The sequence below is a fragment of the Brockia lithotrophica genome (genome assembly GCF_003633725.1).
GTDB classification, from domain to species: domain Bacteria; phylum Bacillota; class Bacilli; order Thermicanales; family DSM-22653; genus Brockia; species Brockia lithotrophica.
Genome location: NZ_RBIJ01000002.1, coordinates 6598 through 63424, shown reverse-complemented (window position 1 = coordinate 63424; position 56827 = coordinate 6598). Strand labels below are relative to the sequence as shown.

The following is a 56827-nucleotide window of genomic DNA, read 5'->3' as shown; positions in this document are numbered from 1 at the left end:
GCCCCGGTGCGGGGGAACACGGCGGCCGCGTCGTCGCCGCGGGAACGCCCGACGAAATCGCCCGCCATCCGGAATCGCTCACGGGACAGTACCTCTCCGGACGGCGATCGATTCCCGTACCCGCCGCGCGGAGGAAACCGGACGGCCGCTGGCTCGTCGTCCACGGGGCGCGGGAGCACAACCTCAAGAACATCGACGTCGCCTTCCCCCTGGGGGTGTTCACGGTCGTCACGGGGGTTTCCGGCTCGGGAAAGAGCACGCTCGTCAACGAGATCCTCTACCGCGCCCTCGCCCAAAAGCTCCACGGCGCCCGCGTGCGTCCCGGCGCCCACGCGGGGATTTCCGGCCTTGAGTACGTGGACAAGGTCGTGCAGATCGACCAGTCGCCCATCGGAAGGACTCCGCGTTCCAACCCGGCGACGTATACGGGCGTCTTCGACCACATTCGCGAACTCTTCGCCCAGACGCCCGAGGCGCGGATGCGCGGGTACACAAAGGCGCGCTTCAGCTTCAACCTCCGAGGCGGGCGGTGCGAGGCGTGCAAGGGCGACGGCGTCGTCCGCATCGAAATGCACTTCCTCCCCGACGTCTACGTGACGTGCGACGTGTGCAAGGGGAAGCGTTACAACAAGGAGACCCTCGAAGTACGCTACCGGGGGAAGACGATCGCCGACGTCCTGGAGATGACCGTGGATGAGGCGTACGAGTTTTTCGCCGCGATTCCCGCCGTCGAGCGCCACCTCAAGATCCTCCAAGACGTGGGCCTCGGGTACATTCGCCTCGGGCAACCGGCGCCGACCCTCTCGGGAGGCGAGGCGCAGCGCGTGAAACTCGCCGCCGAGCTTCACCGCCGGACGAACGGGCGGACGGTGTACATCTTGGATGAGCCGACGACCGGTCTCCATTTCGACGACGTCCGTCGCCTGCTCGAGGTGCTCCAGCGCCTCGTCGATCAGGGAAACACGGTGATCGTCATCGAGCACAATCCCGACGTGATGAAGTCCGCCGACTACATCATCGACCTCGGTCCGGAAGGCGGAGCGGGGGGCGGGGAAATCGTCGCCGCAGGGACGCCCGAGGAGGTTGCGGCCGTAGAGCGCTCGCACACGGGGCGCTTCCTTCGGGAAATCCTCTCGCGGGAGCGCGTCCCCCTTTCCGTGCGTGAGCAAGGCAACGAGGGTTAGGACCGACGATACCACCCGGGAAACCCGAAAGACGAAAGGGTGAGACGCGTGTCGCCGAAGCGGATCGACGACGGTTCCCTTACAGAAGAAACCGGCGAGCCCCGGTTTTCGCCGCGCGCGCCGTTTCACACGGCGCTTCGCTCCTTTCCTCTGCGCACGCGTCGCCCCGGCGAACCGCTCGTCGTGGAACACCTGGTCCGCCGCTTCGGTTTCACCCTCGTGGCCGGTGCGGCGGGTCTTAGGCGCCCCATCCTCGTGAGCGAACTCCACCGCCCGGGGCTCGCCCTGGCCGGTCACTTTGCCTACCATCCGCCCGAGCGCGTGCAGGTCCTCGGGAAGACGGAAGTGTCTTTCGTCGCCGACCTCCCCGCCTCCCTCCGCTTCGAGCGTTTTCGCCGCCTCCTATCTCCCGAAACTCCGTGCGTCGTCGTCGCCCACGGCGAGGCAGCCCCTCCCGAACTCCTTTCCGCCGCCGAAGAGGCCGCCGTCCCCGTTCTCCTTTCGGACGTCCCGACGACGCACCTCATGGGCAAGCTCACGAGCTTCCTCGAGGCGGAACTCGCCCCGCGCACGACGATCCACGGAGTCCTCGTAGAGGTGTACGGGATCGGGATCTTGCTCACCGGGGAGAGCGGGATCGGGAAGAGCGAAACGGCGCTGGAACTCGTGAAGCGTGGCCACCGCCTCGTCGCCGACGACGCTGTGGAAATACACAAGACCTCAGACAACGGCCTCGTGGGGGAGGCTCCAGACGTAATTGCCAACCTCATCGAAATCCGCGGCCTCGGCGTCTTGGACGTCATGGCCCTCTTCGGTGCAGGGGCGGTCAAGGAAAGCCAAAGCATCGCCCTCGTGATCCACCTCGAACCGTGGAATGAAGATCGCTCTTACGACCGCCTGGGTCTCGATGAGACGACCACGCGCCTCCTCGACGTCGAGGTACCCATGGTCGTGCTCCCCGTGCGGCCGGGCCGCAACCTCGCGGTGCTCATCGAAGTGGCGGCCATGCAGTTCCGCCTGAAACAGATGGGGTACCACTCCGCCCGCGAATTCGCCGAGCGCCTCGGCCAGGTGCTCGACGAAAAGGCCTAATTCGTACTTTTGGGAGGTTTCTTCCGACCATGCCCCACCGTCCACCGCTTTCCCCTATCGCCGTGCAGCTCGGCCCCATCGCCGTGCGCTGGTACGGCCTCCTCATCGGCCTCGGCGCGCTCCTCGGCTTTTTCGTCGCCGCCCGGGAAGGGAAAAGGCGCTACGGCCTGCCCGTAGACGTCTTTCTCGACCTCCTCTTGTATGGCGTTCCCGTGGCCGTGATCTTTGCCCGCCTCTACTACGTCGCCTTTACGTGGGACTACTACCGCCTGCATCCGGAGGACATTCTCGCCGTCTGGAAGGGAGGCCTCGCCATCCACGGCGCCCTCATCGGCGCTTTTCTCGTCGGTTGGTGGTACGCCCGGAGGATGCGCCTCGACTTCTTGGGCCTTCTCGACCTCGCGGCACCGAGCCTGATCCTCGGGCAAGCGATCGGGCGGTGGGGAAACTTCTTCAACCAAGAAGCCCACGGCGGTCCGGTCTCTCGGTCTTTTCTCGAATCCCTCCACCTCCCGGACTGGATCATCGAGCAGATGTACATCGGGGGAACCTACGTCCACCCTACGTTTCTCTACGAATCCGTCTGGGACTTTCTCGGTTTCCTCGTGCTTCTCACCTTGCGAAGGTACAACCTTCCCCGCGGAAGTCTCCTCTTTTCCTATCTCGTGTGGTATTCTGTGGGGCGTTTTTACATTGAAGGGTTGCGGACGGATTCCCTCATGCTCTCCCCCACGCTCCGGGCCGCCCAGGTCGTGAGCCTCCTCCTTGTCGCCACGGGGGTTCTGGGACTCGTCTGGGCGGCGCTCCGCCGCCCGTCCGTGCGCTACGCCGATCCGCTCGTCTTGCCGGGAAGCCCCCTTCTCTTGGAAGGACAGGAGAACGGTGACGAACGACGGGAGGATTCGCACACGGGCCGAGGCGAAGCGGATACGCTGCCGTCCGCCACTCGGGAAGAACGCGACGCACGCGACACGAAGGGAGACGCAAAATGAACGAACGCATGCCCCTGCCCTCCGCCCGGGACGGACATCCCTTCCCCGACCTCGCCCATGTCCGGGCCGTCCTCTTCGACTTCGACGGTACGCTCGTGGACACCGAGCGTCTCATCGTAGAGAGCATGATGCGCCTTCTCGAAGAGGAGGCCCCGGGGCGCTTTCGCCCCGAAGACGTACGGCGCAACCTAGGCCTCACCCTCGACGCCCAGTTGCGCCTGTATTTTCCCGGCCGAACGGAGGAAGAGTACGCCCGACTCGCCGCGCGCTACCGGGAGGACCACGAACGCCGCTTTGCCGAGGGCGTGCGCGTCTTCCCCGGCGTTCCCGAACTCCTCCGTGCCCTCAAAGAAGCCGGGATATCCGCCGCCGTCGTGACAAACCGCCACCGGCGCACGCTGGAATACGGGGTACACAAGTTGGGCCTCGCCCCGTGCTTTGCCACGCTCGTCGCCTATCAGGACGTGGAGCGCCACAAGCCGGATCCGGAACCCGTGCGCACCGCTCTCGCCCGCCTGAAGGTTCCACCGACCTACGCCCTCATGATCGGAGACCAGCCCGAAGATCGCCTGGCGGCACAGGGTGCCGGCGTGCACTTTGCTTGGGCGGGGTGGAGCCCCCTCGCCCGCACGAACGCTGACGGAGATGCACCCCTTCTTTTTTCTCCGCACGAGCTTCTCATCGCGCTCTCTCGCACGCGCGAGGGCGGTTCTTCCGGACGGCTTTGACGCTGGCTGTATCTTTACATGTGTAAGGCGATAGGGTGCGACCCAAGGCGCGCCCTTTTTTGCATGTTAGGCTAGAGGTTTATTGCTTTCCGCTTCTAAGATCGATCTTGCCTGCAGGGCCAAGTTCACGTTCGATCGCCTCCAAAACGCCTTTGCCCTTTTCGCCGAAGAAAAACCCGTAGATTTCTTCGGCTTTTTTCCGGACGTCGACATCGGCAAAGCGTTCCGGGTAGAGGACCTTCCCCACGAGGTATGCGTCCACGAACACCGTTTCGACGTTGGTCATTCGATGCACGTAGGGGTATATGCGGTACACGTTGCCTTCGCGAAACGACGGCGCGACGCGGATGCCAAAAGCTTCATGCTACAGCCCTCCCGTACAAAGTGATGAAAGCGCATACTTCTTTGCGACCATTGTAACACGCAGAAGTAGAGGAGGGCTTTTTTTCTTGACTTTCCTCGGGCACGCCTGTACACTGAGGATGTCTTTACTTCGCTACCATGGTACCAAGGTAAAGGAGCGCCTAACGGCGGGGTGCCGCACCCGAGAAACGCTGGGAAAGGGAAGAGGGCGATGGGGGAAGTCGCACGCTTTTCCGTACCCGTGGGATTTGGCGACCTCCTGCCCGAGGAGGTGCGGCGGAGGGAGCGCGTGGAGCGCGAACTCCTTGGGCGCTTTTCCGCCTGGGGGTACCTTCCCTTCGTTCCATCTGCCGTCGAGGAAGCCAAGGCCATGCGCGCCTTGGGCGTGGACGAAGCGCAGGCGTTTACGCTCATCGGCCCCCACGGCGAACTCCTCTATTTGCGGCCGGACGGTACGTTGCCCGTAGTCCGCTTTTTGAAGAACCTCCTTCCGCACATGGCCGACGTCCCCGTCCGCCTCATGTACGCCATCGACGTCTTTCGTCGTACGAACGGCGGGGGAGAGCGGGCGACCTGGAGGCAAGTAGGTCTAGAACTCGTGGGCCTGTCCCCGCCGTGGGGGGAGGTCGAAGTTTTGGCCCTTGCCGAGGAAGCCCTATCCCTCTCCGGCCGACGGTTTCGCGTGGCAATCGGCCACGCGAGGTTTTTCCCGTACCTCCTCGAGGTACTCGGGGTCTCCGGCGGGAAGGCGGCATCCCTCCACGCCGCCTTGCGCGAACGCGATTGGGTGCGTTTCCGGCGGGAAGCCCAACTTCTCGATCCCGGGGCGCGGGAAATCCTCGCGCGGTTCCTCTCTTGGCGTGGGGAGCCGGCGTCTGTGTTTGACCGCCTGGTGCGCGAGGGGCCTTGGGGTGCCGATTTGCCGCCGCCCGTCGGAGAACTCAAGGCCGTGGCCGAGCACCTCGACCGAATTGGTCGGGGAGGCGCGCTCTACGTCGACCTCCCGATGCTGCCCAAACATGCCTACTACTCGGGAATCGTGGTCGAAGGATTCGTCGCGGGCACGGGGGTTCCCCTCCTCGTAGGCGGACGGTACGACTCCCTCCTCACCCGGGAAGGGGAGCGGGGTCTTCCGGCTTTGGGGTTTGCGGTCGACGCGGGGCTTCTCGCATCTCTCCTCCCTCCGCCACCGTCGCCGCCCGTCGTACGGATCCTCTTTGCGCCGGAGCGCTTTTCCGAGGCGTTTCGGGAGGCGGAAGAGGTGCGGCGTACGGGAAGGGTGGCCGTCCTCGAACCTTTGCACGACGTCGCGGGTGCGACCGTCGCCGCCTCTTCCGTACCCGCAGGTTTGGGGATCGCGGAAAGCGTGGAGGTTCGGGTGTTTTCCTAGGACAGAAGCGCGGCGAAGGCTCATTCGCCTCCTGCGCAAGGGGGGAAGGGAGATGGTGGACGCGGCGCGCGGGCTCACGATCGCCGTCCCCAAGGGGCGGCTCTTTTCCGAGGTCGGGGAGCTTTTCGCCCGCGCGGGGTGCCCCCTCGGCGTTGCGGAGGAACCCAGGCGCCTCGTATGGGAACACGAAGGACGGCGTTTTCTTTTGGCTAAGCCCGTGGACATTCCCGTGTACGTACGCTACGGCGTGGCGGACGTGGGAATCGTGGGCAAGGACGTCCTTCTCGAGGCCGGCGAGGACGTCTACGAACTCTTCGATTTGGGGATCGGGGCGTGCCGCCTCGTGGTGGCCGGGCGTAAGGAAGGGCGCGGGCGTACGTACCGGGAAGTAGGCCCTCAGGCCCTGCGTGTGGCCACGAAGTACCCGAGGGTGGCGCGGGAGTTTTTCGCCAGCCGCGGGCTGTATCCCGACGTCATCGCCTTGAGCGGTTCGATCGAGCTCGCCCCCGTCGTCGGCCTTGCCGACCTCATCGTCGACATCGTAGCGACGGGGCGGACGTTGCGGGAAAACGGCCTCGAGGAATACGAGACCATCGCCCCCGTCACCGCCCGACTCGTTGCCAATCGGGCGAGCTTGCGCCTCAAGGACGAAGCGATCGCCGCCCTGACCGCCTGCCTCGAAGCTGCCTTGTCCGTACGGCCGCCTGACCCGGAAGGCTGAGGGGGGAAACGCGTTGTTCACGGTCTTTCCGGCGTTAGACATCTTGGACGGGGAAGTTGTAAGCCTCGTACGCGGAAACCCACACGAGCGCCTTACCTTCGGCGATCCCCTAGAATGGGCCGACAGGCTCACCGCCCAAGGAATTCCGTACGTCCACCTCGTCGACTTGGGGGGGGCGTTTACGGGTACGCCGCAAATTCTCCCCCTCGTAGCCCAATTCAAGGCGCGCGGCTTTCGCCTCCAAGTCGGCGGCGGGATCCGCGACCTCGAAACCTTTCTTCGCTACGTCTCTCTCGGGGTTGACTGGCCGGTCGTAGGAACGCGGGCGCTTACGGATCCGGCGTTCCTGAGAGAGATCCTCGACCGAGGCGGAGAGCGTGTCACGGTGGCCCTGGACGTCCGCCGCGGCCGCGTTCAGCTTCGCGGCTGGACCGAAGCCCTCGAACGCGACCTCGACGACGTCGCCCGCGAACTCGCAGGGGCCGGCGTCCGCCGCGTGCTCTACACGGACGTCGAACGCGATGGGACGCTTTCGGGCGTCGACCTCGAGGGGGCGCTGGTTCTCGCCGATCGGGGGTTTTCCGTCGTCATCGCCGGCGGTGTTCACACCGCGGAGGACGTGATTCGGGTGCGGGAATACGCTCCGCGGGGAATTTCCGGCGTCGTGGTCGGCCGTGCCTTCCTCGAAGGGCGCATTCCCTGGGAGCTGTTTGTCCCTCCCGAGAACGCCGAGGACGTTTCCAGAGAACGGCAGGCGTAACGCGCGGGGGCGGGTACTCCGGTCTGTCGCGAGGACGAAGGTCACGCCCTCGAAACTTTTCCCCGAGTTTTGGCAGTCGGATCCGTAAGGAGGAGACCGCCGTGGGAGCCGAATTCGAAAAACCTCGAGACGGAACGTCGTCGGATGCGTGTGCGGAAACCGTTTCCGCCCCCGAAAAGGATGCGGTTCGTTCCCAAGCCCCTCGCCGAATCATCCCTTGCTTGGATACAAAGGATGGTCGGGTAGTCAAAGGAGTCCGCTTTATCGCCCTGCGGGACATCGGAGATGTTGCCGAGCTCGCCGCCCGGTATGCGGAGGAGGGAGCCGACGCCCTCGCCGTGCTCGACATTTCCGCCACGGAAGAGGGGCGCGCGACGCGACTCGACCTCGTGCGTGCGGTACGCTCGCGCACGAACCTACCCCTCATCGTCGGCGGCGGGATCCGCTCGTTGGACGACGTGCTTCGGCTCTTGGACGCCGGAGCGACGCAGGTATCCGTCGGCTCCTATGCGGTCGAACGTCCGGCATTCCTGGAAGAAGTGGCCCGAAGTGTGGGCTCCGAACGCCTCATCCTCGCCCTCGACGCGAAGTGGACGGAGGACCGAGGCTACGTCGTCGCCATTCGCGGAGGAAAGGTACTTACGGAGTACTCCGCCCGCGCCTTTGCCCGGGAGGCCGTCGAGCGTGGCGTGGGCGAAATCCTCCTCACGAGCGTAGACGCCGACGGCGTGCAACGGGGGTACGACTTGCTCCTTACGGACTGCATCGCCCGAGAAGTTCCCGTACCCGTGATCGCCTCCGGCGGGGCGGGGAAGCTCGAGCACTTCATCGAGGTCTTCGAACGGACGCGGGCCCAAGCGGCCCTCGCGGCTTCCGTCTTTCACGACCGGATCCTCACCGTACGTGAGGTAAAGGAGGCGCTCGCGCGCCGTGGAATTCCCGTACATCTCCCCCCGTCCGCGTGATGTCGCCGTGGGCCGGGCTTCCGCACACCCATGCGAGAGAGGAGGCGATACGGTGCCCGCGCTTACGCGTGAGGAGTTTTGGCAGGCGGTTCGGTTTACGGACGGGCTTCTCCCCGTCGTCCTCGTGGACGCGCGGACGAAGGACCTCCTCACCCTCGCGTACATGGACGAAGAGGCCCTTCGTCGGACGCTGGAGACGGGGGAAACCTGGCTCTACAGCCGTTCGCGCCGCGCGCTTTGGCACAAAGGCGAAACTTCCCACAACCGCCAAAAGGTCGAGGCTCTCGTCCTCGACTGCGACGGCGACGCGCTCGCCGCGTACGTGCACCCACTCGGTCCGGCCTGCCACACGGGGGAGTGGTCGTGCTTCCACCGCCCCCTCCTGATTCGGGCGGAAGGCCGGACGGAAGACGAAGGGGCCCCTTCTGCCCCTCCGCCCTCCGGCTCGGAGGCAAGCTCCGAAGGGCAATGGTCCTACCCCTTTCCTCCGTCGTACCTCGCCTCGGAGCCGCCCCCTTTCGAAGGGCTTGCCGCTCGGGATCTTGGGTTCGTCTTGGAACGCCTCGCGCGCGTGATCGCCGCGCGCCGCACCGAACCTCCGGAGAAGTCCTACACCGCCTACCTCTTTCGCGAGGGGCGGGAAAAGATCCTCAAGAAGATCGGCGAGGAGACCACGGAAGCGATCCTCGCCGCGCAGGCGGGGCGCAAGGACGAGCTCGCCGAAGAGCTCGCCGACGTGCTCTACCACGTAAGCGTGCTCCTTGCGGAGCTCGAGATGGACTTTGGGGCAGTGGCCTCGGCCTTGTATCGGAGGCTAGAGGGTGCCCGCGACGTAAAGCACACCCGCGCTTTTCCGCGAAAGGGATGAGTTTGTACGCGCCCGGGAAGTCGAGGCACCCGGGCGAGGGGAGGGAAACCCGTTGCTCCGCATCTACGCCTACGCTCCGGGTCGAGAAGGCGATCCGGATTTCCAACGCCTCCTCCGCCGTGCGGAGGCGGACATCGCCGCGACGGAAGAAGCGGTTCGCGCCATCCTCGAAGACGTGCGCCTTCGCGGCGACGCGGCACTGCTCGAATTCACGCGTCGGTTTGACGGCGTAAGCCTCCCGGGGGGGAGGATTCGCGCCGACGAAGGTGAAATCGCCGCTCAGGCGGAACGCCTTCGCCGAGAGCGGCCGGACGTCTGCGAAGCGATCGATGCGGCGGCGGCGAACATCCGTCGACACCACGAACGCCAGCTGCCCCCGCCGATCAGCTGGGGCGAGGTCGTCCCCGGGGTGTTTGCCGGAGAAAAGGTGACCCCTATTCCCTCTGTCGCCCTCTACGTGCCGCGGGGCAAGGGAAGCTTTCCTTCTGTACTCCTCATGCTCGCCGTACCCGCCCAGGTTGCCGGGGTGCCGAAGATCGCCGTGTTTACGCCCCCCAACGCCGAAGGAACTCTCGACCCTGCCGTGGCCTACGCCGCCGAGGTCCTCGGCATCCGCGAGGTGTACAAGGTGGGCGGGGCCCAGGCGGTGGCGGCGGCGGCCTTCGGGACGGAGAGCGTACCTCGTTTCCCCAAGATCCTCGGTCCGGGCAACCGCTACGTCACCCAAGCGAAGCGCCTCTTGTACGGGAGCATCGACCCAGGACTGCCTGCGGGGCCTTCGGAAGCCCTCATCCTCGTCGATGCGTCCGCCCGACCGGATTGGGTCGCCCGCGACCTCCTCGTCGAAGCGGAACACGGCCCCGAATCCGCCGCCCTCCTCGTGACGCCGTCGCGAAAGCTCGTGGAAGCGGTGGCGGAGCTCCTTCCCGAGCTTGTGGAGAGTCTTCCCGAACCGCGCCGTTCGTTCGTGCGCAACGTTTTTGCCGCATACGGCGGAGCGGTGCTCACTCCGGATTTGGAAACGGCGTTTGCCTTTGCCGACCTCTACGCCCCGGAACACCTCCTCCTCCACGTTTCCGATCCTATGGCGGCCGTCTTCCGCCTGCAGAATGCCGGTGAGATTCTCGTCGGCCCGCACACGACGATCCCTTTGGGCAACTTCGTCGTCGGGGTAAACGCAATCCTTCCTACGGGGGGAGCTGCCCGCTGGAGTTCCGGGGTGAGCGTCCACGACTTTTTGAAGCGCACTTCCCTCGCCTACGTAACGCCCGAAGGGCTGCGTGCCCTCGGACCCCACGCCGTGGCCTTCGCCAACGTAGAAGGGTTTCCCGCCCACCTCGAAGCCGTCCGCGTACGACTCCAAGAAGGAAACAAGGGGTGATGCGGGTGAACGATGCCGAAACGCGTTCCGAAGCCCTTCCTCGCGTGCGCGTCGTGCGTACGACGCGGGAATCGCGCGTCGTCGTGGGCCTCGCCGTTCGCGGGGCGACCCCGGACGTGAAGTTTGCGCTTCGGACGCCGCACCCGTTTTTTAGCCACATGCTCGAGCAGGTTGCGTGGCGGAGCGGCCTCGGAATCGAGGTGGACGTAGAACTCACGCACTTCCCCCTACGCCACCTCGTCACGGAAGACGTCGGTACGGCCTTCGGCCGCGCGGCGGCGCGGCTTCACGACCGGCTCGCGGAACGCGGCGTTCGCGGCTTCGCCTACGCCTACGCCGCACTCGACGAGGCGCTCGCCCGCGCCGTTCTCGCCTTTGAAGGCCGGGCGTACCTCCACCTGGACGTGGACGAACGCTTTCCCGAAGAGACAGAGGGGGTATCGTCCGAAGACCTCGTGGCCTTTTTCGAGGGGTTCGTCCAAGGGGCCGGCGCCACGCTCCACCTCGATCTCCTCCGCGTACGCCCGAGACACGGCCATCACCTCTGGGAAGCGCTCTTTCGCGCCTTCGGAATGGCGCTCGGGGACGCGCTTTCTCCCTCTCCCGAACGCCGTGGCCTCAGCGCAGGCGTAGCGGGAAAGGCGGAGTACGACGTCGCAGACGAGTGAAGGGTGTTCGCTGTACCCTCTCCCTTTGCAAAACGGAGGGGGAGCTGGTAGGATGGTGCCGAGGCAGGATCTCTCGATCCGACGGGCTTTCGGGAAATCCCAGGTAACCCCCGCCCGCACCGTGCGGGGGTGGTTGTTTTGCCTCTACGGCGTTTCCCGCGCAGCTTCGGGAGCCGCATACGACAACACCGATCGGGAGGGATCGCGTCGATATGGTAGGTGGCTTCGGGTTTACGATCGGCGGCCTCGGAGGGCCGGAGACGAAGGAGTACGACGTCGTAATCGTCGGTGCGGGCCCCGCAGGGATGACCGCTGCGCTGTACGCCTCGCGTGCCCAGCTCTCTACCTTACTCGTGGAAAAGAACGTCCACGGCGGCCAGATGACGAACACGGAGGAAATCGAAAACTACCCGGGGTATCCGTCGATCAAGGGTTCGGAGCTCGCCGCCATCATGTTCGAACACGCCCTCAAGTTCGGAGCCGAGCACACCCACGGAGAGGTCACAGGTCTGGAAAAGGAAGGCGACCGCTGGGCCGTGTTCACGGCCGAAGGGAGCCGGTACCTCGCCTACGCGGTAATCTTGGCGACGGGTGCGGACAACAAGCGTCTGGGGGTGCCCGGCGAAGATCGCCTCGCAGGGCGCGGCGTTTCCTGGTGCGCGGTGTGCGACGGCGCGTTTTTCAAGGATAAGGACGTCATCGTCGTCGGCGGCGGGGACTCGGCCGTGGAGGAAGCCACGTACCTCACGCGCTTCGCCCGCAAGGTGACCGTCGTCCACCGACGCGACAAGTTTCGGGCGATCAAGACGCTCCAGGACCGCTTCTTCCGCAACGAGCGCACGGACGTGATCTGGAACACGGTAGTCACGGAAATCCTCGGCGACAAGCGCGTGGAGGCGGTGCGCCTGAAGAACGTCGTGACCGGGGAAGAATGGGTGCGCCCCACGGACGGGGTGTTCATCTACATTGGCGTGGAACCCAACTCCGCCGCATTCCGCTCTCTGGGCATCACGGACGAACAAGGTTACGTCCTCACGGACGAATCCATGCGGACCGCCGTTCCGGGAATCTTCGCCGCTGGTGACGTCCGCAAAAAGGAGCTGAAGCAGGTTGCCACGGCCGTCGGCGACGGCAGCGTGGCGGCAATGAGCGCCCTCGCGTACGTGGAGGCGATCAAGGAAGGCCGGCCCGTCCATCCGTAAGGCGCCCTACGGCAGAGGGACGTGACCCGTGTAACAAACTTTTAAGGTTCCTGTGAACGGACCTTAACCCGTGGGGCGCATCGGGGGTGTACGCTAAAGGTGCAATGACCCCCTTTCACCATAGAGGTCCGTTTCCGGCGGGGACGACGACCCCGCGATTTTTTTTTCCCGAATCCCCGCACGGCGCACGGGCACGTGGTACCCGAAAGGTGAAGGTGCTATAGTAGAGGGCGGTGAGGTGACCGGCATGAAGACCATCGTAAACGCCCTTCTGCGTTCGCCGGAAGGAATCCTCATGATCCGCAAGCCGAGCACGGGCTTTTGGTTTTTGCCCGGAGGAAAACTCGAGCCGGGGGAATCCCCGGAGGAAGGCGTTGTCCGTGAGGTTTTCGAAGAGACGGGACTTCGCCCGCTCGAGATGCGCCTTCGGGGGGAGTTCGTCCTGCGGTTCGTCGACGACGCCAAGGAAGAGCGGAGGCTATACACCTTCGAGGTCACTCGGTGGGAAGGGGAGGTGGATTTCCTCTGCCGCGAGGGGAGCCTCGCCTGGCAGAAGGTCGAGCACCTCGACTTTCTCCCCATGCCCGACGGCGACCGCCGCGCAATTCTCGAACTTTTGGGAAGCGAGTCGTTCCTTCACGGCGAGTTTCTCTACCAAGAAGACTACACCCTCGTCGCCCACCGCCTCACGGGAACACTCCCCGTGTAAGGGCCGAACCGTGATGTCCCTCGTACTTTGGGACTCCGAAGAGGACGCTCCCGACGAAGAAACCGACTGAAGGACCGCGCGCCGAGCAACGCTTGGGAGACCAACCGCGGGAGGGAGGGAGACGGGCGATGGAAGACGTGCGCTTTTTCCTCCTTTCCGGACTGTCGGGAGCGGGAAAGACGGTGGCCCTGCGAAGCCTCGAGGAAGCGGGGTTTTTCTGCGTTGACAACCTCCCTCCATCCCTTTTGGGAAAGCTCGGCGAACTCGTGATCCGCGCCGAAGGGAGGATTCGAAACGTCGCCGTCGTAATCGACGCCCGCGGGCGCGGCCTTCTCGCCGCTTGGAAGGAAGGGTACGCGGATCTGTTGCGCCTGGGCATTCGCCCTACGATCCTCTTTTTCGAGGCGAGCGACGAAGTGCTCATACGGAGGTACAAAGAGACGCGGCGGCGTCACCCCATCGCGGACGAAGGCTCCCTCCTCGACGCCGTTCGCCGCGAGCGCGCGCTGCTCGAAGAACTTCGGGCGAAGGCCGACCTCGTCTTCGATACGACGCACCTGCGCCCGGAGGAGCTGCGGGAGACCCTCTTTCGCCATGTGCTGCGCGATGACGGCAGAACCCGGGTGCAGGTGCACCTCCTCACCTTCGGGTTTAAATATGGCCTTCCGTTGGATGCCGACCTCGTGTTCGACGTGCGCTTCTTGCGCAACCCCCACTACGACCCCGAGCTTCGGCCGCGCACAGGGTGCGATTCGCAGGTGCGGGAGTACGTCATGGCGGATCCCGATGCGTCTGAGTTCGTTTCCCGGGTAGAAGACCTCCTTCGCTTCCTCCTTCCCCGCTACGAACGCGAAGGGAAACCGGAAGTCGTCGTCGCCATAGGGTGTACGGGCGGACGCCATCGTTCCGTGGCCATCGCCGAGGAACTTGCCGCCCGCCTTTCGGATACGTATGAAGTGCGCCGGTTTCACCGCGACGTCCGCCGAGAAGAAGACGAACGTGCCGAGCGGTCTTCGGCGTGCGCCCCGCCCGAATGAGCGTCTTTCAAGGAGGCCGCGGTCGGGACGCCGTACAGTGGCATTCCATGCGACAAAGAGAGGGGAGCCGGGAAGATGCGTACCTTTCGCGTCGTCGCCATGGGCGGCGGTTCGGGGCTTTCCCAACTTTTGCGTGGGCTCAAGCGCGGTCCCTTTGAAATTACGGCCATAGTCACCGTTGCCGACGACGGCGGCTCGACGGGTCGTTTGCGGGAAGAGCTCGGGATTCCAGCTCCGGGCGACGTGCGAAACGTCCTCACCGCCCTTGCCGAGGCGGAAGCACCCCTCGATCGGCTCATGGCGTACCGCTTTCGCACCGACGGCGCATTGAACGGCCACAGCGTGGGCAACCTCTTGCTCGCGGCCCTCACGGAAGTCTACGGCGATTTCTCCCGTGCCGTGTTCGAACTCAGCCGAATCCTGCGCGTGCGCGGGAGGGTTTTGCCCGCAGCCAACGCAAACGTCAACCTCGCCGCGGAATTTGAGGACGGGACGGTCGTCGTCGGAGAATCGCGGATTCCCGAGGTGGGGAAGCGAATTCGCCGCGTATTTCTCGTTCCCGAGGCGCCCCCGGCCCTCCCCGAGGCGGTGGAGGCGATCCTCAAGGCGGAACTCGTGCTTCTCGGACCGGGTAGCCTCTTTACGAGTTTGATTCCCAACCTCCTCGTTCCTGAGCTCCGGGACGCCCTGTGCCGCACGTCCGCCCCCAAGGTCTACGTCGTCAACCTCATGACGCAGCCCGGAGAGACGGACGGGTTAGGCGTCGTGGGCCACCTCCGGGCGGTCGAGGAGCACGTGGGCAGGCGCTGCTTCGACGCCGTGCTCGTCCACACGGGAGAGGTTCCTCCAGAGGTCGCCGCCCGCTACGCGGCGGGCGGGCAATTCCCCGTTCGCGACGACGGCGAACTCCTCGAACGCGAAGGGTACCGCGTGATCCGGGGGGATTTCGCCCAGATGGGGGACACGTACTATCGCCACGACGGCGAAAAGGTAGGGGAGGCGTTGCTCGGGCTCTTGGGCGAACCGGTAAGGGGGTGAAACAACTGGGCGCGTCGTTTACGGAGGTCGTCAAGGGAGAACTCGTACGCCGCGCAGGTACCCTCCGCGCCGACTGCCCGTTGGGGGAAGTCCTCGGGTTCTTCCTCCTCGCTGCGGAACGGGAAGGCGGGGGTTTCGTCCTCCTTACGGAAAATGCCGCCGTTGCCCGTGCGATGTACCATCGCCTGCGCGGGTTTGGCGTCGTCCCGAAGCTCGTCGTCGAATCGGGAAAGCGCTTGCGCAAACGCCGCCGCTACCTTTTGCGCCTGGGCGATGCCGACGTTCTCCACCTGTTTTCTCTGACGGCGAAGGCGGAAGGTGCAGAAGTTCGGGACTTGGAAGGTCCTTCCCCTTTGCGTTTGGCGCGGAGGTTTCTCCGGCGGCATCGCTCCCTTACCTGTCGACGCGCCTTCCTCCGCGGCGCCTTTCTCGCCCGCGGTACGGTGAGCGATCCGAAGTCGCATCCGTACCACCTAGAACTCGTCGCCCCTACGGAGGAGGCAGCCAGACTCCTTCGGGAAGTCGCCGACGCCTTTTCCCTGCACTTCAAGGAGATCCTCCGCCGCGGGAGCCCCGTCCTCTACCTAAAGGACGTTGAGGAGATCGTCGAGTTTCTCCGGGTCGTCGAATCCACGCACGGCGTCCTCGAACTCGAGGATGCGCGGGCGATCAAGGAGCTCAAAAGCCAGGTCAACCGCCTCGTAAACGGAGAAACGGCTAACGTCGCCAAGACGATCGAGGCGAGCATGCGCCAAATCGAGGCGATTCGCACCATCGAAAGGACCATAGGGCTCGCCTCCCTTCCTCCTGCCCTGCGGGAGATTGCCGAGGCACGACTCGCGCATCCCGAGGTCAGCCTCGCTGAGCTGGGGAGGTACGTGCCGTCGGGTCCGATCGGGAAATCCGGCGTCAACCACCGCATGCGGAGGCTCATCGAGATCTCCCGCCGACTTCATTCGCAGGTCGCGCGGGAAAAACCCGGCGGTGTATAATACCCTTAGTTCCGTGGTTTTCTCGCAGGAAAGCGAGGGACGAAAGGTGGCCCTGGTGACGAAACCGGTGACGATTCGCCTGCACGGGGGTCTCCGCGCCCGATCGGCTGCCCGCTTCGTCCAGCAGGCGAATCGCTTTCGCGCCAACGTGTACCTCGAGCGGGGCGATCACCGCGTGAACGCCAAGAGCATCATGGGCGTCATGGGGCTCGCCCTTGCCGCTGGCGAGGAAGTCGTCCTCGTTGCGGACGGCCCCGACGCCGAAGAGGCGGTAGCGGCCCTCGCGAAGTTCCTCTCCCACGAATACCCCGTGGAAGTCTAGAGCGTCGCCCGAAAACGTGCCGAGGGGCGCACCAATTTGGTGCGCCCCTCGACGTGACGGAAAAGGGGATTACGAAGCGTGCTCCAGGCGGACGTCCGTGGGCCGCGTAATCACGTGGTCGATGATTCCGTACTCCTTTGCTTCTTCTGCGGTGAGGAAGCGGTCGCGTTCCGTATCCTGGGCGATGCGCGCAAGGGGCTGTCCCGTCATTTCGGAGAGAAGGCTGTTGAGGCGGTCGCGCATGCGCAAAATCCGCCGCGCGTGGATCGCGATGTCCGTCGCCTGGCCTTCCGCCCCTCCCCAGGGCTGGTGGATCATGATCTCGCTGTTGGGCAGGGCAAAGCGCTTGCCCGGGGTCCCCGCCGCGAGGAGGAACGCCCCCATGGATGCGCACATCCCCACGCAAATCGTATTTACCGGAGGTCGGACGAACTTCATCGTGTCGTAGATGGCGAGGCCCGCGGTAATCGATCCGCCGGGGCTATTGATGTACAAGGAAATGTCCTTTTCCGGATCTTCTGCGGCGAGGTAGAGGAGTTGGGCGACGACGAGGTTGGCCACGTCGTCGTCGATCGGCGTACCGAGGAAGATGATCCGGTCCTTGAGGAGACGCGAGTAGATGTCGTACGCGCGTTCTCCGCGCCCAGAACGTTCTACCACCGTAGGAATGATCACGAGCGTTCACCGTCCTTTCCGGTTTCCATTGTACCGCCCTCTTTCCCATAGGTCAATAAAGGTAAAACCGCTTTCTCTGCCTTCGCTTCCCCGGGGTCGGAATTGCGTATCGATGAGGACCCTCTTCCATCCGAGTCGGCTCTCTTCGTGAAGACGGAAATTCGGACAAGTTTTGGTTTGTGGGAAGGATTTCTCAAAGGGGGCGGAGAAAAGATACCCAGGAAGGAATTCCCGGTATCGGGGAGGGCGAGAGACGGTGTGGAATTCCCGGAGGATCCAGGAATGGATTGCCCGTGGGGAGAGGGTATACCTCGCCTATCTCCAGGGAGACGGTCGCCCCGTCGAGGTCGGCGGGACGATCCTCCGCCTCGTCGACGACGAAGCGCTGATCGTGCGCACCCGCACGGGACTCGGGCTGGACCGTACGGTGGTGGTCCACAGGCACCGCCTTCTCTACCTCGAAGGCTTGAGCGACCGCCTTATCCATCTCGAACGGGAGAAGTCCCTCCTCGCCCCAAGCTCGAGGGAGGAGGTTTCCGTCGGGGATTCTCGTATTTAAAATTTTAAGAATTCTTAGCTCAATAAAATGGCGCCCCCGGAGGGAATCGAACCCCCGCGCATGGCTCCGGAGGCCATTGCTCTATCCACTGAGCTACGGGGGCGCGCCGTTTTCCGGGTGCAAAGAGGATTATAGCACGCCCGACGATGGGGCGCAAGGGTCTTTTCCTTGCGCCCTCTCCCTTCTTGGAGTATATTTCCGGTGGGATGGATCACGCCACGCGCATGTTTCGGGCGCCTCCAAGCAACCGTAACCTGTGGTGAGATTTGTCGCAAGGGTCGCGTTTGCCTTCCACCTTTTCTTTCCAAGGGGGTTGCCGAAGGTCATGGTGCGTGTCGCCATCAACGGCTTCGGTCGCATCGGCAGGCTCACCCTGCGCGCGTGGCTCGAAAAGGGCGTACCCGAGATCGATATCGTCGCGGTGAACGACCTGACGGACGCACCGATGCTCGCGCACCTCTTTCGCTTCGACTCGGTCCACGGGACCTTGCCTTGGGAGGTCGTTCCCGAGGACGACGGCTTCTGCGTAAACGGGCGCAAGATCCGCGTGCTCGCCGAACGCGATCCGGCCAAACTTCCCTGGCGCGAGCTCGGCGTGGAGGTCGTCGTCGAATCTACGGGGCGTTTTACGAACCGAGAGGACGCCGCCAAGCACCTGGAAGCCGGTGCGAAAAAGGTGATCATCTCCGCGCCGGCCAAGGGAGACGACCTGACGGTCGTCATGGGTGTAAACGAAGACCGTTACGACCCGGCGAAGCACCACGTGATCTCCAACGGGTCGTGTACGACGAACTGCCTCGCCCCTGTGGCCAAGGTGCTCCACGAAGCCCTCACGATTAAGCGGGGCTTTATGACCACCGTCCACTCGTACACGAACGACCAGCAAATCCTCGACCTTCCCCACAAGGATTACCGACGCGCGCGCGCCGCCGCCCTGTCCATCATTCCCACCACGACGGGGGCCGCCCGCGCCATCGGCAAGGTGTTGCCCGAACTCGACGGGAAGCTGAACGGAATGGCCATGCGCGTGCCGACCCCCAACGTCTCTGTGAACGACCTCGTGGTCGAGGTGGAGCGGCCTACGAGCGTCGAAGAGGTAAACGAGCTCTTCCGCCGTGCGGCGGAAGGTCCCATGCGGGGGATCCTCGCCTACTCCGACCTCCCCCTCGTCTCCCGCGACTACAACGGCAACCCGCATTCGGCCATCGTAGACGGCCTCTCTACGATGGTCATCGAGGGGACGCTCGTCAAAGTCATCGCTTGGTACGACAACGAGTGGGGGTACGCCAATCGACTCGTGGACCTCGCGGCATACCTCGCGCGCCGCGGCGTGTGATCCCTCTCGGCGTCGGCGGCCCGTACGTTTTGCCTCGTGCGAAAAGTATAGTAAAATTTGACTCGGTGCGCAACGGTGGACCGCCGAGCGCGGAAGACCCGGTTACGGCAGAGGGGGAGGATCATGGCCAAGAAGACGGTGCGCGACATTGACGTACGCGGGAAACGCGTTCTCGTACGCGTGGACTTCAACGTGCCGATCAAAGACGGGGCGATCACGGATGACCGCCGAATTCGGGAAGCCCTTCCCACGATCGAGTACCTCCTTGGCGAAGGGGCCCGCGTGATCCTCGTAAGCCACCTGGGGCGGCCGAAGGCCCCGTTTGCCCCGGAGTTCTCGCTGGCGCCCGTACGCGCCCGCCTGGAAGAGCTTTTGGGTCGGCCGGTGAAGCTCGCTCCGGACGTCGTCGGCCCCGAGGTCGAACGCATGGCGGAGGAGCTCCGCCCCGGCGAAGTGCTCCTCTTGGAAAACGTCCGCTACTATCCCGAAGAGACGAAAAACGACCCCGACTTCGCCGCACGCCTGGCTCGCCTCGCAGACGTGTACGTGAACGACGCCTTCGGTACGGCGCACCGCGCCCACGCGTCCACGGAAGGGGTGGCGCGGCTTCTTCCGTCCGTTTCGGGGTTCCTCCTCGCCCGCGAAGTCGAGGTTCTCCGGCATGTTTTGGAGCAGCCGGAGCACCCGTTCGTCGCCATCTTGGGTGGGGCCAAGATCGCCGACAAGATCGGCGTGATCGAAAACCTCCTCAAACGCGTGGACGCGCTCCTCGTAGGTGGGGGTATTGCCAACACCTTCCTCGTCGCCCGGGGGTACGAGGTAGGCCAGAGCTTGTACGAACCCGAAGGCGTGGAGGTCGCCCGTCGGCTCTTGCACGAGGCGGAGGCGCGCGGCGTAGACCTCCTTCTTCCCGTGGACGCCGTGGTGGCAACGGAGATTTCCGAGACGGCGGAGACGCAGGTCGTTCCCGTGGACGCGGTTCCTGCGGACGGCCGGATCGGCGACATCGGTCCGCGGACGCGGGAGCTCTACCGCGAAAGGCTCCAGGGTGCGCGGACGATCGTGTGGAACGGTCCCATGGGCGTCTTCGAGCTCCCGCCGTTTGCCGAAGGGACAATCGCCGTCGCCCGCGCGGTTGCCGAGAGCGGCGCGTATTCCGTAGTCGGCGGAGGCGATTCCCTTGCGGCCGTGAAGCTCGCAGGGGTGGAAGACAAGGTCTCCCATCTCTCCACGGGTGGGGGGGCGACGCTCGAATTTCTCGAAGGCAAGGAGCTTCCGGGCATCGCCGTCCTTCCGGATGCGTGAGGTGGTAGACGTGAAGCCCTGGCTCGGCGCAAACTGGAAAATGCACAAGACCGTCCGCGAGGCGCGGGAGTACGTGGCCCGCTGGAATTCCCTCGTCGAGGAGTCCCCCCTAGGGGAAGAGGCCGAAGTCGTCCTCTTTCCGCCCTTTACGGCCCTGGCCGCGGTAGGGGAGGCGCTCGTGGGGGCTTCTCTCGGAGCGCAGGACGTCTACCCAGAAGATCAGGGGGCGTTTACGGGGGAGATCTCCCCCCTCATGCTTGCGGAGCTCGGCGTACGGTATGTCCTCGTCGGCCACTCGGAGCGGCGGCACATCCTGGGGGAGGAGGACGCCTTCCTCCGGCGGAAGTTCGACGCCCTCGTCGCCCGCGGGTTCGTCCCCGTCCTCTGCGTCGGGGAGACGGCGGAAGAGCGGCGCGCGGGAAGGACGGAAGAGGTGCTCCTTCGTCAGTTGGAAGGGGTGCTCGGGGGGCGCGAGGCGTTTCCCGGAACCTTCGTCGTCGCCTACGAACCCGTATGGGCGATCGGGACGGGCACACCGGCGACTCCCGAAGATGCGGCGCAAGCCGTAGCGCGCATTCGGACGTACCTTCACGGGCGCTTTGGGGCGGCCGCAGACGGCGTCCCCGTCGTCTACGGCGGCAGCGTGGACCCCGAAAACGTGGGGGGATTCGTGCGCCCCGGGGTTTCCGACGGAGCGCTCGTGGGCTCCAAGAGCCTCGAGGCAGACGTCTTTTACCGCCTCGTCCGAAACGCCCTTGAGGCGTGGCGAGAAGGCTGACGGCGTTTCGCCGCGGAAGTCACGAAGGGCATTCGAGAGATACCGGAGAGTCTTCGACCCCCGCGCCATCGGAACCGTTCTTCGCGCTGGGGTACGAAAGGAGATGTGGGGATGGGGAAGGGGCCGTACCTCCTCGTCGTGCTGGACGGATGGGGGATTCGGGAAGAGACGTACGGCAATGCCGTCGCCCTCGCCCGCACGCCGAACTTCGACCGCTACTGGACTACCTACCCGCACACGCTCCTTCGGGCCTCCGGACCGGCCGTGGGGCTTCCCGAAGGACAGATGGGAAACTCGGAGGTGGGCCACCTCAACCTCGGCGCCGGGCGCATCGTGTACCAGGACCTCTTGCGCATCGACCGCGCGATCGAAGACGGTTCCTTTTTCGAAATCCCGGCCTTCGTTCACGCCGTTCGCACCGCCCGGGATCGGGGGAAGAACCTCCACCTCATGGGGCTTCTCTCTCCGGGAGGCGTGCACAGCCACATGCGCCACCTCTTTGCCCTTCTCGACCTCGCCCGGCGCCAGGGATTCGGCCGCGTCTACGTGCACGCCTTCCTCGACGGGCGGGACGTCTTGCCCACCAGCGGGAAGGGAGACGTGGCGCGCCTTCTCGAGGTAACGGCGTCTTTGGGCGTGGGGACGCTCGCTACCCTCATCGGCCGCTACTACGCCATGGACCGCGACCGCCGGTGGGAGCGGACGGAACAGGCGTACCGCGCGATCGTCTACGGCGAAGGGATTCCCGTCCGCGACCCCATTTCCGCCCTCGAAGAAGCATACGCCGCGGGCGAGACCGACGAGTTCTTGCGTCCCCGTGTCCTCGTAGACGATGAAGGCCGTCCGCGAGTTCGTCTTCAGGACGGCGACGCGGTGATCTTTTTCAACTTCCGTCCGGACCGGGCGCGCCAACTCGTGCACGCCCTCGTAGACGAGGAATTTCACGGGTTCGACCGCGGTCCGGGGCGTCCGAAGGACCTCTACGTCGTGACGATGACGGAGTACGAGGCAAACCTTCCCGTACGCGTCGCCTTTCCCCCGGAGCACCTCGTGCGCACGGCCGGGGAGGTTTGGGCGGAGGCGGGGCTTACGCAGCTTCGCATCGCCGAGACGGAAAAGTACGCCCACGTCACGTACTTCTTCAGCGGCGGCCGGGAGGAGCCCTTTCCGGGCGAGCGCCGCGTGCTCATTCCCTCTCCCAAGGTCGCCACGTACGACCTCAAGCCGGAAATGAGCGCCTACGAGGTAGCCGACGCGCTCTTAGAAATCCTCCGCAAGGATCCCCCCGACGTCATCGTTTTGAACTTCGCCAATCCAGACATGGTCGGGCATTCCGGCAAGCTCGAGCCTACCGTTCGGGCGGTGGAGGCGGTGGACGAAAACCTCGGGCGCGTGGTAGACGCCGTCCTCGCGCTCGGGGGCGTCGCCTTCATCACCGCCGACCACGGAAATGCGGACATGGTGCTCACGCCGGAGGGGGAACCCTTTACCCAGCACACGCTGAGTCCGGTCCCGTTCATCGTCACCCTTCCGGGAATCCGCCTGCGGGAGGGCGGCGTCCTCGGCGACGTCGTGCCTACGATGCTCGACGTGATGGGGATTCCCAAACCGCCAGAGATGACGGGTACGTCGCTCATCTTGCGCGAGGTGGGCGCGCGTTCGGAGCGGGAGTAGGGCGTCGCCCGCAAGCTGTTGAGAGATTGCCAGCCTGAGGAGGAATGCACGTGAGTTGGATCGAACAGGTTGTGGGCCGCGAGGTCCTCGATTCGCGAGGGTTTCCCACGGTGGAGGTGGAGGTGGTCCTTTCCAGCGGCGCCCGCGGGCGGGCCATCGTCCCCTCGGGGGCGTCCACGGGGGTGCACGAGGCGCTCGAACTTCGCGACGGCGGATCGCGCTACCGCGGGAAAGGCGTCCTTCAGGCCGTAGAAAACGTGAACTCCGTAATCCGCGAAGCCCTTCTCGGCCTCGACCCCCTGCGCCAACGCGACATCGACGCCGTGCTCGTGGAGCTCGACGGGACGGACAACAAGTCGCGCTTGGGGGCGAACGCCATTTTGGGGGCATCCCTCGCCGTTGCCCATGCCGCAAGCGAGGACTTGGGTGTCCCGCTCTTCGTGTACCTCGGCGGCGCCAGGGCGCGCCTGCTTCCCGTGCCGCTCATGAACGTCTTGAACGGAGGGAAGCACGCGGACAACGCCCTCGACGTGCAGGAGTTCATGATCGCGCCTGTGGGAGCGCCTACCTTTCGTGAAGCACTGCGTATGGGCGCCGAGGTGTTTCACGCCCTGCGCGACGTCCTCAAGGCCCGCGGGCATTCCGTGAACGTCGGAGACGAAGGTGGCTTCGCTCCGGCGCTCGCGCGTACGGAGGAAGCTCTCGAACTCCTCGTTGAGGCGATCGAGCGGGCGGGCTACCGCCCCGGCGAAGACGTGCTTCTCGCGATGGACGTTGCGGCGAGCGAACTCTTCCGCGACGGGCGGTATGTGTTTTCCGGGGAAGGGCGTTCGCTCACGGCGGAAGAGCTCGTGGACCTGTACGCCGACCTCGTCCGGCGCTACCCCGTGTTTTCCATCGAGGACGCGCTGGCCGAGGACGACTGGGAAGGTTGGGCGAAACTCACGTCCGCCCTCGGGGGACAGGTGCAGCTCGTCGGCGACGACCTCTTCGTCACGAACCCCGCGCGCCTCGAGGAGGGAATCCGCCGCGGGGTGGCCAACGCCGTCCTCGTCAAGGTGAACCAGATTGGTACGCTTTCCGAAACGTTTGACACGTTGGACGTCGCGGCACGCGCAGGGTACCGGTCCATCCTCTCCCATCGTTCGGGGGAAACCGAGGACGTGACGATCGCCCACCTTGCGGTCGCCGCCGGTTCCGGACAGATCAAGACGGGGGCGCCGTCGCGTACGGACCGCGTCGCCAAGTACAACGAACTCCTGCGCATCGAGGAGTACCTCGGCGATGCCGCCCTGTACGCGGGAACGCTTCCCCCGTTTCGCAAGGTGTAGATTTCTCACCCTTGTTGAGGGATCTTTGTCCGCGTGATATAATAAACCGTACGTTTGGGTTCGGCCTTTTCCGACGGCGGGTGTTGCGTACGTGAGCGGAGGGAGGATCGGCGGTGAAGACGGCGCTCGTGGTCTTGCTCGTGCTCGTCAGCCTCGCCCTGATTGCGACGATTTTGCTCCAACCGGGGCGAAGCGCGGGGTTGAGCGGTGCGATCACAGGGGGCGCGGAGCACCTTTTCGGCCGCCAAAAGGCGCGCGGTCTCGAAGGGACGTTGGCCCGAGCCACGCGCTGGCTTGCGGTAGCCTTTATGGTGCTCGCGTTCGTCCTCGCGTACTTCTTGCGCTGAGATCGCAGGAAAGCGGGCGGGCCCCGGGCGGCTCGCCCGTTCGTTTTTCTAAGATCGGATTTTGCGGCTTGGGGAATCCTGAACACCGAACGAGGAGGTGAATTTCGGTGGTTTTGTCTGAAGATCCGGTGGCGCAGGCCGTTTTGGAAGCCGTTCGACAAGCTGCTCGCCCGCTGTCTTCCTCGGAACTCGTCGGGCTCTTGGCCGCACAGGGGATTTCGGAGGCGAGCGTTCGGGAGGTCCTTTCCCGCCTCGTGGAGGAAGGGGAGATCGTACGCACCCGTTCTCGGCGCTACGGCCTTCCGGAACAGATGAACCTCGTACGTGGGACGCTCGAAGTGCACTCCCGAGGCTACGCCTTCCTCCTCCCCGATCGCGAAGGCGAGCCGGACGTGTACGTCCCGGCGGCGAACCTTCACGGTGCGTGGCCGGGAGACGTGGTGCTCGTGCGCAAATCGGGGACCGGCGGAAACGGCCGTAAGGTAGAGGGGGAGGTCGTGCGGATCTTGCGCCGCGCCTTCCGCCGCGTCGTAGGGACTTACGAAGAAGAGGCGCACCTCGGTTACGTCGTCCCGGACGACCTCCGCATCCCGGGGTCCATCACGGTCGCACCGCGGGAGCGCCGCGGTGCCGTCCCCGGCCACAAGGTGGTTGTCGAGATCCTCGAATACCCGGACGACCGGCGTCCCGCCGTCGGGCGCGTCGTGGAAATCCTCGGACACAAAGACGACCCGGGCGTGGACATCCTGTCCATCGTGCGGAAGTACGAGCTTCCGGAAGCGTTTCCCGAAGACGTCCTCGAGGAGGCTGCCCGACTGCCCGACCGCGTGCGCGAGGAGGATTTGGCGGGCCGGAGGGACCTTCGCGACGTGGACGTGTTCACGATCGACGGCGAAGACGCCAAGGACTTCGACGATGCCGTGCACATCGAACCCCTCCCCCAAGGCGGATGGCGCCTCGGCGTACACATCGCGGACGTGAGCGCCTACGTCCGCGAGGGGACGGCGCTCGACCGCGAAGCGTACCTCCGCGGCACGAGCGTGTACCTCGTCGACCGCGTGATCCCCATGCTCCCCCACACGCTCTCCAACGGGATTGCCAGCCTCAACCCGGGGGAAGACCGGCTCGCGATCAGCGTACTTCTGGATTTCGATGCGGAGGGGCGCCGCATACGCTACGAGTTCTTCCCGAGCGTGATCCGCTCGCGTGCGCGGATGACGTACACCTCCGTGAACCGCCTGCTTTCTGGACAAGAGGCGGAAGACGCCTTCACCTCGCGCGAGGTGTACGAGCGCTTCCGCGAAAATCTGTTCGCCATGGCCGAACTTGCGCGAAAGATTCGCGCACGGCGCGAGGCGCGCGGGGCGATCGACTTCGATCTCGACGAGGCGCGCATCATTTTGGGCGACGACGGAAAGCCGATTGACGTTCACCGCCGCGAGCGCGGCGAGGGGGAGCGGATGATCGAGGACTTCATGCTCGCGGCCAACGAGGCGGTTGCGGAGTGGGCCGAGGCGTTGGACCTGCCGTTCCTCTACCGCGTGCACGAACCTCCGGACCCGGACAAAATGCGGGGGTTCTTCGAATTTCTCGCCAACCTCGGCTACGTCGTGCGCGTCCGTCCCGGCGGGGTCACGCCGAAGCAGCTTCAAGCCGTCCTCGAGAAGGCGCGAGGGGAGCCGGAGGAAATGGTCATCTCCACGCTCCTCCTCCGGAGCATGCAGCGCGCGCGGTACGCCGCGGAAAACCTCGGGCACTTTGGCCTTGCGGCGACGCACTACACGCACTTTACGGCGCCCATCCGCCGCTACCCCGACCTCATCGTCCACCGCTTGCTCCGCCGCTACGCCTTCCAGGGCCGGATTCCCGACGCCGCCGAGCGGGAACGCCTGGCCGAGTGGCTCGACGAGGCGGCCAAGCACACGTCCACGCGCGAGCGCGTGGCGATGGAGGCGGAGTGGGAGACGGAGGCGTACAAGAAGGCAGAGTACATGCAGGCGCACGTCGGGGAGACGTTTGACGGCGTCGTGAGAGGCGTGACGTCCTTCGGCCTCTTCGTCCGTCTGCCGAATACGATCGAGGGGCTCGTCCACCTGAGCTACATGACCGACGACTACTACGTCTTCCACGAAAAGGAAATGATCCTCGTCGGCGAGCACACGGGCAAGGTGTACCGCATCGGCGATCCCATTCGCGTGACGTGCGTCGGGGTTCATCTCGAGGAACGGACGATCGACTTCGCCTTGGCGGAAGAGGAGCTCCCCGACCGCCCCTTGGGGCAGGCGAAGCGCCGCGTCAAGGTGATCCGTCCCGACGACGCTTCCCCGGGTCGGATCCACGAGAAGGCCGGGTACGACGGCGCACGGCGGAGCTTTACGCCGAAGGCGGCCCGGGAACGGGACGCATACCTCGCCACAGATGCCGCGCCGCAGGGAAGGAAGGCTTCCGAGCGCAAGCGCGGGAAGGGCGGCCAAAAGCGCAAGAAGCGCCGGAGATGAGTCGGGTTTGGTCTTTCGTGCGGCCGCGCTTGGGCCTACGGGACGTTTCGGGAGGTGAGGGACGTGGGAGGGGAACGGCGCGTGTTTGCGGAAAACCGCAAGGCCTTTCACGACTACCACATCGAGGAGCGCTACGAGGCGGGGATTTCCCTCCTCGGCTCCGAAGTCAAGGCGGTGCGTCAAGGGCGGGTAAACCTGCGCGACAGCTACGTGCGCATCCGCGATGGCGAGGCGTACGTGGTGGGAATGCACATTAGTCCGTACGAAAAGGCGACGGCCTTCGTTCCCGATCCGACGCGCACGCGAAAGCTCCTCATGCACCGCCGCGAAATCGAACGCCTCATGGGCAAGGTGCAGACAGAGGGGTACACGATCGTCCCCCTTTCCCTCTACGCCAAGGGGAGGTGGATCAAAATGGAGATCGGCCTGGCAAAGGGGAAGAAGCTGCACGACAAGCGTGAGGCGTTGCGCGAACGCGCGGTTCGCCGCGAAATCGAGCGCACTCTCAAGGCGAAGAACCGATAAACCCCCGAAAGCCTTGCGGCCTTCGGGGGTTTGCCTTTTGTATCGAATCAACCTTTGGGGAAGTACTCGCGCCAGCGGCGGTCTACGAGGCGCACCGTCTCCGGATCCGGCTCGACTTCCGGGGGATAGAAGGGCTTCATGCGGGCGTCGACGACGAGGGGAAGACGGTAGGCCGGTCGGTGGTTGCGCACGGTAAACCGCGCGTACAGGTCGTGGGCGGGATCGAAACGGGTGAAGACCGTCCACAGGAAGAGGCGGGGGTCGCGGAGGTCTCCGGATTTCCGATCTACGAGGACGACGAGGGGCCACGCTTCGGCCGATTCGTCCTTCGCGGCGTCTCCCCCTGTGGTTCCGCTGCTCGGGGGCGATGCCTGAGCTACGTCGCCGACCGCAGAGGGCAGACCTTCCCCGACATCGCGAGGTTCGGCGAGCGCCTCGAGAAGGGCTTGGGGGAAGGAGGGATCCTCCACGAATTCCGGGCCGTGGACGACGAGCGTTCCCGGGACGAAGGCGTACGTGTCCTCCACACCGCGCGGGAGTCGCCGGAGGAGGGACGTGGGGGGGACCTCTCCGAGCTTTCGCCGGGGCTCACCTACGCCGAGGAGGACCGCCTTGCTCCCGTGGTTCAACTTCCGCCCCGTGTAGTCGAGGGTGTCCATGGCCGTCTCGGCAAAGACGTAGAGATCCCGTTCGGGTGCAAAGCGTGCGAGCACGGTGGTGAGGACGGCGCGAAAGTCCCGTACGTCGACGTCGGCGTCCGTGGCGAGGAGGAACTTCGTGAGCGTGAGCTGTCCCTCTCCGAGGATGCGCAAGGCGTGGGCGAACGCTTCCCGGGGGTAGGATTCGCGCAGCACGGCCGCCGCCACGGGATGGAAGCCCGCCTCGCCGTAGCTCCAGAGGGAACGCACGCCGGGCATGACGAGGGGGAAGACGGGGGCGAGGAGACGTTGGAGGTATTCGCCGATGTAGTAGTCTTCTTGCCGCGGTTTTCCGACGACGGTCGCAGGGAATAGGGCGTCCTTTCGGTGGGCGACGAGGCGCACGTCGAAGACGGGGAAGTCGTGGACGAGGGAGTAGTACCCGTAGTGGTCGCCGAAAGGCCCCTCGGGTTCCCGCACGCGGGGCGGCACCTCGCCCAGGAGCGCGAATTCCGCCGTGGCGACGAGGGGATGGGGATGGCCCGGGATCCGAACGACGGGGATCTTGTCGCCCATGAGGAGGGAGGCGAGGAGGAGTTCGGGGACGTTTTCGGGGAGCGGCGCGATCGCCGCGATGACGAGGGAGGGCGGGCCGCCGAGGAACACGGACACGGGAAGCGGGCGGTTTTCCGCCTCCGCCGCGTGGTAGTGGAAGCCGCCCCCGCGGTGGATCTGCCAGTGCATCCCCGTGCGCGTCGGCCCTTTGATCTGCATGCGGTACATCCCGAGGTTCGAGCCGCGCCCGCGGGGATCTTCCGTGTACACGAGGGGAAGGGTGAGGAAGGGGCCGCCGTCCATGGGCCACGAGGTAAGGGCGGGAAGGCGCGTGAGGTCGAAGGCGGTGTCGACAACCTCCGTGACCGGCGCCCGCTCGCTCGTTCCCTCGCGCGTGCCGATGCGCGCAAGCGCTCCCAACAGGCCGCGCCTTTCCCAGAGGTCGCGCAGGCTCGGCGGGAAGTGTTCCGTGACGAAGGAGACGAGGTCGCGGACGAAAGTTTCCGGCCTTCCGCCAAAGGCGAGTTCGAGCCTTCGCGGCGTCCCGAAGAGGTTGGTCACCACAGGGAAAGGGCTGTGTTTCGGCCGGCGAAAGAGGAGGGCCGGCCCGCCTTCGGCGATCACCCGACGGTGGATTTCGGCGATTTCCAAATGGGGATCGACGGGGACGTCGACTTCCACGAGGTCGCCTTCCCGTCGCAGGGCTTCGAGGTATTCGCGCAGGTCGCGGAACACGCCTTTCCCCCCTCGGAATGGGATGTGCGCCTCAGCCGAGGATCCAATCTACGGCCGCCTGGGCGTGGATGCGCGTGGTGTCGAAGGCGGGGACGGGAAGATCGTCGGCGGAGAGGAGGAGGCCGATTTCCGTGCACCCGAAGATGATGCCCTCCGCCCCCCGCCCGATGAGGCGGTCGACGATTTCGAGGTAGGTCTGTTTGGAAGCGGGGGTTATCTTCCCGACGACGAGCTCTTCGTAGATCACGCGGTGGACTTCGTCGCGGTCCGGTTTTTCGGGAACGAGGACTTCGAGGCCGAAGCGCTCTTCGAGGCGTCGGCGGTAGAAGTCGTCCTCCATCGTAAACCGCGTTCCCAGAAGACCCACCGTCCGAAGTCCCGCCTCACGGATCTTCTCTTCTGTGGCGTCGGCGATGTGGAGCAAGGGGATCCTCACCACCGCCTCGATTGCGGGGGCTACCTTGTGCATTGTGTTTGTGCACAAAAGAACGGCGGTGGCTCCGGCGCGCTCCAAAATTTCGGCGGAACTCGCGAGGATCTTCCCGAGGGTTTCCCAATCTCCGGCGTGTTGGAGGGAAGCGATGGGGGCGAAATCTAGGGAGTGAAGGACGAGGTCGGCGGAGTGAAGTCCCCCCAAACGCGCGCGCACGCCTTCTTGGATTTCCCGGTAGTAGACGAGTGTCGACTCCCAGCTCATGCCGCCGATGAGGCCGATCCGCTTCACGTACACTCCTCCCCAAAGACGATGCTGCCTTCAGCGTACTTCCCCGCGGGAGCACGTGCAAGCGGCGCAGCGGCCGAAAGGGACTCCCCTGGCCGCTTCTTTCGGACGACGGGATACGCTAAGCTGGTACTGGTGGGGTTGCCGTCGCGCAACTCATACAGACGGACAAACGAGGTGAAACGCGTGCAAGGTCGAGGCAACGCCTCCGAAGGTCGGTTGCGTGCGTCGTTTGCCGGCGTTCACCCGTTCGTCGCGGAGTCGGAGGAGGCCCGGGGAATTTCCCGGGCGGCGGAGGTGCTCGCCGATCTCCTGCGCCGCGCCGAATCTGGAGAAGAAGGCCTCGGGTGGCTTCGTCTCCCGGAAGAGACGTCGGAAGACCTCCTCGCGGAAATCGAGTCGACGGCCGAAGAACTCTGCCGCGAGGCCGAGGTCGTGGTCGTCGTAGGCATCGGAGGTTCGTACGCAGGGACGCGGGCCGTCCTCGAGTTTTTGCGCCCTCCGTTCGCCGCCTCTTTTCCCGGGTGTCCGGAAGTGTACTTTGCCGGCCACCACCTCGGGAGCTTTTACCACGCCTCGCTCCGAGAACGAATCGCGGGGAAGCGCGTGGCCCTTGTCGTCGTTTCCAAGTCGGGAACGACGCTCGAACCCGCGGTTGTCTTCGCATGGCTCGAGGATCATTTGGAACGTGCCGGCGCCCTCTTCCGAGGCCCGCGGAGCATCGTAGCGATCACCGATCCCGAGGCGGGCGTGCTCCGCGAGCGTGCAAAGCGCAAGGGCTACCGCACCTTTGCCGTACCGAAAGACGTGGGGGGCCGCTTTTCCGTGCTCACCCCCGTGGGGCTCGTCCCCTTGGCGTTGGCGGGGATCCCGCCGCGCCGCCTCCTCGCCGGAGCGTACGAAGGGTTTACCCGCTACAGGAAGCCCGAAGCCGAAAACCCCGCCTTGCGCTACGGGCTCCTCCGCTACCTCCTGTACCTTAAGGGGTACGTCGTCGAAGTTCTCGCCGTCGGCGACCCGACGCTCGAGGGCTTTGCCGAGTGGTGGAAGCAGCTCTTCGGGGAGAGCGAAGGGAAGGACGGGCGGGCCCTCTATCCTACCTCCGCGGTGTACACCCGAGACCTCCACTCTCTCGGACAGTACCTGCAGGAGGGGAGGCGCCACCTGTTTGAGACGCTCTTCGTCGTGGAGGAAGACGAGCGGCTCGTCTTGCCCTTTGCTCCGGAGGATCCCCACTGGGGGTACCTCGCCGGTCGAACCTTACGCGACGTGTTCGAGGCGACGCTTGCGGGTGTCGTGCGCGCCCACACGGAAGGGGGCGTTCCTCTCGTGGACTTGCGCCTGCGCGAGCGTTCGCCGGAGGCCCTGGGAGAGGCGTTTGCCTTTTTCCAAGTCGCCGTGGCCGTAAGCGCCACCCTCCTCGGCGTAAATCCTTTCGATCAGCCCGGCGTCGAAGCGTACAAGCGCCACACCCGAAGGCTCCTCAGAGGTGCGGAATAGACGATCGGGGAGGGGAGTTGCTTTGTCCGAGATGCGCCTCGACCGCCTGCTCGCCCGTTCCGGCTACGGAACGCGCAAGGAAGTCCATCGCCTCCTTCGAGAAGGTTCGGTTACGGTAAACGGCGAAGTCGTCCGGGACCCGGGGCTTCGCGTCTCCCCCGAGGAAGACGAGATTGCCGTCGAAGGAGAACCCGTGACGTACCGCCCGTCCCTCACCCTCGTCGTGTACAAGCCCAAGGGATACGTTTCCGCGACGCGGGATGCCCGCTACCCTACCGTCCTGGAACTCGTCCCCGAAGAATTTCTCTACCGCGAGCTCTTTCCCGTAGGCCGGCTGGACGTGGACACCACGGGACTCCTTCTCCTTACGGACGATGGGATCCTCGCCCATCGGCTCACGTCGCCGCGCTGGCGGGTGCCCAAGGTGTACCACGCGCGGGTACTCGGCCGCGTCGACGAACGCGACCAGGAGGCATTTGCCCGCGGGGTGGTGTTGGAGGACGGAACGCGAACGCGTCCGGCCGAGCTGCGGATCCTCGAGGGGCAGGCCCTCGCCGAAGACCCCGTGGCCCTGCGCTGGGCGCGAGAAATCGAGGCCGCTTCCGCGGCCGAGAGCGTCGTCGAGGTCGTCCTCACGGAGGGCCGCTACCACCAGGTGAAGCGCATGTTCCGGGCACGCGGGAAAGAAGTTCTCGCCCTTCACCGCGTGCGCTTCGGCCCTCTCGCGCTCGGAGATCTCCGAGAAGGCGAGGCGCGTCTCCTCACCCCCGCGGAGGAGGAGGACCTGCGAACCCTCGTCGACCTCGCTTGACCCCGGTATGACCGCCGCACCGGTCGCCCAATCTAAGAGGGCGCGACGTGCGGCGGTTTTCTGGTTTCGGACGTTCGAAAGGGTTCGAAAGGAGGGGTTCGTGTGGAACACCCGCTCTCGCGGGACGTCCTCGGCGATCCCGAGGCCTACCAAAGGCTCGCCCGCGATCGAGAAACGCCGCGGCCCGTTCTTTTGAACTCCCTGCGCGCCTTTCTCGTCGGGGGGGCGATTTCCCTCTTCGGCCAACTCGTCACCGACGTCTACGTCCACGTGTTTCACTTCTCCCCCAAAGAGGCGAACAACCCCACCGTGGCGACGCTCATCTTTTTCGCCGTGCTCCTCACGGGTCTCGGGTGGTACGACCGCATCGGTCAGTGGGGAGGGGCGGGCGCCATTGTACCTGTCACCGGCTTTGCCAATACGATGGCTTCTTCCGCCCTCGACTACCGGAGCGAAGGGTACGTCCTCGGTGTAGGCAGCAACATGTTCAAGGTAGCCGGCCCCGTGATCGTGTTTGGCGTCGTCTCCGCCTTTGTCGTCGTCCTCGTCCGCTCTCTCGGGGAACTCCTTGTCCGCGGCGCAGTCGGGGGATGAGGGTCCGCCGCGCATCGAAGGTCGTAGGGAAGGAGGAGGTGAGTTTGACGTGCGGCAAGGGAGGACCTGGGTGTTTCCGCAACCTCCGGCGATCTTTGCCACGGCAACGGTAGGCGGTCCGCGCGAGAAGGAGGGACCCTTAGGGAAGGTGCTCGACCGGGCCTACGAGGACCCTTACGTGGGGGAAAAGACCTTTGAGCGTGCCGAACGCGCCCTCTTGGAGTCCGCGGTGGCCATCGCCCTGCGCAAGGGATCCCTCGCGCCGGAGAACGTCGACCTCTTCGTCGGCGGCGACCTCCTCAACCAGATCGTCTCCACCGCCTATACCGCGCGTTCCCTCGGCGTTCCGTACCTCGGGTTGTATAGCGCATGCGCCACGTCGACGGGGGGTCTCGCCTTGGCGGCGCTCCTCGTAGCCTCGGGTGCCGCCGCCACGGTCCTCACGGGAGCCGTGAGCCACAACCTCGCCGCCGAACGGCAGTTTCGCCAGCCGACGGAATACGGAGGCCAGAAGCCGCCTACCGCCCAGACGACGGTGACGGGAGCGGGAGTAGCCGTCGTGCGGCCTTCGGGTCTTCCCGTGCGCATCCGTGCGGCAACGGTAGGACGCGTCGTGGACATGGGGATTACGGATCCCATGAACATGGGGGCGGCCATGGCTCCCGCCGCCGTAGACACGCTGCGCACCCACCTCGCGGACCTGGGCCTCTCTCCAGCGGACTACGACCTCATCGTCACGGGGGATCTCGGGGAGGTTGGGCGCAGACTCCTCCTCGACCTCATGCGCGAGACCGGCCTGTCCTTCGATCCGGAGCGCGTACGCGACGCCGGGCTCATGATCTACGACCGCGAACGTCAGAACGTCCTCGCGGGCGGAAGCGGCGCCGCGAGCTCGGCCATCGTCTACTACGGGTACCTCGTCCCCGAAATGGCCGACGGTCGACTGCGTCGCGTCCTCCTCCTCGCCACGGGAGCCCTTCACTCCCCCCTCTCCGTTCAGCAGGGTGAGAGCATCCCGGGCATCGCCCACGCGGTCACCCTCGAGCGAGAGTAGGTCCGTGCGAGTTCGTTTCTGTTCGGGAGGGGTGGCGGTACGATGATCTACCTTACGGCATTTCTTGTCGGGGGCCTCTTCAGCGTTTTGGGCCAAATTCTTTTGGACGTGGTCCGCCTCACACCCGCGCATACGACGGTGACTCTCGTAGTCCTCGGTGCGGTTCTCGCCGGTTTAGGTCTCTACGAACCCCTTTTGCAGTTCGCCGGTGCCGGCGCGAGCGTCCCCGTTTCGAGCTTTGGGTACTCCCTCGTCCGCGGGGCCCTGGATGAAGTGGAACGCTACGGTATCGTCGGCGTAATCACGGGGATGTTCGAGATCACGAGTGCAGGGATCTCTTCGGCCATCCTGTTCAGCTTTCTTGCCGCCCTTGTCTTCCGTCCGCGGGAAAAGGAATAAACTTCCGTGAAAGGCCCGTGCACGTTTTGGAGGGTGGTGGAGGTCGGAGAAAGGGGCCCGTCCCGCCTTTGGAAAGCGACGAGGCGACCCCCAGAGGGTCGCCTCGCTTCCGCTTGCCTGCGGAAATCGCCGAAGTCGGCTTAGACAAAGAGAAGGCCAAGGGCGAGGATGGCGAAGAGCGGGAGGGCGATGAGCGCCGCCTCATACCCCGGCCACCACGGCGCCCAACCCGTGCGGTACTGTGCCGGTTCGAGGGTGAACCCGCCCCCTTCCGCCGGAGCGAGCGGCTCGACGGCGGGCTGTCCGCCTTCGGGGGTTCGGTTTGCGACGAGCGTGGGCGGATAGGGCCAGGCCCTTCCGCCGGGATTGGGCATCCGAAGCGGGCGCAGGTAAAGGTGCGTAGGCGTTACGGCGTGGACGATCCCCGTGTAGCGTCGACCGTCTGCGGTCACCACGTACACCGGTCGCCCGACGAACGCCCGGGCGTGTGCGTAGTGTACGGCCATGGAAGTCCCCCCTTTGTCCCGACTGCGCTGCCAAGGTATGCGACGCCGTGGTCGCCCGCATGTGTACGCGCCGCGCCGCATCGGGATAAGGGGAGAACGCCCGGTCGCACCTTTTTCTCCCGTGTGCTATAGTGGGGTCGGACGGGTCGTCGCCCACCCTTCGAAATTCGTCGAAATACGGTACGGTACGCCGATCTAGGAGGAGGCTGTGGGATCCGTGTCCGCCGAGGTACCTCACCCCGATACGCTCACCCCGGCCTGGGGCCTTTCGTGGATTGCCTCCGCCGCGGAGGTTGTGCACAGGTACCTTCCGCATACACCGCTCGTCCGCTTTTGGGAAAGCGGTTCCCTTCCGCAAGGAGTTTCTCCCGCGGGGGACGTACTACCGAGGTCGCCCCTTTCGGATTCGGAGCCTTCGTCTCGGGGGTGGGGAGGAGCGGAAATCTGGCTCAAGCTCGAAACCCTTCAGCCGATCGGCGCGTTTAAGATTCGCGGCGCTTTGGCGGCGGTCGCCGACGCGGCGCGTAGGGGCGTGCGCCACGTCGTCACCCCCTCTTCAGGCAACCACGGGCGTGCCGTGGCGTACGCGGCAAGGCTCTTCGGCCTCAAGGCCACGGTCGTCGTCCCGGAAACGATCCCCGCGGTAAAGCGGGAGGCGATCGCGGCGTTGGGGGCGGAGATCGTGCAGGTCGGAGGCCGCTCTTCGGAGCGCCTCGAAGAAGCGGAACACATCGCCGCGGAGAGGGGGGCGGAAATCGTCTACCCGTACGACGATCCCCGGGTCGTCGCCGGGCAGGGGACGCTCGCCCTCGAACTCTACCCCTTTTTGCGGGAAGGCGACGTCCTCCTCGTACCCGTGGGCGGAGGCGGGCTCATTGCCGGAATCGCCACGGCGGTCAAGGCGCGCTTTTCCCGCGTGCGCGTCGTCGGCGTAGAGCCCGAAGGAGCGGACGACACGCGCCGCTCCCTCGAGGCGGGGACCCGCGTACGCCGCGAAACGGTCGAGACGATGGCCGACGGCCTACGGGCGGAAATGCCGGGGGCGTTCACCTTCCCCATCGTCCAGCGCTACGTCGATGCTTTGGTCACGGTGAGCGAAGAGGAAATCGCCGAAGCTCTTCGTCGCCTCTTTTGGGAAGCGCGCATCGTCGCCGAACCTTCTGGAGCCGTGTCCCTTGCGGGCGCGTTCGCCGTTCGAGAAGGGCGGGGCGGAAAGGCCGCCGCGCCGGGGGACGGCGGCCGTCTTGTCGCCGTGATTTCCGGCGGCAACGTAGATCCGGAACTCTTTTGTTCGCTCATTCGGCGTCAGCCTTGAGCCTCTCCGTCGCCGCAGAAGTGCGCTTCGCGGACGAGGAAGGTTCCGACCATGTCCTCAGGACGTACGAGGCGGTCGAACTCTTCCGGAGTGAGGACGCCGAGGCGTGCGGCCGCCTCACGCAAGGTGATCCCCTCGCGCTGGGCGAGGCGGGCGACTTCCGCCGCCCGTTCGTAGCCGATGCGCGGCGAGAGGGCGGTGACGAGCATGAGCGAACGGGAGAGGTGCTCCCGCATCGCTCGCTCGTCGGCCTCGAGTCCCCGAAGGGCAAACTCCGTGAAGCTGCGGACGGCGTCGCCCAAGAGTTTGATCGACGTGAGGACGTTGTACGCCACGAGGGGGCGAAACGTCGTAAACTCCAGCTGCCCCAAGGCGGCGGCGAAGCCGACGGCGGCGTCGTAGCCCATGACCTGCACGGCGACCATCTGGAGCATTTCGGCTTGGGTAGGGTTCACCTTGCCCGGCATGATCGAACTCCCAGCTTCGTTGGCCGGTAGGCGGATTTCCCCCAAACCGCCCCGCGGACCGCTGGCGAGGAGGCGGACGTCCCCTGCGATCTTGAAGAGGTCGGCGGCGAGGACGCGCAGGACGGCGTGAAAGCGGGCGAGCGCGTTTTGCCCGGATAGGGCGGCGAAGGGGTTTTCCGCACGCCGAAGGGGGAAGCCCGTGAGGCGGGCGAGTTCTTCGACGACCTCTTCGGCGAACCCTTCAGGTGCGTTGAGCCCTGTGCCCACGGCCGTACCTCCGAGGGCCAGTTCCTCCAACTCCGCCGCCGCCTCCCGGATCCGGCGCAGGTCGGCCTCCACGAGCGCCGCCCATCCGGAGATCTCCTGTCCGAAGGTGAGGGGAACGGCGTCCATGAGGTGCGTGCGTCCGAGCTTCACCGTCAAACGGTAGGCGCACGCCTTTTCCCACAGGACAGAGAGGAATTCTTCGAGGGCGGGGAAGAGCCGCTCTTCGGCGAGCGTGCGCGCGGCGATGTGCATGGCGGATGGGAAGACGTCGTTAGAACTCTGGCCGCGGTTTACGTCGTCATACGGGTGCACGCGTTCGTCGACGCCTCGGGCGGCGAGGATCTCTTCCGCGCGGCGGGCGATGACTTCGTTCACGTTGATGTGCGTGTGTGTCCCCGAACCCGTCTGCCACACGGGCAGGGGAAATTGGTCGTCGTGACGCCCGGCGAGGATCTCGTCTGCGGCGGCGGCGATGGCTTCCCCCTTTGCGGGGGAAAACACGCCGCGGCGCGCCCAGACGCGGGCGGCGGCTTTTTTGATCAGAGCGATGGCGTAGACGACCTCCAGTGGCATGCGCATTTCTCCGCGGGCGCCGCCGAGGGGAAATAGCTGCCGCGTGCGCTCGGTGTGCGGACCCCAAAGCACGGCGGCTTCGGCGCCTTGTTTTGAACTTTGGGGATCGGACGCGTTCGGCCGGGTCATGTTCTCTCCTCCCGAGGATGGAATGCGAGGATGGAATGAAAGAGGCTAAAGGGTTCGGCTCCGCGCCTCGGACTCCGCCGCGGGCGCCGATGCGACGGGGCGGTTCTTTCTTAAGGTACAATACGCGTAGGAAAAAGAGAAAGGGTCGGCCTTTTTGCGCCCGCTACTGGGGCATCAAGACGTACGAAGGCGGGGACGGTCATGTCTACGCGCATCAAGCTCGCCCTCCTCTTCGGGGGACGTTCTGCCGAACACGAGGTTTCCCTCGCATCTGCCCGAAGCGTATACCGCGTCCTCGACCGCGAGCGGTATGAACTCATTCCCGTGTACATCGACCGCGGGGGTTCTTGGCATCCACCCGAACGCTCGTTCCCTTTGCTCGAAGGAGAACCACCTTTTCCAGCAGAATTGCACCGGCGGCCGAAGGTCGGGTGTGCGGCGCTTGAGGAGGCCGACGTAGCCTTCCCGCTCCTTCACGGGCCGCACGGAGAAGACGGTACGGTACAGGGGTACCTCACGCTTTTGGGGATCCCCTACATTGGTTCCGGGGTCGCCGCATCTGCGACGGGAATGGACAAGGTACTCATGAAACGCCTCTTTGCCGCCTTCGGCCTTCCGCAGGTTCCCTACCGCGACTTCACGCGGAGCGGCTGGGTGAAGGACCCCGACGGGATCGCCCGGAGCCTTCTCGAAGGGCTCGGACTTCCTCTGTTTGTGAAACCAGCAAACCTCGGGTCGAGCGTGGGAATTCGCAAGGTGAAACGCCCCGAAGACCTCCCCACAGCCGTGGAAGAAGCCCTGCGCTACGACCGCAAGGTCGTCGTCGAGGCCTACGTTCCCGCCCGGGAGATCGAAGTCGCCGTGCTCGGCAACGAAGACCCCGAGGCCAGCGTACCCGGAGAGGTCGTCCCCCACAACGAGTTTTACGACTACGATGCCAAGTACACGCCGGGAAAGACGGACCTCCTCATCCCCGCTCCTTTAGATGAAACGCTTGGGGAACGCTTCCGCTTCCTTGCGCTAGAGGCGTTTCGCGCGTTGGATGCCCGAGGGTTTGCCCGCGTGGACTTTTTCCTCCACCGGGAGACGGGGGAGATTTTCGTCAACGAGGTCAACACGATTCCGGGGTTCACCGAACAGAGCATGTACCCCAAGCTTTGGCAAGCCACGGGGCTTTCCTACCCCTCGCTCATCGACCGCCTCGTCGCCCTCGCCCTCGAAGATTCCTCCGGCGAAGCGGAGGGGCGGGCGTGATGCGGGGTTCGCCCTACGCCGAAGGAAGCGACTGTTCCGGCTACGCCGTAACCTTCCCTCCCCTCGTTCGGGCGCGTTTTCTCGCGCGCCCGAACCGCTTTCTTTTGCTCGCTACGGGCGAGGGAGATGGGGGAGAGGCGAAGCCCTTTCCCGTGCACCTTCCCGATCCCGGTCGTCTTGAGACCGTGCTCTTTCCCGGTGGCGGAATATGGATTTCCCCCGTACCGTCCGACCCACGGGGGAAGAAACCGCGGAAGACGAATTTTCGCGCCGTCCTCGCGGAACTCCCGCACGGCGGCTACGCCACGGTCGACGCACGCGTGGCGGAACTCGTGGCTTCGTGGTGGCTTCGCTGCATGTGCGGTCGTGCCTTTCTCGAACGCCAAGTGGCTCGCGGTGCCCACCGATTCGACCTGTACGTTCCCGCCGCGTACGGTTTCCCGCCCCTTTGGGTGGAGGTAAAGAGCGTCACCTACGTGCTCGAGGGAATCGGGTACTTCCCCGATGCCGTCACGGAGCGCGGACGGCGCCACCTCCTCGCGTTAGCGGAACTCGTAGAGACCGGGCAGGAAGGAGCCCTCGCTCTCTTCGTCGTGGGGCGGGCAGACGCCCGCGCCGTCTCCCCCGCGGCACACATCGATCCGCGCTTTGCCGAAGCTTTTCGCGCCGCACGGCAGGCAGGCGTACGCATGCACGCCCTCCTCACCGAACCGACGCCGCGCGGCGTGCGCGTGTTGGGAGAAATTCCGGTGCAGGAGGAAGATCCCGTCGAACGGAGCCGCGGAAGAAAGGAGTAGAGGCGCTGTGGAGGAAGCAAAGCTCCCCCCATCCGACGCGCGGTCTGTCGGCCCCGACTGGCCCAAGACGTTGCTCGCATGGTACGCCGCCCACCGCCGCCCCTTGCCCTGGCGGACCCCGGAAGGTGCGCCGCCGTCGGAGGCAGACGTCTACCGGACCGTGGTGAGCGAGTTCCTCCTCATGCGCACGCGCGTGCGCGCCGCGGAAGGGTACTTTCGGCGCTTTCTCGAACGCTTTCCCGGATGGGACGAGCTCGCCCGCGCCTCCGAGGAAGAGGTCCTTCGCCTCTGGCAGGGGATTGGGTTCTACCGAAGGGCTGCCTACCTCCGCGGACTCGCCCGCGCCGTCGTCGAGCGCCACGGGGGGAGGTTTCCCCGCGATCCGCGCGCGTGGGACGAGCTTCCCGGAATCGGGCCCTACCTTTCGGGACTTTTGGCCTCCAAACTCCTCGGTCTTCCCGAGCCCGCCGTGGACGGAAACGCGCAGCGCGTGGTCGCGCGCCTCTTCGCTTGGGAGGGTCCTAAGGACGATCCCGGGTTTGTGCGCCGGGTGCGCGAGGTCCTCCGCGCCTACATTCCTTCCGAATCCACGGGAACCTTCAACGAGGCGCTCATGGAGCTCGGGGAGACGGTGTGCACGCCGCGGGCGCCCCGCTGTTTGGAATGCCCCCTGCAAGACGTGTGCGCCGCCCGGCGTTCCGGCGAGCCGGCGCGCTACCCTCGGCCCGCGACTCCGAAGCCCCGACCTCTGGAACAACGCGACGTGTTTTTCTGCCGAACTGAGGACGGGGTTCTGCTCGCGCGGCGCGATGCGGGCCTTCTCGCGCGTCTTTGGCATTTTCCCCACTTCGCCTCTCTGTCGGAACAAGTGGAGAACTGCTGCGCGGAGTTCGTCCTCGTCGGCACCGTGGAGCACGCCTTTACGCATCGGCGTTGGCTTCTAAGGCTCCGCGTGCCCCCCGTACCCGGCGCGTGCGGCGGAGCGGAGAAAGTCCTCGTTCGCTTCCTCGTGAAGGACGGCTGGGAGACGCGGTGGTTTCCCCCCGAGGAACTCGCCCGCGTGCCTATGCCCCGCGTCTTCCGCAAGGTGGAGGAGCGCCTCGCTCCCGAGTGGCGATCGTAGGGAGACAAACGGTACAACGACAAAAGGCCGGTGTCCGGACACCGGCCTTTTGGGATCGAGTCTGGAGAGCCGACTACAAGGTAAAGGGGAGCTTTCCGCTTCGGGCGATTTCGTAGCGACGGCCGACCTCTTCCCAATCCACGACGTTCCAAAAGTCCGCAATGTAGAGGTCGCGGCGGTTTTGGTGCTTCAGGTAGTAGGCGTGTTCCCACACGTCGAGCCCGAAGAAAGGGATCCGCCTTTCCATGACCGGGTTGTCTTGGTTGGGCGTAGAGACGATCACGATACGCCCGTCCTCGTACAACGCCCAAGTCCAACCGCTTCCGAAGCGCGCCATGGCCACCTTTTTAAACTCTTCTTGAAAGTTTTCGAAACTCCCGAACTGTGCCTCGATGTCCGCAAGGAGCCTTCCCGAAGGCCGTCCGCCGGGGTTTTTCCGGAGCATGGGCCACCAGAAAGCGTGGTTGTAGTGGCCGCCGCCGTTGTTGCGCACGGTGGTCCGGATATCTTCGGGGATTTGGTCCAGGGACTGAAGGATCGTGACGAGGTCTTTCTCCAGCCACTCCGGATACTTTTCGAGGGCGGCGTTCAAGTTCTTCACGTAGCCGCCGTGGTGGCCATTGTAGTGCACGTCCATCGTCTTGGCATCGATATACGGCTCGAGGGCGTCGTACGCATACGGCAACGGGGGAAGGGTAAACATTTCGACCGACCTCCTTTTCGGCGGACCCGTCGTCCACCGGTCTGCTTCCAGTATACACCTCTTCGAACGAGAAAAACAATCTTTACAACATGGGTGTGGTTTTAATTTGCGTTCTCGGGAAGGCACCGGCGCCTCTCCGGTCTTTTACATTGTGCGCCGGTGCCCGCGCTCTATGATGCGGAGCTTTCGGAAATTCTCTCCGGGCATCGGACGGATTTCTTCGTCGCGCGTGGAAGGGATCCTCCTTTCCGCCGAAGGACGCTCCGGCCGAACAAGGGGCGGCGGAACGAGGGATCCGGTCTACGAGCCCCTCTTCGTCGAAGCAGGAAGTGGCTGGGACATTTGTCCATACGTCGTGGAACGGCGACCTCCGTCGATGGAGGATAGGGCGAGAAAAACGGTACACGCTATGACGGGAGGTGAGCCAGGTGGGCAAGAAAACCCAGACGGGTACGGACGCCGACGCCGTGAAGAAGAAGAACCAGGAGTCCATGCAGAAGAGCCGTAAGCCGCAAGGCTCTGCCCTGCAGGAATTCGGTTCCGACACGGACGTAAACCAGGTGCGTCAGCAAAATCAGGCTGCGGAGAAGAACAAGAAAGCCTAATTCCGTACGACAGACGAAGGGCGCGCCCCGAGGGCGCGCCCTTTGCGTACATCCGCGTCGCGGGCCGAACTCGTGACGTCAGGCAATGCGGGCGAGTTCGGCAAAGACGTCTTCCGCCGCCCGAAGCGTGGCTTCCACGTCGTCCCACGTGTGGGGGACCATGGTAAACCACGCTTCGTACTTCGAAGGTGCGATGAGGATCCCGCGTTCCCGAAGCCCGTGGAAAAAGCGGGAGAAGAGGCGGTCGTCCGCCCGGCGGGCGTCCGCATACGTGCGCACCGGCCCGTCTACAAAATGCGTGGAAAACGCCCCGCCGAAGCGGTTTACGGTAAAGGGAAGGCGGTAGCGCCGCGCTGCGGCCGTAAGTCCTTCTGCGAGGCGAATCGCCTTCCGTTCGAGTTCTCCGTACGGGTTTTCCTTTGCGAGCACGTCGAGCAGGGCGAGCCCTGCCCGCATGGCCAGAGGATTGCCGGCGAAAGTTCCCGCCTGGAAGGTGGGGCCTAGGGGTGCGAGGAGTTCGAGGACGTCCCTTCGTCCACCGAAGGCGCCGATGGGCACGCCACCGCCGATGATCTTGCCGAGGACCGTGAGGTCGGGCGTGTACCCGAGCAAGCTCTGCACCGCACCGTAGGCAAAGCGAAAGGCGGTGATCACTTCGTCGTAGATCACGAGGGCACCCGCCCGGGCCGCCTCTTCGTGGATCGTCCGCAGAAACTCCGGCTCCGGCGGGACGATGCCGAAGTTCCCCACCACAGGTTCGACGAGGACGGCGGCCACACGTTCTCCCCTTTTGCGCATGGTCGTCCGGAGCGTCTCGGGGTCGTTGTACGGGAGGCTCCAAACGTCCCGTAAGGTTTCCGCCGGAACCCCCGCGACGTGGCTCAGCCCCACGGTAGCCGTACCCGACCCCGCATCGCCGAGCACGGGATCGGCGTGGCCGTGGTAGCATCCCGAAAACTTGACGATCGTCGTCCGCCCGGTAAACGCCCGAGCGACGCGGATAGCGCTCATCACCCCCTCCGTCCCACTCGTCGTAAAGCGCAGGCGTTCGAGAGAAGGGATGGCGCTTTGGAGGCGTTCGGCAAACTCCACCTCGTAGGTCGTCGTCGTCCCGAGGACCGTACCTTCGGCTGCTGCTCGGGAGATCGCCGAGACGATTGCCGGGTGGGCGTGTCCGAGGATGAGGGGCCCGTAGGCCGCCAGGTAGTCGATGTAGCGCTTGCCTTCGACGTCGTACACGTAGGCACCTTCCCCGCGCACAAAGACGGGGGGCGTTCCCCCAACGGCCGCATAGGCGCGTGCGGGAGAGTTTACGCCCCCCGGAAAGAGCCTTTCCGCGCGGGTAAACCATTCTTCGTTTGTCGCACACATCGTCAAATGCTCCTCCGTCGCACGTGCCGAGGTGTTTCGCGTTCCATGCGCTTTGGCGAACCGACGAGAGGGTCGGGGTTACGCTTCGTCTCGCCCTTGGGTAAAGATCCAAATGTATTCGAGAAGCTGCAAAGCGGCGATGGTCGCCGCGGCGACGTACGTGAGCGCCGCCGCCGTAAGCACCTTGCGCGCCGCCGGGATTTCCGCAGGCGAGACGAGGCCAAGGCGTTCGAGCTCCCTCAAGGCTCGGCGGCTGGCGTCGAATTCCACGGGCAAGGTCACGAAGTGGAAGAGGACGACGCCGGCGAAAAAGAGCACCCCGAGGAGGAAAAGCCCGGAAGCCTTAAACAGGATCCCGGCGAGGATGAGCCACGGTGCGAGCCCAGAGGTGATGTTGAGCACGGGTACGAGGTGGTGCCGGAGGACGAGGAGCGGGTAGTTCGTTCCGTGCTGGATGGCGTGTCCTACCTCGTGGGCTGCGACCGCTACCGCCGCAATGCTCGCCGAATCGTATACGCCTTCCGAAAGGCGAACCGTGCGTTCCGTAGGATCGTAGTGGTCGCTCAGACTTCCCGGTACAGGCTCCACGGCTACGTCGTACAGACCGTTCTGGCGGAGGATGGCTTCGGCCACGCTTCGGCCAGTGAGCCCGCGGGAAGCCGGGATTTGTCCGTAGTGCGCAAAACGGCTTTGGACGAGGAGTTGGGCACCCAAGGAGAGAAGGAATGCCAAGAGAAGTACGGGCGTCCACGGCGTGTAGAGGAACGGCACATTCCATCCCTCCTTTCTTCCTCCCTAGATTTTGCCGAGGCGAGGAAACCTTGTCAAGGACAGAGCGGGAAACGCCTTCATCCTTTTTCTCTTTTCAACGGTGCTTGGGTGCGGTAGGATAGTCGTACAACCCGTTTCCGTACGAGGAGGCGGCGGAGATGCCCAAGCTCGAGGCCGGGATGGAAGCTCCCACCTTTCGCCTACGGGATCAAGAAGGTCGGGAGCGGACGTTGGAAGAGTTCCGCGGCCGTTACCTCGTCCTCTACATCTACCCCAAGGACTTCACTTCCGGCTGCACGCGCGAAGCGGAGGCGTTCCGCGACCGATACGCGGACTTCCGCGCCTGCGGCGCCGAAGTCCTCGGCCTTTCCCCGGATAGCGTCGAGAGCCACGCGAAGTTTGCCGCCAAGCTCGGCCTTCCCTTTTCCTTGTTGTCCGATCCCGAGCGCACCGTGATTGACGCGTACGGCGCCCTTCAGGAAAAGGTATCTTACGGGAAGCGCCGCCTCGGTGTCGTGCGAAGCACCTTCCTCATTGATCCCGCGGGCCGCATCGTGCGTGCTTGGACGAACGTGCGCGTCGATGGCCACGTCGAACGCGTACTAGAGGCCCTCGACGCCCACGTATCCTCCTCGGGGGAAGCAAAATGAGCGAGAGGGGCAAGGTCAAAGGGCGCGTAAAGCTTCGCACGTCTTCTCGACCCCTGCGCGCCTACCGCGTCCCCGTCCGTGAGATCGTACAGGGGCTTCTCGACCTCTACCCCGGCGCGCGTTGCGAGCTCGTCTACCGCAATCCTTACGAACTCCTCGTAGCCACGGTGCTTTCCGCCCAGACGACGGACGCCAAGGTGAACGCCGTAACCCCCGAACTCTTCCGTCGCTATCCCGACGCCCGCGCGCTGTCCGAAGCTTCCCCGGAAGACCTCTACCCCATTCTCCGTACGCTCGGCCTCTACCGGATTAAGGCCGAACGACTTGTTGCCTTGGCCCGGGAACTCGTAGAACGCCACGGAGGGGAGGTCCCCGCGGACGTCGAAGCCCTCACGGCCCTTCCCGGAGTGGGGCGCAAGACGGCCAACGTGGTGGTGGCAAATGCCTTCGCGATCCCGGCCTTTGCCGTGGACACCCACATCCGCCGCGTTGCCCGCCGTTTGGGGCTCACGACTTCTTCGAAGCCCGAAACCGTCGAACGGGAGATCACGCGAATCGTCCCCAAGCGCTTTTGGATCACCCTCCACCACGCGTTGATCTGGCACGGGCGCAGGATGTGCCACGCGAGATCCCCAAAGTGCCACATTTGTCCTCTCCGTTCGGTGTGCCGTGCCTGGCGAAGCGGTGAGGTCCGACCGGCCCGAGGTACGGCCGATCCTGGGACTCCGTAGTTCGTAGGCAAAGGTTTCGCCTTCTATCCCCTTGACACGCGGCCGGAGGCGGCGTATCCTAAAAGAAGCGAGAAGTGTTTTTTCTTTAACCTTGTAGTGATAGAGGTTTTCATTCTCAACCGAACGGATGAACGTTCATTTTGGCCGGGGTGGCAAGGGGGCGAACGGAATGCGGAATACGAAGGACGAGGCCGCAGAGGTTCTCCAAGCGGAAGCGTCGTCGGAGAACGGCCGTGCTTGGGAGGCAGGGACCGCACACGGAAACGACGCGAGGTCCGGGACAAGCGAAGGGAAGGGCCCAAGGGATCACGTTCTCGCCGTAGAGCGTGCCGTGGAGCGTCTGCGCGCCCTCGGCGTGCGGATGACGCCGCAACGGTATGCCATCTTGAACTACCTCTATACGCACCACGAACACCCGACGGCCGAAGAAATCTATCAGGCCCTGGCTTCCGAGTACCCGAGCATGAGCGTGGCGACCGTATACAACAACCTCAAGGTCTTCAAGGAGGCCGGGCTCATTCAAGAACTCACCTTCGGGGACCAGGCGAGCCGCTACGACGCCAATCCGGAAGACCACTACCACGTCGTGTGCGTCGTCTGCGGCAAGGTCGAAGACCTCCCCTACACACCCTACTTCGAGGTGGAGGACGAGGCCGCCCGTCGATTGGGCTATCAGGTCCTCGACCACAAACTCGTGATCTACGGGATCTGTCCGGACTGCCAGCGCAAAGGTCTCGTGCCTTCCCGGCGCAAGCGCGGCGAGGAAGATCTCTAGATACGTCCGAAGCGCGGGCGTTAGCGCCTCCCGGAAAACAGCAGATGTTTTTGTCGCGGCGGAGTTTACGGGCGGCAATGCGCCGCCCGTTTCTTCATCTTCACGCCTGCAGAGACCTATGCGCAGAGCGGTCCGAGAGAGGTGCACGACCTTGCGAGGTCTCACGGGGAAGTTTGGGCGGGCTTTCGCGACTGGGCGTACAGGGTGAGCATGTGGCGGGCGATGCGCAGCGCCGCATCCGGCCTTCCGAGGGAACGTGCCCGTTCGGCGAGCTCCCGCCGGCGTTCGGGTTCCCGAAGGAGGAATTCGACCGTCCGCACGAGGATGTCCGGCCGCGGGGCGTACAGAGCGGCCTCTTTTTCCAAGAGGTAGTCTGTGTTCCGCGACTCTTGTCCGGGAATCGGCCGGTGCAGAACCATCGGGAGCCCCACGGCAAGCGCCTCGGAGACGGTGAGGCCCCCCGCCTTGCTGATCAACAGGTCCCCTGCGAGGTAGATATCGAAGATCTCCTGCGGATCTTCGAGAAACCCGTAGGGGAACAGCTTGTGGCGTAACGATCCGCGCAAGGTCCGGAGGGTCTCCCAGAGGAAGGTGTTGCGCCCGGTGAGCACGAGGAGGGAGAAGGGAAGCGTGAGCTTATCGAGGGCGTGGATGAGCGAAGGGAAGTCGAACAGCCCTTCGCCGCCGCCGAAGAGGAGGATGAGGGGTTCCTCTCCGATCCCGAGGGCCCGCCGCTTCTCTTCCCGCCGGCGACGCCTTTCCTCTTCTCCTGCCGCAAAGACGGGATGGATGGGGATCCCCGTGGGAACGAAGCGCTCTTCGGGAAGGCGGTAACGGGCGGCAATCCGGCGGCCGATTTCCTCGTTGGCGACGAAGAAGGCGTCTACGTACTTGTCCGTCCAGAAGCTGTTTCCTCCAAAGTCGGTGATCGCCACGCCGAAGACGTAGGGCGCACCGCGCTTGCGCATGCGGGCAAAGGCGTGTACCGGAAGGGCGTGCGTGGCGAGAACGATGTGCGGCTTGTAGCGGGCGACGAGGCGTCGGACGTTGCGCCGCATGGGGTTGGAGACGATCGGTTTCATGAGGGGACCGGTCCAAAGCTCCGTCTCGTAGGCCGCCCCCCAGAGGGCGGGGTTCTTCGTCAAGGTGTGCCCGTATACCGCATTGAACACCCACTCGACGTGGGCGGGAAGCGTCGTGGCGATGACGGGGGAGAGGCCGGGAACGAGGCGGCGGAACGCCTCGGCGAGGGCGCGCGCGGCGCTCCGGTGTCCTTCCCCTAAGGTCCTTTCCGTGACGAGGAGGACGCGCGGTTCGGAGGAGTGCGCCTCCGTGGAAGATAGCGTTTCCGCTTCGCGAGCTTGAGGGTCCAGCATGGCCGATCCCGTCCTTACCCGGTGGTGGTCTCCACGTGTAAGCTTAACAAACCGACGCTTCCGTTTCCTCGTTAAGAGGTTTCGGAAAACGGGAAACCCCTCTTGCAGAGGCACCTCGTCCGTGGTATGATTAAACGTGCCGTTCGTAAACCGCATTCCGCAGTAGCTCAACGGTAGAGCATCCGGCTGTTAACCGGAGGGTTGCAGGTTCGAATCCTGCCTGCGGAGCCAAACGGATAGGTGCCCGAGTGGTCGAAGGGGCACGATTGGAAATCGTGTGTACGGTCAAAAGCCGTACCGTGGGTTCGAATCCCACCCTATCCACCATCCTATGCCCCGAGTGAAGGCAGTTCGGGGTTCGATTCCCCGAGGGGCCGTTTGAAAATCTGTGGTGTACGTGGACGATTAGCTCAGGTGGGAGAGCGCTTGCTTCACACGCAAGAGGTCGGAGGTTCGAATCCTCCATCGTCCACCAGATCGCGGGGTGGAGCAGCTCGGTAGCTCGTCGGGCTCATAACCCGAAGGTCGCAGGTTCAAATCCTGCCCCCGCTACCAAAGAACTATGTATCGCGGTGCTGTGGTGTAGGGGTTAACACACCGGTCTGTCACACCGGAGATCGCGGGTTCAAGTCCCGTCAGCACCGCCATTTCACGGCTCGGTAGCTCAGTCGGCAGAGCAGAGGACTGAAAATCCTCGTGTCGGCGGTTCGATTCCGTCCCGAGCCACCATCGCACGCCGATCGGACGGTTCTGCGGACGAGGGCGCCGGTGTAGCTCAATCGGTAGAGCAGCCGCCTTGTAAGCGGCAGGCTGGAGGTTCGAGTCCTCTCGCCGGCACCAGCTTGCCGGGGTGGCGGAACAGGTAGACGCACGGGACTTAAAATCCTGGGGTAGGAGCCTACCGTGCCGGTTCAAGTCCGGTCCCCGGCACCACTCGGAATATGCAGAAGCGACGTGTCGACCCTGCGCCCGTAGCTCAATTGGATAGAGCATCTGACTACGGATCAGAAGGTTGGGGGTTCGAGTCCCTCCGGGCGCGCCACGTTTGCCGGTGTGGCGGAATTGGCAGACGCGCGCGACTCAAAATCGCGTGGGGTGACCCCCCGTGCAGGTTCGACCCCTGTCACCGGCACCAAGTCAGTATTCACGCGGCTTTGCGCCGTTGGAAGGAAATGGTTTTCGCGGAAGCAGGTAGTTAGCTCCCCGCGATTCAAAGAAACCGGTGCGGTTGCTTTTCGGAGAATCGAGTGAGGTAGTTCTAGCTTAGCGTGGGGAGTATCCAGAGTCAAGACTGCTTCCGCTTCTCATTTCTCAAACATACGTTCGAAAAAGAATCCCTCTTTTCTTGCCCGAAGTCATGACACGAAAACAAGTCTGTGTAAGGATTATTTTTTTGTTTATTGTAATTTTCCAAAAATACAATAATCTCCAAAAGGCGAAGAGAAAAGTCGTGTAAGCGCTTCCTTCTTATGTTATACTTAAGGTAAAGCTTTGGGCATAAAAACGACCGCCCCGTTATCGGGGCGGTCTCGGCAAACCTAAAGCGTTGTGGATTGAAATTTCTTTTCCTCGTTCGCCAGCGCAGAAACGGGAACGAGACGCCACTTTGTCATCTTAGCGTGCCCAGTCCCGACGCGTTCGAGGCGGAAACCGCCGAATACACGGTCTCTCCACGCGCGGAGCTTATATCCGAGGGCTGCCGTTTCCACCTCTCCGAAGCGATTGGTAATCTTCAGTTGGGAAGCTAGGTCGCGAATCAAGTCGTCGCTGTCATCATTGCGTATGGAATTGAGACGTGCCGCAACGTCTCGCGCGGAAAACGGCTCAGTTCCAAACTCCTCGTACAAAATCTCGAAGAAGGCTTCCAGAACTGCTGCGTTCTCGTCCTCGTCGTACGTCCTTTGAACCGTCTCCACAGGGTCGGCGGCTCCGAGCCATACCAGCGGGTCCCGAACCATGCGCGCCCACATCTCAAACGACGGGAAGCTTAAGGCTCGTACGTTCGGCCTGCCGGCGTGATGGTATGCGAGAACGATGGTGAGCAAGGCGGACAAAAGTTCCCCACGGTGCGCGCGGATGTCGTGCAGGAATGAGTTCTCTCTCCCCTCGAGTTTTTCTTCCAGCAAGCTGCCTTGTCGCCCCTCAAGACGAATTACGACCGTCCTACGCCTCATGTCTCCAAACGGCGCAATGTTGTTTCCCGTAGCGACAAAAGTTGCAGAATTCGGCACAGTTCGCGTCTCCGAACGTCCAAGAGGACGGAGGCTTATCGTCTCGGAAGTAATCGCCGCTTCGAGGGTTGCAGAGCGAATGTCGCGGTGGAGGTTGTCCAAGATAATCAGCGCACGACCTTCGAGGAGAGCTGCTTCAACACGCTTGCGGAATTCTTCTTCGTTCTCAGGCTCCGGGAGTATGTCGGGGATTCGTCCATGGGCGACAATCCCTCCGACTTGAGCTAGGGTCGTCTTCCCACTTCCCGCCTCTGGGGCGGTGATGAGAAACAGCGGGGCGAGGGGAAAAGCGGGACGAAGGACAGCGGTCAAGAGATAGGCGACGGCGGCGGATTCATCGGCAGGGGAAGCGAACGAGTAGCCAAGTATGTCGAGAATCTTCATGTACGCTTTCGAGGCGTCCTCTTTCGTCGGAGGATTTGGGATGTCGATGCTCGGCAAGTCTACGAAAAGCAGCCCCGAAACGGGGTCGTATCCGTTGCTCCTCACCACACGACCGTCGGGGAAGATGACCGGCGACCTCACGATTCCGCGAAGCTCGGGCAACTCTTCCCGCATCGTGAGCTCCGCAACCAGCGCCTTCACCAATCTCTCCGGAGGGTCGATGGAAGTTTTTTTCTTAGAACCTTTCCGAAAAATCGCCGCATCGGCTAGGAGGATAGAAAGTCTCGTCGCATCGAGTGTGAAAAGACGATTGCCGTCTACGGCCACAGGGACATCACCGTAGCGGAAGAGTTTCCCCTCGTAGCGCCAGCGGAGGGCATCGATTGCCAACTTACGCACCGATGGTTCGAGTACGTTGCGGTCTACGTCAATCTCCACGCGATGGGAGGAATGATACCACTTCACGGCTTCCTCGGCAGTACGCTCCAGGTAGTCCTCGCGCTCGAGTTTTTCGCGCTTCTCCCACCGTGGAGAAAAACGCGTAAGGAGTTCGGCTATCATCTTGGCGTCACCGCCGGTTGCCACGGCGAAAGCGTTCGCAAGGGACTGTTCGATGGCAGACTGGTCGTCGTGAAACTCCGCAAAGGCTTTGGTGTCGCCTTGGATGAGCCGCTTCGCCCGTTCTCCAAGTTCACCGGCAAGCGGAAGTACAGCGCGGAGAAGCGGTAAAACCTCGTTGTTCGGCTTGCCCTCCTCTAGGGCACGGCGCAACGCATGCACTTTGTCCGGTAGGCCGGGAGGAAGGTCGGCATCTTTATGGGGAAGCGATGCAAACGATTCCTGCTTGTCGAGGTGCCGATTGCCGAAATACCTGCTTCCCAGCCAATCCAACGCCTCCGTCGCGTCGACAAGCTTGGGCGCGCCGAATTCTACGATGAGATGGCCCGTCATGGTAAAGAAGCGTTTGTCATCGTAAACCTCAATTTTCCCACCGTCGTCGAGCCCCGTTTTGTGCCCAAATCCCCACACGCCGCGGACGATGATGTGGGCGCCCTTTCCAGACGGGCTCCAAGTCACGTACGCCCCACGAAAACGCTCCAAAATTTCCCGCGCCCAGGGCTTGGCGGATTCCGTAACAAACGGCTCTGTGAACGCGTCGTCGAGGTCTATTCCCACGAGCCCGTCTTCCGCCGTGAAGACAAAACCGACACCTGCGTGGGGAATGCCGACGAGTGTTTCGAGCTCGTCCAAAGTCTTCCAGTTTCCTTCCTCGAGCACGGAAATCGCCTTCCCGTCTGGCCCAATGGGGACTTTCGTCTTCTTCCCGTCCCTGTCTGCCAGACGCCACAAAATCCATCGCCTCATCCTGCGCAACTCACTAGGGAATACATTTTTCATGTGAATACCCCCCTTATGTGAGTCTTTGGTTCCTTGCGACTCTATTATACCATATCTTTCTCTTAAGTCAACTCTAAATCGAAAACTTCTTGGGCTGGTATGAACTCGAGGCGCTATGCTCCGTGATTTCGCCGATAGATATTCGGCAAGCGGAGGAGATTAGAGGATATGCGGAGGGGATGAGTATGGTATTGGAGGGGATGTCTTTTTAATCTCCTCCACGAAAATCGCAGTACCCACGCGGAGGGGAGAGAGATTTGGAGGAGATGGAGGAGATGATTGTCCTTTCTTAGAAAAGAAAAAAATAGAGAGTCGGTATATATCCCTCTCGCGTGGCGAATCACATGAAATAAAAGTTGGAGCCCGGTATTTATCTCCTCCGTCTCCTCCGAAATGACATTAACTTGCATAAACACAGGGATTGCGATGGAGGAGATGTTTCTGCTATTCTTTTCATCCCCTCCCGAAATCTCCTCCCAAGTTTTTTCATCCCCTCCGCGTGGTGACCGCTTAGCGATAGGACATTTGACGCAACTTCAAAGCGCACTTTCAACAGAAACACTTTCGGACCAGTGAAAGCACCTTTCTTTCACATCTTTCCCCCATACCGCTAATATCACTTTCAATAAGCGACACTAGCTTATTTTTAACAGTATCACGTACTTGTTCTCTAATAACATTTAAAAGACCGCGAGCTCGCGGATCGTTATATGTAACCGCTTCATTCAAATCCTTCCCCATTCCAAGCGCGTTTGTCAGGGAAATTATTGCCGTATACCCTTTCCGTACTGCTCTGCATTTATTAGCTCCAGAAGTCTTAATATCTGTCGGCAAAATGACCTGCACTGAACCGGGAGCGTCGGGTGTGACAAAACCGAGGTTGGCAGAGAAAGAAGCGAGCGAAGGATTGAAATCTTCAGAAAAAGCCACATCAATCGGAATTGTATACGTAGCTACTAGAACAGAAATAGGAGACTTTGTGATATACGGATGGCCGTCGTTCGTATCATACGTGGCGAGCACGTTTGCGGATACCGCCTGCCCCGGAAGCACAGGGTCGCTGTCGCCCAAAACGTCTGTAAAAGATTTTCCGGCAACGTTAAAAGAAACCTGCTTATTGCGGATTACTGGAAAGTAGCTCGTAGTTTTTGTTTTTTGGTCAAGATAAACATACAAGCCATCGTACTCTACAGCGAGGGTGGCGTAGATGGTGCTTCGGGAATAGACTTGACCGACACCATCTTTTGACGGCCCGACGCTATCGCCTAGCGCAAACCCACCTGTTGTAAACCTCATCGTCATTTTCCTTGCTCTTACGTTTGCTAGCTTCCCGTCGGGGAGTGTTGTAGTGAAATAGTATTCTCCTTGCGTTACAAATTCCCGGCCGATGAGGCCGGCATTGGGCTGGTCTGTAGAAACATTCCAAATATCATATGGGAGGCCAGAAATTTGTTTACTTCCGTATTTAACAATAGTTTGCCCCGCCGTTCCCTTAATCCAATTCGCCACTTTTTGGGCAAAAAGTTGAACGTAACCGGGAGGATTTTGGGCGCCTTCGAAGCTTACGCTAAACTTTCCTGGGTCGTCTTTATCCACAAACAACCTCTGTCCGTCATAAAGCGGAACCAATTTTAAGTTCACATTCTCATACTTCACCGTATAGAGCAGAACTGGATTTGAAGCCGAAGGTGGTGTGTAGCCAGAATACGGAGGAGTGTTGTACGAAGGTATACTTCCACTTAAATCCACAATCTGCGTATCCGCAAAAGTTTTTTTGAACTAAACCTTCTGGAAGCATTCCGAATACAAGAATTCCCACCATCCATATGGAAAACGCGCGGAGAAGAAATCTTCGAAAGCGCAAAGCGCGTTCACCCTCCTTTCTGGAAACAATAAAAATTCTGCATGTATATTATACACCGTGTTTTAAAAATTCACGTTCGAAAACAAAAAAGCCCCCGCCTGAAGGCGGGGGAAAATACATACTAAAATCCACCAGTCGGTACTGCTCCTGCGCCCCACTTCTTCCTGTCGTCGAAGGTCTTGTAGAATTTGACCATTTCAGATGTAAACAGTTGGTTACGGAGTTCCGGATGGTACTTATCGAGTTCGTGCGGGATGTAGTACTCAGGAAGAAGCGAAGGCACAGGGACAGGGTCTTTACCTTCAAAGAGCATCTTAACATCTTCGTTGCTGTGAACAAAAACGTCTACACCGAACTCAAAGTCTCCGCCACGTACCGTCACGACAATGTTTTCCGGATACTTAGCCTTGTAGTCGTAGTAATACGTGAGCTTGTGCGGGTCGGTTTCGAGGTAGTCGATGACATTTCCTCGTTCAGACTTGTAGAAGTACGTTGGAAACTCCATGAGCCGAATGTCTACAGGGATTCGGTACTCGACGAGCTTGCGGAGGAGTTCTTCGTGCGCCTTGTCGGCGTACTCGAACGTAATCGTATCACCAGGTACTACATACGACGCAGCCCACGTGCCGCTCTTTACTACGCTTCCGACCGGGTTTTCGATGTCCACGCGGTAGAGAGCGCGCGTACCGACGGGGCGGAACGTGAAGGACGTAAGCTTTCCGTCTGGGCCGAAGGTGTAGTCTACGAGGATGAAGTTGGGGCGGTAGTTTTGAGAACCGTCAGAGAACCGCTCAGGGTAGAAATCAAGCAAGTTCCGTGGGTCGTGCTTTACCGCCTCGTCGGCAAACAGGAACTTCTTCTCGGACAAGTCCGAAGGAAGCGGGTAGTGGTACTTGTACTTGTAGTCCTTAAAGGTTTGATTGAATTCCTCCGTAGAAACTACAGGCTTTACGAAGTACCTTTCAAGAGGAGAGTCGCTGTTGCTGTAAGCAGCCCAAAACTTTTCTTCCACCGCTAGGAGTTCTGCCGTGGACTCAGGAACCTCGTTCGGGTAAGCGTAGTAGCCGAGGAACGTGAGCTTGTAGCGGGACATCCGCTCCTTCCACGCGTCGATCATGGACTTCGGGTAGCCGTTGGCGTAAGGCTTTTCGTAGTATTGCTTGAGGTCAGAACGAATCATAGGCATTGCCGTAACGTCACCCTGCGCTGCACGTTCAAAAGCAGTTAAGAACTTCGTTTCGTAGTCTTTAAACTCCTGTTCTGCGAAATCAAAAATGTCTCGCTTGATGATTTGTAGCGGGTGAGGGGGAGGAGGAGGGGCATCGAGCTTAGGATTTTCAGGCTCAATTTCCTTATTCGCGACGGCCCAGTTTTCTTCACCGATGAGGTCACGCCAGTACTCAAGCGTCATAGGTGTAGCAGAATCCTTGTAGGGTACGGCTTGAGGGCCCTTTTCCTTCAGGTGCTCAGGGACGCGCCAGCCTTCAGGTACAGGAAGCTTCACCGCGAGGCAGCAGTTTTCTGCTACATGCTTTTCGTAATCTTTCACTTCTGCGATGAGCGCTTCCTGGGAAGGCGGTGTGGCCCCTGCACTCTCGGAAGAGGCCTTCATGTGGTGCACAAGCGCAAAAATGCCTGCAAAAACTGCGGTGAGGATGAGAAGGGAGAGGATGAGGAGTTTGGGGTTGGATTTTAAAAACGAGAGAGCGCTTTTCTTTGAATTCCGGTTGTCCTGCGGAGTTTCGCCTTGCATATGGCGGCACCTCCAGAGATGCGGAATGGTTATTAGCTGAGCGAAACTTCTTGTGTGCCCCCGTATGTCTCCTCCTTTTTTCGGCAGGGAAGAAGCCGCTTACATGACCAGCCTCCCTTGGAATAATTTTACAAAGGCATTATAGCATACCGCTTCCGTGGATACAACTGCCTTTTGTGGTGTTCCACACGCATGGTTTTTACAGCTTCCGCCGTCGCGGCCGTGGAGGTTCCAGAACGGCACTGAGTGGGGTCGCCACGGCATGTATGTCCTTCAGGTCTTCTTGGGTCAGGGCGACATAGCGCTTCGTCATGCTCATGTCAGAGTGACCCATGATTCTTTGTAGCGCGAAGGCATGCCCGCCGTGGCGAAGGAAAAGCAAGGCAAATGCATGCCGGAGGTCATAAGGTCGGATTTTGACTCCTAGGCGCTTGCTGTACATTTCCAGCCGGTCATTCCAGGCGTGCCGGGTAAGCGGGCGTCCGTCGAATGTGCAAAAAACCGGCGCCTTCCCATTCCAATGCGGATGGTGTGCTTTGAGAAGTTTTCGAACCGCCTGTGCCGTCTGTGGAGAAATGGGTAGAAAACGAGAAGTTTTTGTTTTGGATGCTTCAGCGCGAATGCGCACACTGAGAGTTCGAAAGTCAAAATCGTCAGCGCGCAGTTGAAAAGCTTCATTCGGACGAATGCCTGTGTCAAGAGTAAGAAGCAAAAGCGCATAGTCCCTAAGTCCGGAAAATGTTTTCTGGTCGGGTAGCTGAAGGAGAGCTCTTAGTGTTTCTTCCGAAAGCTGGACGATGCGAGAATCCGCCTTTCTTCGTTTGAATTTCCGAAGCGGATTGTCTTCCACGTAGCCTTGTTCGCGGCACCATTCCAGGAAGGCTCGGAGATACACAAGGCGGAGGTTGTATGTCGCAGGTTTCACGGGCTCCGACAACCATTCAAAAGCCGAGTGCCTCAAGACGGTCATGTCGTCCCACGCCTGGGGGTATAGTTTGAAAAATTGCTTCACATGCCGTTCGTATCCACGTAAGGTCTCCTCACGGATTCCCCCCGCACGCTTGTGTAAGAGAAATTCGGCAAGCGCTTCAGACCACGATGGGCGGTTCACCGTATACCCCTCCTATCTTGCGGACGCCCCACAAAAAATCGAGTGGGGTGACCGCACGTTGTTTAGCCCCACTCGATTCCCGAATGAAAATGCTAAGGTTGGGGGTTCGAGTCCCTCCGGGCGCGCCACGTTTGCCGGTGTGGCGGAATTGGCAGACGCGCGCGACTCAAAATCGCGTGGGGTGACCCCCCGTGCAGGTTCGACCCCTGTCACCGGCACCAAGTCT

At 63.1% G+C, this 56827-nt stretch carries 52 protein-coding genes, 12 tRNA genes and 1 pseudogene (1 of these 65 cut by a window edge); 50 read left to right on the top strand and 15 right to left on the bottom strand.

Going from position 1 to position 56827, the window contains the following annotated elements; genetic code table 11:
- The 4 genes and pseudogenes from uvrA to C7438_RS04270 all read left to right on the top strand — a co-directional run.
- A protein-coding gene (gene uvrA / locus C7438_RS04285; protein WP_121444137.1) for an excinuclease ABC subunit UvrA crosses the window boundary here: on the top strand, positions 1–1184 show its 3' portion. The gene continues 1708 nt to the left of window position 1, outside the view; 1184 of the gene's 2892 nt are visible here — the last part of the coding sequence; the start codon falls outside the window, past its left edge; its stop codon occupies positions 1182–1184.
- A 39-nt stretch (positions 1185–1223) separates the two neighbouring features.
- Positions 1224–2276 (top strand): HPr(Ser) kinase/phosphatase, encoded by a 1053-nt coding sequence (gene hprK / locus C7438_RS04280; RefSeq protein ID WP_245956485.1) that lies wholly within the window; start codon positions 1224–1226, stop codon positions 2274–2276.
- 29 nt (positions 2277–2305) lie between these two features.
- Positions 2306–3109, top strand: a pseudogene (gene lgt, locus C7438_RS04275) (prolipoprotein diacylglyceryl transferase); the annotation flags it as partial.
- A gap of 155 nt (positions 3110–3264) precedes the next feature.
- Positions 3265–3996, top strand: coding sequence for an HAD family hydrolase (locus C7438_RS04270; RefSeq protein WP_121444135.1), 732 nt, complete (start codon positions 3265–3267; stop codon positions 3994–3996).
- Positions 3997–4075: 79 nt separating this feature from the next.
- On the opposite strand, the gene C7438_RS04265 is transcribed toward C7438_RS04270, so the two are convergent.
- Positions 4076–4312, bottom strand: a complete 237-nt coding sequence (locus C7438_RS04265) for a hypothetical protein (protein ID WP_121444134.1) — start codon at positions 4310–4312, stop codon at positions 4076–4078.
- Between the two features lie 258 nt (positions 4313–4570).
- Between C7438_RS04265 and C7438_RS04260 the strand changes: the two genes are divergently transcribed.
- The 13 genes from C7438_RS04260 (at position 4571) to C7438_RS04200 (ending at position 16412) form a co-directional block, all read left to right on the top strand.
- Entirely contained in the window at positions 4571–5749 is a 1179-nt protein-coding gene (locus C7438_RS04260) for an ATP phosphoribosyltransferase regulatory subunit (RefSeq protein ID WP_121444133.1), read from the top strand.
- A 52-nt stretch (positions 5750–5801) separates the two neighbouring features.
- Positions 5802–6470 (top strand): ATP phosphoribosyltransferase, encoded by a 669-nt coding sequence (gene hisG, locus C7438_RS04255; RefSeq protein WP_121444132.1) that lies wholly within the window; start codon positions 5802–5804, stop codon positions 6468–6470.
- A 13-nt stretch (positions 6471–6483) separates the two neighbouring features.
- Positions 6484–7230: a 1-(5-phosphoribosyl)-5-[(5-phosphoribosylamino)methylideneamino] imidazole-4-carboxamide isomerase gene (locus tag C7438_RS04250; RefSeq protein WP_170143564.1), complete on the top strand. Its 747-nt coding sequence runs from the start codon at positions 6484–6486 to the stop codon at positions 7228–7230.
- A gap of 209 nt (positions 7231–7439) precedes the next feature.
- Positions 7440–8195 carry an imidazole glycerol phosphate synthase subunit HisF gene (gene hisF / locus C7438_RS04245; RefSeq protein ID WP_245956503.1) on the top strand — a complete coding sequence of 252 codons (756 nt, stop codon included), beginning with the start codon at positions 7440–7442 and terminating at the stop codon, positions 8193–8195.
- 52 nt (positions 8196–8247) lie between these two features.
- The gene (gene hisI / locus C7438_RS09470; protein WP_121444129.1) at positions 8248–9063 is read left to right on the top strand and encodes a phosphoribosyl-AMP cyclohydrolase; all 816 of its coding nucleotides are present in this window, start codon (positions 8248–8250) and stop codon (positions 9061–9063) included.
- Between the two features lie 52 nt (positions 9064–9115).
- Positions 9116–10444 carry a histidinol dehydrogenase gene (hisD, locus tag C7438_RS04235; RefSeq protein WP_211322067.1) on the top strand — a complete coding sequence of 443 codons (1329 nt, stop codon included), beginning with the start codon at positions 9116–9118 and terminating at the stop codon, positions 10442–10444.
- A 5-nt stretch (positions 10445–10449) separates the two neighbouring features.
- A complete protein-coding gene (locus C7438_RS04230) occupies positions 10450–11112 on the top strand; it encodes an imidazoleglycerol-phosphate dehydratase (RefSeq protein WP_170143563.1) in 663 nt (220 codons plus the stop codon).
- Positions 11113–11324: 212 nt separating this feature from the next.
- Positions 11325–12314: a thioredoxin-disulfide reductase gene (trxB, locus tag C7438_RS04225; protein ID WP_121444127.1), complete on the top strand. Its 990-nt coding sequence runs from the start codon at positions 11325–11327 to the stop codon at positions 12312–12314.
- A 247-nt stretch (positions 12315–12561) separates the two neighbouring features.
- A complete protein-coding gene (locus C7438_RS04220; protein WP_252393324.1) occupies positions 12562–13023 on the top strand; it encodes an NUDIX domain-containing protein in 462 nt (153 codons plus the stop codon).
- A gap of 128 nt (positions 13024–13151) precedes the next feature.
- Positions 13152–14060: an RNase adapter RapZ gene (rapZ, locus tag C7438_RS04215; protein ID WP_121444125.1), complete on the top strand. Its 909-nt coding sequence runs from the start codon at positions 13152–13154 to the stop codon at positions 14058–14060.
- A 75-nt stretch (positions 14061–14135) separates the two neighbouring features.
- Positions 14136–15098: a gluconeogenesis factor YvcK family protein gene (locus tag C7438_RS04210; protein ID WP_121444124.1), complete on the top strand. Its 963-nt coding sequence runs from the start codon at positions 14136–14138 to the stop codon at positions 15096–15098.
- The gene (gene whiA / locus C7438_RS04205; RefSeq protein ID WP_121444123.1) at positions 15095–16090 is read left to right on the top strand and encodes a DNA-binding protein WhiA; all 996 of its coding nucleotides are present in this window, start codon (positions 15095–15097) and stop codon (positions 16088–16090) included. Before C7438_RS04210 ends, whiA begins: the two co-directional genes overlap by 4 nt.
- A gap of 52 nt (positions 16091–16142) precedes the next feature.
- On the top strand, positions 16143–16412 hold the full coding sequence (locus C7438_RS04200) for an HPr family phosphocarrier protein (RefSeq protein ID WP_121444312.1): 270 nt from the start codon (positions 16143–16145) through the stop codon (positions 16410–16412).
- A gap of 69 nt (positions 16413–16481) precedes the next feature.
- Here C7438_RS04200 and clpP read toward each other — a convergent pair whose 3' ends face one another.
- Complete coding sequence (gene clpP, locus C7438_RS04195) at positions 16482–17087, bottom strand: ATP-dependent Clp endopeptidase proteolytic subunit ClpP (protein WP_121444122.1); 606 nt, start codon at positions 17085–17087, stop codon at positions 16482–16484.
- 256 nt (positions 17088–17343) lie between these two features.
- Between clpP and C7438_RS04190 the strand changes: the two genes are divergently transcribed.
- Complete coding sequence (locus C7438_RS04190; protein ID WP_121444121.1) at positions 17344–17646, top strand: hypothetical protein; 303 nt, start codon at positions 17344–17346, stop codon at positions 17644–17646.
- 28 nt (positions 17647–17674) lie between these two features.
- Here C7438_RS04190 and C7438_RS04185 read toward each other — a convergent pair.
- Positions 17675–17749: transfer RNA gene (locus C7438_RS04185), tRNA-Arg, on the bottom strand.
- Positions 17750–17971: 222 nt separating this feature from the next.
- Here C7438_RS04185 and gap point away from each other — a divergent pair.
- The 8 genes from gap to smpB all read left to right on the top strand — a co-directional run bounded on the left by gap (position 17972) and on the right by smpB (position 27440).
- Positions 17972–18982 (top strand): type I glyceraldehyde-3-phosphate dehydrogenase, encoded by a 1011-nt coding sequence (gene gap, locus C7438_RS04180; RefSeq protein ID WP_121444120.1) that lies wholly within the window; start codon positions 17972–17974, stop codon positions 18980–18982.
- Between the two features lie 123 nt (positions 18983–19105).
- Entirely contained in the window at positions 19106–20287 is a 1182-nt protein-coding gene (locus C7438_RS04175) for a phosphoglycerate kinase (protein WP_121444119.1), read from the top strand.
- A 10-nt stretch (positions 20288–20297) separates the two neighbouring features.
- The gene (gene tpiA, locus C7438_RS04170) at positions 20298–21065 is read left to right on the top strand and encodes a triose-phosphate isomerase (RefSeq protein WP_121444311.1); all 768 of its coding nucleotides are present in this window, start codon (positions 20298–20300) and stop codon (positions 21063–21065) included.
- A 111-nt stretch (positions 21066–21176) separates the two neighbouring features.
- Positions 21177–22739 (top strand): 2,3-bisphosphoglycerate-independent phosphoglycerate mutase, encoded by a 1563-nt coding sequence (gene gpmI / locus C7438_RS04165; protein ID WP_121444118.1) that lies wholly within the window; start codon positions 21177–21179, stop codon positions 22737–22739.
- 50 nt (positions 22740–22789) lie between these two features.
- A complete protein-coding gene (gene eno, locus C7438_RS04160) occupies positions 22790–24070 on the top strand; it encodes a phosphopyruvate hydratase (protein WP_245956484.1) in 1281 nt (426 codons plus the stop codon).
- Between the two features lie 113 nt (positions 24071–24183).
- The gene (secG, locus tag C7438_RS04155; protein WP_121444116.1) at positions 24184–24417 is read left to right on the top strand and encodes a preprotein translocase subunit SecG; all 234 of its coding nucleotides are present in this window, start codon (positions 24184–24186) and stop codon (positions 24415–24417) included.
- 107 nt (positions 24418–24524) lie between these two features.
- Positions 24525–26915 (top strand): ribonuclease R, encoded by a 2391-nt coding sequence (gene rnr, locus C7438_RS04150; RefSeq protein ID WP_245956483.1) that lies wholly within the window; start codon positions 24525–24527, stop codon positions 26913–26915.
- Between the two features lie 63 nt (positions 26916–26978).
- Positions 26979–27440 (top strand): SsrA-binding protein SmpB, encoded by a 462-nt coding sequence (gene smpB / locus C7438_RS04145; RefSeq protein WP_121444115.1) that lies wholly within the window; start codon positions 26979–26981, stop codon positions 27438–27440.
- A gap of 47 nt (positions 27441–27487) precedes the next feature.
- Here smpB and C7438_RS04140 read toward each other — a convergent pair whose 3' ends face one another.
- A complete protein-coding gene (locus C7438_RS04140; RefSeq protein WP_121444114.1) occupies positions 27488–29368 on the bottom strand; it encodes a UbiD family decarboxylase in 1881 nt (626 codons plus the stop codon).
- Between the two features lie 31 nt (positions 29369–29399).
- Complete coding sequence (locus C7438_RS04135; protein WP_121444309.1) at positions 29400–30092, bottom strand: aspartate/glutamate racemase family protein; 693 nt, start codon at positions 30090–30092, stop codon at positions 29400–29402.
- 183 nt (positions 30093–30275) lie between these two features.
- Between C7438_RS04135 and C7438_RS04130 the strand changes: the two genes are divergently transcribed.
- The 5 genes from C7438_RS04130 (at position 30276) to spoVAE (ending at position 34447) form a co-directional block, all read left to right on the top strand.
- The gene (locus C7438_RS04130; protein ID WP_170143562.1) at positions 30276–31589 is read left to right on the top strand and encodes a phosphoglucose isomerase-related protein; all 1314 of its coding nucleotides are present in this window, start codon (positions 30276–30278) and stop codon (positions 31587–31589) included.
- A 31-nt stretch (positions 31590–31620) separates the two neighbouring features.
- Positions 31621–32400: a pseudouridine synthase gene (locus C7438_RS04125; protein ID WP_121444308.1), complete on the top strand. Its 780-nt coding sequence runs from the start codon at positions 31621–31623 to the stop codon at positions 32398–32400.
- 102 nt (positions 32401–32502) lie between these two features.
- The gene (spoVAC, locus tag C7438_RS04120) at positions 32503–32994 is read left to right on the top strand and encodes a stage V sporulation protein AC (RefSeq protein WP_121444112.1); all 492 of its coding nucleotides are present in this window, start codon (positions 32503–32505) and stop codon (positions 32992–32994) included.
- 49 nt (positions 32995–33043) lie between these two features.
- Entirely contained in the window at positions 33044–34048 is a 1005-nt protein-coding gene (gene spoVAD, locus C7438_RS04115) for a stage V sporulation protein AD (RefSeq protein ID WP_121444111.1), read from the top strand.
- Between the two features lie 42 nt (positions 34049–34090).
- The gene (gene spoVAE / locus C7438_RS04110) at positions 34091–34447 is read left to right on the top strand and encodes a stage V sporulation protein AE (RefSeq protein ID WP_121444110.1); all 357 of its coding nucleotides are present in this window, start codon (positions 34091–34093) and stop codon (positions 34445–34447) included.
- A 140-nt stretch (positions 34448–34587) separates the two neighbouring features.
- Here the strand turns inward: spoVAE and C7438_RS04105 are convergent, their stop codons facing one another.
- Positions 34588–34953, bottom strand: coding sequence for an LSm family protein (locus C7438_RS04105; RefSeq protein ID WP_121444109.1), 366 nt, complete (start codon positions 34951–34953; stop codon positions 34588–34590).
- A gap of 217 nt (positions 34954–35170) precedes the next feature.
- Here C7438_RS04105 and C7438_RS04100 point away from each other — a divergent pair, with 217 nt between their 5' ends.
- Positions 35171–36268 (top strand): threonine ammonia-lyase, encoded by a 1098-nt coding sequence (locus C7438_RS04100; RefSeq protein ID WP_170143561.1) that lies wholly within the window; start codon positions 35171–35173, stop codon positions 36266–36268.
- On the opposite strand, the gene C7438_RS04095 is transcribed toward C7438_RS04100, so the two are convergent.
- Entirely contained in the window at positions 36259–37704 is a 1446-nt protein-coding gene (locus C7438_RS04095; protein ID WP_121444107.1) for a class II fumarate hydratase, read from the bottom strand. The genes C7438_RS04100 and C7438_RS04095 overlap by 10 nt on opposite strands.
- A gap of 201 nt (positions 37705–37905) precedes the next feature.
- Between C7438_RS04095 and C7438_RS04090 the strand changes: the two genes are divergently transcribed.
- From C7438_RS04090 to C7438_RS04080, 3 genes are read left to right on the top strand one after another with little or no spacing between them, the layout of a single operon-like run.
- Positions 37906–38958: a D-alanine--D-alanine ligase family protein gene (locus tag C7438_RS04090; protein WP_121444106.1), complete on the top strand. Its 1053-nt coding sequence runs from the start codon at positions 37906–37908 to the stop codon at positions 38956–38958.
- Positions 38958–39755, top strand: coding sequence for a DNA/RNA nuclease SfsA (locus C7438_RS04085; protein ID WP_245956501.1), 798 nt, complete (start codon positions 38958–38960; stop codon positions 39753–39755). The genes C7438_RS04090 and C7438_RS04085 overlap by 1 nt, the downstream gene beginning before the upstream one ends.
- A gap of 7 nt (positions 39756–39762) precedes the next feature.
- The gene (locus C7438_RS04080; RefSeq protein WP_121444104.1) at positions 39763–40878 is read left to right on the top strand and encodes an A/G-specific adenine glycosylase; all 1116 of its coding nucleotides are present in this window, start codon (positions 39763–39765) and stop codon (positions 40876–40878) included.
- A gap of 73 nt (positions 40879–40951) precedes the next feature.
- Here the strand turns inward: C7438_RS04080 and C7438_RS04075 are convergent, their stop codons facing one another.
- On the bottom strand, positions 40952–41581 hold the full coding sequence (locus C7438_RS04075; protein WP_121444103.1) for a superoxide dismutase: 630 nt from the start codon (positions 41579–41581) through the stop codon (positions 40952–40954).
- A 428-nt stretch (positions 41582–42009) separates the two neighbouring features.
- Here C7438_RS04075 and C7438_RS04070 point away from each other — a divergent pair, with 428 nt between their 5' ends.
- Complete coding sequence (locus C7438_RS04070; RefSeq protein ID WP_170143560.1) at positions 42010–42186, top strand: gamma-type small acid-soluble spore protein; 177 nt, start codon at positions 42010–42012, stop codon at positions 42184–42186.
- A 78-nt stretch (positions 42187–42264) separates the two neighbouring features.
- Here C7438_RS04070 and C7438_RS04065 read toward each other — a convergent pair whose 3' ends face one another.
- Positions 42265–43557, bottom strand: coding sequence for an aspartate aminotransferase family protein (locus tag C7438_RS04065; RefSeq protein WP_121444101.1), 1293 nt, complete (start codon positions 43555–43557; stop codon positions 42265–42267).
- Between the two features lie 78 nt (positions 43558–43635).
- Positions 43636–44328, bottom strand: coding sequence for a zinc metallopeptidase (locus C7438_RS04060; protein WP_121444100.1), 693 nt, complete (start codon positions 44326–44328; stop codon positions 43636–43638).
- Positions 44329–44486: 158 nt separating this feature from the next.
- On the opposite strand from C7438_RS04060, the gene C7438_RS04055 reads away from it, so the two are divergent.
- From C7438_RS04055 to C7438_RS04045, 3 genes are all read left to right on the top strand, one after another.
- Complete coding sequence (locus C7438_RS04055) at positions 44487–44978, top strand: peroxiredoxin (RefSeq protein WP_121444099.1); 492 nt, start codon at positions 44487–44489, stop codon at positions 44976–44978.
- Positions 44975–45709, top strand: coding sequence for an endonuclease III (gene nth / locus C7438_RS04050; RefSeq protein WP_121444098.1), 735 nt, complete (start codon positions 44975–44977; stop codon positions 45707–45709). Before C7438_RS04055 ends, nth begins: the two co-directional genes overlap by 4 nt.
- Before the next feature lie 169 nt (positions 45710–45878).
- Complete coding sequence (locus C7438_RS04045) at positions 45879–46484, top strand: Fur family transcriptional regulator (protein ID WP_147401989.1); 606 nt, start codon at positions 45879–45881, stop codon at positions 46482–46484.
- 161 nt (positions 46485–46645) lie between these two features.
- On the opposite strand, the gene C7438_RS04040 is transcribed toward C7438_RS04045, so the two are convergent.
- Positions 46646–47860 (bottom strand): MGDG synthase family glycosyltransferase, encoded by a 1215-nt coding sequence (locus tag C7438_RS04040; protein WP_170143559.1) that lies wholly within the window; start codon positions 47858–47860, stop codon positions 46646–46648.
- Positions 47861–48016: 156 nt separating this feature from the next.
- On the opposite strand from C7438_RS04040, the gene C7438_RS04035 reads away from it, so the two are divergent.
- The 10 genes from C7438_RS04035 to C7438_RS03990 all read left to right on the top strand — a co-directional run bounded on the left by C7438_RS04035 (position 48017) and on the right by C7438_RS03990 (position 48995).
- Positions 48017–48091: transfer RNA gene (locus C7438_RS04035), tRNA-Asn, on the top strand.
- A 3-nt stretch (positions 48092–48094) separates the two neighbouring features.
- Positions 48095–48187: transfer RNA gene (locus C7438_RS04030), tRNA-Ser, on the top strand.
- 72 nt (positions 48188–48259) lie between these two features.
- A tRNA-Val gene (locus tag C7438_RS04025) sits at positions 48260–48335 on the top strand.
- A gap of 3 nt (positions 48336–48338) precedes the next feature.
- Positions 48339–48415, top strand: a tRNA-Met gene (locus C7438_RS04020).
- 16 nt (positions 48416–48431) lie between these two features.
- Positions 48432–48507 (top strand) — tRNA-Asp (locus C7438_RS04015).
- A 6-nt stretch (positions 48508–48513) separates the two neighbouring features.
- A tRNA-Phe gene (locus C7438_RS04010) sits at positions 48514–48589 on the top strand.
- Positions 48590–48624: 35 nt separating this feature from the next.
- Positions 48625–48700, top strand: a tRNA-Thr gene (locus C7438_RS04005).
- 4 nt (positions 48701–48704) lie between these two features.
- Positions 48705–48793: transfer RNA gene (locus C7438_RS04000), tRNA-Leu, on the top strand.
- Between the two features lie 32 nt (positions 48794–48825).
- Positions 48826–48902: transfer RNA gene (locus C7438_RS03995), tRNA-Arg, on the top strand.
- 5 nt (positions 48903–48907) lie between these two features.
- Positions 48908–48995 (top strand) — tRNA-Leu (locus C7438_RS03990).
- 403 nt (positions 48996–49398) lie between these two features.
- On the opposite strand, the gene C7438_RS03985 is transcribed toward C7438_RS03990, so the two are convergent.
- The 4 genes from C7438_RS03985 to C7438_RS03975 all read right to left on the bottom strand — a co-directional run bounded on the left by C7438_RS03985 (position 49399) and on the right by C7438_RS03975 (position 56601).
- Positions 49399–51753, bottom strand: a complete 2355-nt coding sequence (locus C7438_RS03985) for a DUF5906 domain-containing protein (protein WP_121444096.1) — start codon at positions 51751–51753, stop codon at positions 49399–49401.
- Positions 51754–52422: 669 nt separating this feature from the next.
- Positions 52423–53622, bottom strand: coding sequence for a hypothetical protein (locus C7438_RS09030; protein ID WP_147401987.1), 1200 nt, complete (start codon positions 53620–53622; stop codon positions 52423–52425).
- Between the two features lie 236 nt (positions 53623–53858).
- The gene (locus C7438_RS03980; protein WP_121444095.1) at positions 53859–55490 is read right to left on the bottom strand and encodes a hypothetical protein; all 1632 of its coding nucleotides are present in this window, start codon (positions 55488–55490) and stop codon (positions 53859–53861) included.
- 199 nt (positions 55491–55689) lie between these two features.
- Positions 55690–56601: a tyrosine-type recombinase/integrase gene (locus tag C7438_RS03975; protein WP_121444094.1), complete on the bottom strand. Its 912-nt coding sequence runs from the start codon at positions 56599–56601 to the stop codon at positions 55690–55692.
- Positions 56602–56734: 133 nt separating this feature from the next.
- Here C7438_RS03975 and C7438_RS03970 point away from each other — a divergent pair.
- Positions 56735–56822, top strand: a tRNA-Leu gene (locus C7438_RS03970).
- Positions 56823–56827: the final 5 nt, after the last annotated feature.

What these genes read in the sequence shown, in the direction of transcription:
- C7438_RS04090 (WP_121444106.1), top strand. Translation starts at nt 37,906, where the DNA reads ATGTCTACGCGCATCAAGCTCGCCCTCCTCTTCGGGGGACGTTCTGCC.
- C7438_RS04055 (WP_121444099.1), top strand. Translation starts at nt 44,487, where the DNA reads ATGCCCAAGCTCGAGGCCGGGATGGAAGCTCCCACCTTTCGCCTACGG.
- C7438_RS04175 (WP_121444119.1), top strand. Translation starts at nt 19,106, where the DNA reads ATGGCCAAGAAGACGGTGCGCGACATTGACGTACGCGGGAAACGCGTT.
- C7438_RS04075 (WP_121444103.1), bottom strand. Translation starts at nt 41,581, where the DNA reads ATGTTTACCCTTCCCCCGTTGCCGTATGCGTACGACGCCCTCGAGCCG.
- C7438_RS03980 (WP_121444095.1), bottom strand. Translation starts at nt 55,490, where the DNA reads ATGCAAGGCGAAACTCCGCAGGACAACCGGAATTCAAAGAAAAGCGCT.
- gap (WP_121444120.1), top strand. Translation starts at nt 17,972, where the DNA reads ATGGTGCGTGTCGCCATCAACGGCTTCGGTCGCATCGGCAGGCTCACC.
- C7438_RS04220 (WP_252393324.1), top strand. Translation starts at nt 12,562, where the DNA reads ATGAAGACCATCGTAAACGCCCTTCTGCGTTCGCCGGAAGGAATCCTC.
- C7438_RS04125 (WP_121444308.1), top strand. Translation starts at nt 31,621, where the DNA reads ATGCGCCTCGACCGCCTGCTCGCCCGTTCCGGCTACGGAACGCGCAAG.
- trxB (WP_121444127.1), top strand. Translation starts at nt 11,325, where the DNA reads ATGGTAGGTGGCTTCGGGTTTACGATCGGCGGCCTCGGAGGGCCGGAG.
- C7438_RS04270 (WP_121444135.1), top strand. Translation starts at nt 3,265, where the DNA reads ATGAACGAACGCATGCCCCTGCCCTCCGCCCGGGACGGACATCCCTTC.
- C7438_RS04065 (WP_121444101.1), bottom strand. Translation starts at nt 43,557, where the DNA reads ATGTGTGCGACAAACGAAGAATGGTTTACCCGCGCGGAAAGGCTCTTT.
- hisG (WP_121444132.1), top strand. Translation starts at nt 5,802, where the DNA reads ATGGTGGACGCGGCGCGCGGGCTCACGATCGCCGTCCCCAAGGGGCGG.
- C7438_RS04085 (WP_245956501.1), top strand. Translation starts at nt 38,958, where the DNA reads ATGCGGGGTTCGCCCTACGCCGAAGGAAGCGACTGTTCCGGCTACGCC.
- C7438_RS04210 (WP_121444124.1), top strand. Translation starts at nt 14,136, where the DNA reads ATGCGTACCTTTCGCGTCGTCGCCATGGGCGGCGGTTCGGGGCTTTCC.
- C7438_RS04105 (WP_121444109.1), bottom strand. Translation starts at nt 34,953, where the DNA reads ATGGCCGTACACTACGCACACGCCCGGGCGTTCGTCGGGCGACCGGTG.
- C7438_RS04260 (WP_121444133.1), top strand. Translation starts at nt 4,571, where the DNA reads ATGGGGGAAGTCGCACGCTTTTCCGTACCCGTGGGATTTGGCGACCTC.
- C7438_RS04040 (WP_170143559.1), bottom strand. Translation starts at nt 47,860, where the DNA reads ATGCTGGACCCTCAAGCTCGCGAAGCGGAAACGCTATCTTCCACGGAG.
- nth (WP_121444098.1), top strand. Translation starts at nt 44,975, where the DNA reads ATGAGCGAGAGGGGCAAGGTCAAAGGGCGCGTAAAGCTTCGCACGTCT.
- rapZ (WP_121444125.1), top strand. Translation starts at nt 13,152, where the DNA reads ATGGAAGACGTGCGCTTTTTCCTCCTTTCCGGACTGTCGGGAGCGGGA.
- C7438_RS04095 (WP_121444107.1), bottom strand. Translation starts at nt 37,704, where the DNA reads ATGACCCGGCCGAACGCGTCCGATCCCCAAAGTTCAAAACAAGGCGCC.
- spoVAE (WP_121444110.1), top strand. Translation starts at nt 34,091, where the DNA reads ATGATCTACCTTACGGCATTTCTTGTCGGGGGCCTCTTCAGCGTTTTG.
- C7438_RS04045 (WP_147401989.1), top strand. Translation starts at nt 45,879, where the DNA reads ATGCGGAATACGAAGGACGAGGCCGCAGAGGTTCTCCAAGCGGAAGCG.
- gpmI (WP_121444118.1), top strand. Translation starts at nt 21,177, where the DNA reads ATGGGGAAGGGGCCGTACCTCCTCGTCGTGCTGGACGGATGGGGGATT.